The sequence below is a fragment of the Pantoea sp. y20 genome, assembly GCF_054903455.1.
In genome coordinates this window covers 3394633-3452303 of the sequence record NZ_CM142816.1, presented here as the reverse complement: position 1 = coordinate 3452303, position 57671 = coordinate 3394633, and the positions used below count along the sequence as shown (strand labels likewise).

The following is a 57671-nucleotide window of genomic DNA, read 5'->3' as shown; positions in this document are numbered from 1 at the left end:
TGTCGGCCAGGATGCAAAGGCGTTAAAAGCTGATTTCCCTGCGCTGCTGGCAGCACTGGCGGCGGTAGGTGAAACCAAAAGCATCACCCGCAATGAATATGCGGTTCACGAGCAGGTGGGCAAATATGAAAACCTGCACCTCGGCGAACACGCCGGACTAATTCTCAACCCGCGCGCGCTCGATCAGCGTCTGTTCCCGCATCAGTGGCACAGCGCGTTCTTCCTGCGTGAGCAGAGCGCCCACGGTGAACGTCAAAGCATTCAGATTTTTGATCGCCACGCTGATGCGGTGCTGAAAATCTACACCACTGAAAATACCGATCGCCCCGCGTGGGATGCGCTGATTGCGGCGTTTGTGCTGGAGAACGCGGCGGTGTTAGATCCTCAGCCCGCCAGCGCGTCGCAATACAGCAGGGCGGTTGATGCCAGCAAAGTGGAAGCCGAATGGCGCGCCATCACCGATGTGCATCAGTTCTTTGGTCTGCTGAAGCGCCACAACATCTCGCGACCGCAGGCGTTTCGCGCGGTGGCGGACGATCTGGCGCGTCAGGTGAGTAATGACTCGCTGGCGCAGCTGCTGGATCTGGCGCAGCAGGATGGCAACGAAATCATGATTTTTATCGGCAACCGTGGCTGCACGCAGATCTTCACCGGCGCGGTGCAGAAGCTGATGCCGATGGATAATTGGATCAACATCTTCAATCCCTCCTTCACGCTGCATTTGATGGCGGATCACATCAGCGAAAGCTGGGTGACGCGCAAACCGAGCGGCGACGGCTTTGTCACCAGCCTGGAACTGTTTGCCGCCGACGGCACGCAGATCGCGCAGTTGTACGGTCAGCGCAGCGAAGGCACGCCGGAGCAGGCGCGCTGGCGCGAGCAGGTGATGTCGCTGGAGGCGTTAGCATGAGAAAACTTCTGTTGCTGCTAACTGCGCTGGCGCTGCCTGCTGTTGCGGCCGAGCGGGTGATCTCGATTGGCGGTGACGTCACGCAAATCATCTATGCATTGGATGCGCAGCAGGATCTGGTAGCGCGCGACAGCACCAGTCAGCATCCGGCGCAGGCCAACAAGTTGCCGGATGTTGGTTATATGCGGCAGTTGAATGCCGAAGGGATTCTGGCGCTGAAACCGACGCTGGTGCTGAGCAGCGAGCTGGCAAAACCGTCGCTGGTGCTGCAGCAAGTGGCACAAGCTGGCGTAAAAGTGGTGGATGTCACCGGCAAAAACAGCCTCGACGCCATCGCGGAAAAAATCGCTACCATCGGCAAGGCGCTGCATCGTGAAGAGGAAGCCAACGCGTTGATTGAAAAGGTCAACAAGCAGCGCGCGCAGATCCCACAAAAACCTTTGCCGATCAAAGTGCTGTTTATCATGGCGCACGGCGGCATGCGCACTCAGGCAGCGGGGGCACAAACCGGCGCGGACGGCGCGATTCGCAGCGCGGGTCTGATCAACGCGATGGCAGCGGTGCCGCACTATCAGCAGCTGTCGCAGGAAGGCGTGGTTGCGGCGGCACCGGATTTGATCGTGGTGGGTGAAGATGGCCTGCGTACGCTGGGCGGCGAAGAGAAAGTGTGGTCGCTGCCCGGTTTGGCACTGACGCCAGCCGGTCAGCATCGCGCGTTGCTGGTGGTGGATGAGATGGCGCTGCTGAGCTTTGGCCTTGATACGCCGGGCGCGATTATCAAACTGCGCCACGCAGCCGAAGCGGCTTCCCCGTCATACTTCAAGCCGCAGGCGCGTTAGCTGCGTGTTCTTACCCCAGTCACTTACTTGTGTAAGCTCCTGGGGATTCGAACACTTGCTGCCGTCCTGCATCTTGAATTATTTAGGGGAAAAATATGGCGAATACATCCGTGATGCGCTGGCTCGGTTTGATGGCCATCTGCATGCTGATAGTGATGCTGATGGCGGCCAACTTCGGCGCGATGCCGCTTTCAATGCGCACTTTGTTGCGTGCGCCGCTCAGCGATATGGCGTGGCAAATCTGGATCAACATCCGTCTGCCGCGCGTGCTGCTGGCGGTGCTGCTCGGCATGGCGCTGGCGGTGTCCGGCGCGGTGATGCAGGGATTGTTTCGCAATCCGCTGGCCGATCCCGGTTTGCTCGGCATTAGCAGCGGAGCGGGTTTAGCGGTGGCGATATCGATCGTTATCCCGCTCGGCTTGCCGCCGCTGCTGGCGCTGTGGCTGCCAACACTCGCGGCCTTTGTGGGCAGTTTGGTGGTGACGCTGCTGATCTTCAGCTTTAGCCGTCTGGCGCTGGGTAATTTGTCACGCTTGCTGCTGGTTGGTATCGCCATCAATGCCTTATGCGGCGCGGCGGTCGGCGTGCTGTCGTGGCTGAGTAACGATCAGCAGTTGCGTCAGTTGGCGTTGTGGGGCATGGGCAGTTTGAGTGCGGCGCAGTGGCCGAGCCTGGCGGTGTGCGCGGTGCTGATTCTGCCGGCGCTGATAGCGATTCAGCTGCGCGCGCGTCGTCTCAATTTGCTGCAACTCGGCGAAGAGGATGCACATTACATGGGCATCGACGTTAAGCGTACGCAGCGTCAGCTGCTGGTGCTGAGCGCGTTGCTGGTAGGCACCGCCGTGGCGGTGAGTGGCATTATCGGCTTTGTCGGTTTAGTGGTGCCGCACCTGATGCGTTTCTGTCTCGGCAGCGATCATCGCTGGATGCTGCCCGGTTCGGCGCTGGCGGGCGCGATTTTGCTGCTGCTGGCCGATACGCTGGCGCGCACCGTGGTGGTGCCAGCGGAAATGCCGGTGGGCCTGTTAACCAGCCTGCTGGGCGGCCCGTGGTTTCTCTGGCTGATTCTGCGTGAGCAAAGGGGGATGAATGAGTGACTGCATGCAGGCGCGCGGGCTGCGATTTAGCCACGGCTCACGCGCGTTGATCGACGACGTTTCCCTGACTTTGCAGCCTGGCGAAATGATCGCGCTGATCGGCCCCAACGGCGCGGGGAAATCCACGCTGCTGCGCTTGCTGACCGGCTTTCTCACGCCGCAAGCGGGCGAGTGCTGGCTCGGCGATCGTCCGCTAAACAGTTGGCCGCGCGAACCGCTGGCGCAGCGCCGCGCGGTGATGCGTCAGCAAAATAGCGTGAGTTTTCCGCTGCCCGCCGCCGATGTGGTGGCGATGGGCCGCGCGCCCTGGCCGCGCGCTCAATCCAAAGCGGTGATTGACGAGGTGATGCACATTACCGGCAGCCTTGAGCTGGCACAGCGCGATTATCGATCGCTTTCCGGTGGGGAACAGCAGCGCGTACAGCTGGCGCGCGTGCTGGCTCAGCTGTGGCACGATGACGGGCCACGCGGCTGGCTGTTTCTCGACGAACCCACTTCCGCGCTGGATCTGTTCTGGCAGCAGCACAGTTTGCGTTTGCTGCATCGTCTGACGCGCAACGGACGCTTCAGCGTCTGCACCGTGCTGCACGATCTTAACCTCGCGTCGCTGTGGTCGGATCGCGTGCTGTTACTGCATCAGGGCAAGCTGGTGGCGGAAGGCGCACCCAATGAGGTGATGACCGAACACACGCTGACGCGCTGGTATCAGGCGGAGTTGGATGTGGTGATGCAGGATGAGAAGGGCAGACCGCAGATTCAACTGCGTGCCTGAAACCGTAGCGGCGCGATTTATCGCGCTCTGTGAAAAGACGCGCCATAAATTGCGCCGCTACGTAATGTGCGATTATCTGCAATCGACGATCAATCTGCCGCGTACTTTACCGGCCAGCAGCTGCTCGGCACCTTCGCGCGCTTCGCTCAGCGGAATCACCTTGGTTAACTGCTGTAGCAGGTCGCCATCCACCAGTTCCGCCAGGCGCTGCCACGCCTGCTGCCGCAGCGGTTTTGCACACATCACGCTATCCACGCCCGCCAGCACCACGCCGCGCAGGATGAACGGCGCGACGCTGGTCGGCAGATCCAAACCTTGCGCCATGCCGCACGCCGCGACCACGCCATCGCGCTTGATGCCCGCTAACACATTGGCCAGCGTGTGACTGCCGACGCTATCAATCGCCGCCGCCCAGCGCTCTTTCGCCAGCGGTTTGCCCGGCTCGCTCAGCTCTGCGCGATCAATAATCGACGTCGCGCCCAGCGTGTTGATCAGGTAATCGCTATCGCTGGCGCGACCGCTGGAAGCAATAACCTCATAGCCGAGACGTGCCAGCAAGCTGACGCTGAAGCTGCCAACGCCGCCGCTCGCGCCGGTGACTAAAACCGGGCCGTGCTGCGGCGTGATGCCCTGTTTTTCCAGCGCCAGCACGCACAACATGGCGGTGAAGCCCGCGGTGCCAATTGCCATGGTTTGTAGCGGGCTGAGTGCGGCCGGCACTTTTACCAGCCAGTCGCCCGAGACGCTGGCTTTCTGCGCCAGTCCGCCCCAATGCTTTTCGCCTACGCCCCAGCCGGTGAGTAGCGCCACATCGTCCTGCTGCCATTCAGCATGGCGACTGCTGATCACCCGACCAACAAAGTCGATGCCCGGCACCATCGGGAATTGCCGCACAATCGGGCCTTTGTTGCAGATGGCGAGCGCGTCTTTGTAGTTGAGCGTGGAGTAGCTTACTTCGAGGGTGACATCCTGATCGGGCAGTTGTTTTTCTGACAGATCTTTCAGGGATGTGCGATATCCCTGTTCATCATTTTCAATGACCAATGCCTTGAACATGCAGCCTCCGGCTGGTTGAGGAAAGTGGGGGTATAGTACTCCTTTTTTGCCCTCACCCTAACCCTCTCCCACAGGTGGGACAGGGAACTGATCCAGCATACCTTAACTCTCGCTCGGACGGCGCCCTCGCCCGCTTGCGAGAGAGGGCCAGCGCAGCGGTTGTTCCGGCAAAAAAAAGATGACATGATTGCGCCCCAGTTAGTGTTCAACTCCCAGATTGACTTCGCCGAGGAAACCTCCTCATTGCTGTGCCATCGGCACCCACTCATCCTCTCTCAGGGATTTGTGTTATGAACCCATTGAAAATTGCTGCCAGCGTTGCTGTAGCGCCAACCCTTAGTCTTAACACTGCGCGCGACGTGGTGACGCTGGACAATACCGACTTTACCGATGTCGCTGCGGTCGTGATCACCTTGTCGGACACGCGCAGTGCCGTGCTGACGCTATTGCGCAAGGTCGGCTTTAATCTGCCGGTGTTTGTCGCCAATGCGTTCGATGAAGAAGTGCTGAAGCTGCCGGGCGTCACTGGCGAAATCAACGGCGCGCCAGAAGAGTGGGACGCGCTGGAGGACGCCGCGCAGGCGTATGAAGCCGAGTTGCTGCCGCCATTTTTCGACACGCTCACGCGCTACGTCGATATGCAGAACAGCACGTTTGCCTGCCCGGGACATCAGGGTGGTGCCTTCTTCCGCAAACATCCGGCGGGACGTCAGTTCTATGAGTTCTACGGCGAGAACGTCTTCCGTTCGGATATGTGCAACGCCGACGTCAAGCTCGGCGATCTGCTGATCCACGAAGGCTCAGCCAAAGATGCGCAGAAGTTCGCGGCGAAAGTGTTTAACGCCGACAAAACCTACTTCGTGCTTAACGGCACCTCCAGCGCCAATAAAGTGGTCACCAATGCGCTGCTGACGCGCGGCGATCTGGTGCTGTTTGACCGCAACAATCACAAATCCAACCATCATGGCGCACTGATTCAGGCGGGCGCCACGCCGGTGTATCTGGAAGCGGCGCGTAATCCGTTTGGCTTTATCGGCGGCATTGATGCGCACTGTTTTGACGATGCTTATCTGCGTGATCAAATTGCCAAAGTGGCGCCCGATCGTGCCAACGATCAACGTCCATTCCGCCTGGCGATTATTCAGCTCGGCACTTACGACGGCACGGTGTACAACGCACGTCAGGTGGTCGATCGCATCGGACATCTGTGCGATTACATCCTGTTTGATTCGGCGTGGGTTGGCTACGAGCAGTTTATTCCGCTGATGGCCGGCTGTTCGCCGCTGACGCTGGAGTTGAACGAGAACGATCCGGGCATTTTTGTCACGCAGTCGGTACACAAGCAGCTGGCCGGTTTCTCACAGACGTCGCAAATCCATAAGAAAGACAATCACATCCGTGGGCAGCAGCGTTTCTGTCCGCACAAACGCCTCAACAATGCGTTTATGCTGCACGCCTCAACCAGCCCGTTCTATCCGCTGTTTGCCGCGCTGGATATCAACGCCCGCATGCATAAAGGCGAGGCCGGACGCAGCATGTGGCACGAGTGCGTCACCATCGGCATTGATGCGCGTAAAGCGATTCTTGAACGTTGCGAAATGATTCAGCCGTTCCTGCCGGAGAAAGTGCACGGCAAGCTGTGGCAAGCTGCGGAAACGGAAGCCATCGCCATCGATCCGGCATACTTCAGCCTTGAGCCGGGCGCAAAGTGGCACGGTTTTGAAGGCTATGCGCAGGAGCAGTATCTGGTGGATCCCTGCAAGCTGCTGCTCACCACCACGGGGATTGATGCCGCCAGCGGTGAGTACACCAGCTTCGGCATTCCAGCGACCATTCTGGCCAACTATCTGCGCGAGAACGGCATCGTGCCGGAGAAGTGCGACCTCAACTCGATTCTGTTCCTGCTGACGCCAGCAGAAACGCCTGAGAAGATGGCGCATCTGGTGGCGATGCTGGTGCAGTTTGAGCAGCACGTGCGCGAGGATGCGCTGCTGGCGGAAGTGCTGCCGAGCGTGTATCGCAAGAATATTGAGCGTTACAAAGGCTACACGCTGCGCCGCTTGTGTCAGGAGATGCACGATCTCTACGTCAGTTTTGACGTTAAGGATCTGCAGAAAGCGATGTTCCGTTCAGCCTGCTTCCCGCCGGTGCAAGTGAATCCGCAGGATGCACATCAGGCTTATATTCGTGGCGAAGTGGAGCTGGTAAAGATTGCCGATGCTGAAGGGCGCATAGCGGCCGAAGGCGCGTTGCCATATCCGCCCGGCGTGTTGTGCGTGGTGCCAGGCGAAGTGTGGGGCGGCGCGGTACAGCGCTATTTCCTCGCGCTGGAAGAGGGCATCAATCTGCTGCCGGGCTTCTCGCCAGAGCTGCAAGGGGTTTACACCGAAGAAGATGAGCACGGGCGTAAGCATCTGGTGGCGAATATGATGGTGAGCTGATTGCACTTGCCCTCACCCTAACCCTCACCCGCAAGCGGGAGAGGGAATGTTTAGAGGGCGCTCATTGTTACGTACGTGCTGGATCGGCCCCTTCTCCCGCGGGCGGGAGAAGGTTGGGATGAGGGACAAACCGCACCAGCTTAAAATCGTCGATAACTGCGCTGCGCCTGGCTCACTTTATACAGATAACGCCGTGATTCTGCCGATGGATGGTTGGTGGTCAGCGTCTGGTAAACTTCCGTCGGCGACATACTATTTATTGACGAGAACGCGCGATCCTTATCGCTGGAGAACACGCGTAGCACGCTGCCCGCGCCGCCGTTGTACGCGGTGATCACCGCATAACGCCGTGATGTCGGATCCTGAATCCCACCTAAATAACTTCTCTGCAGCAGCGACAAATACGCGGTGCCCGCATCAATATTATTCTCAGGATCAAGCAGATAGCTGCGGCTCGGTTTGCCACCTTTGCCCTTCATACGGAACACATCAACACCGGCGGTATGCTGCACCACCTGCATTAACCCCAGCGCATCAGCGTGGCTCACCGCATACGGGTTGAAGCTCGATTCAATCTGCATAATCGCCAGAATCAGTGACGCATCCACGCCATATTGTTCAGCGGCTTTACGCACCATTGGCAGATATTTGTGCGCACGTTTGTCGAGGTGGTTTGGCACCATCGGAATGGTAACCGACCAGATGACGTGCAATCCGGAGGTGCGTTTCTGCAGTTTGTTTTGAATCAGATAATCAGCAAAGCTGCCGGCGCGGCCCTGCCAGCGGATCGGCTGGCCGGTATTATCCAGCACCTGGCCGTACAGCAGCGGCTCTTTACTGATTTGAATATCATTGGCATCGGAGTAGAGATCGACATTGCCCGGATCTTCGCCAATCAACAGCGTGGTGATGATCGCCTGACGCAGGCTGGCCATCGGATCGGTGCCGGAAATGGTCTCAATTGTGATGCTACCGCTGTCAAAGTTGATGTGACTGCGGGTGTAATAACCGTCGCTATATTTGACGTAATCTTTCGGTCCGGCGATCAGAACTTCATTGATTCCCCAAATGTTTTCAATATTGTGGGCAAACTGGCCCATCAAAATATCGAAACCGTTGGTGTCCTTGACCCACTCTTCATGAAACTGCGATTTTTTTTGTCCGGAGCAGGAGACCAAAAGTGGTGCAATCACCAAGAGCGCTATCAGTTTTTTATTCATTGTTAATGCGTGCCTGAATCGAAAAAGAGGGCCTCAAAGGGAAGCCCTGAACGGTTATTTTTCTGGCGGGGTGTAACCTTCAATGTGCACATCTTTGCCTTCGAACAGGAAATTGATCATCTCCTTCTCCAGCACTTTGCGATCTTCCGGGTTCATCATGCTCAATTTCTTCTCATTGATCAGCATGGTTTGCTTGGACATCCACTGCTGCCAGGCCTCTTTGGAGATCTCATTAAAGATGCGCTTACCCAATTCGCCAGGATAGAGCTGAAAGTCCTGACCTTCAGCGTCGCGTTGCAGATAAGTACAAAAAATGGTGCGGCTCATTACTCTTCCTCTTCGGTCACGTCTGCTCGACGCGTAAGCTGCTGGGGATGGCGCAATTCATGCAGCAAGCGCTCAACCGGCGCCGCCAAACCCACTGACGGTGGTTGCGCTAAGTTATACCAGAGACCGCCCGCTTCATCCATCAGCGACCCAGCGGAAGGCTTTGCGAGCCACATAGGCACAATGTCTAAGTGGAAATGGCTAAAGGTGTGGCGGAATGCGGTGAGCTGCTGCGGTTTAACATGAATGCCGCGCTCAGTTAGCCAGTCAGTTATCGCTTGCTCACTTGTAAACTGCGGGAAGCAGAACAGTCCGCCCCACAGGCCAACCGGCGGGCGCTGCTCTAACCACACGTCATCGCCATCCTGCATCATCAGCATCCAGCCGCTACGTTCTGGCAAAGTCTGTTTGGGTTTCTTACCGGGATACGCCGCCCAGCTGTTATTGGCATAAGCTACGCATCTGCTGTTGAGCGGGCAAATTTCGCATTTAGGGCGTGAGCGAGTACATACTAATGCACCAAGGTCCATCATTGCCTGATTGAACTGGCTGACGCCTGCCGCTGGCGTCACTTCTTCGCTGATCTGCCATAGCCGTTTTTCAACCTCCTTTTTACCCGGCCAGCCGCCCACCGCGTAGCAGCGCGCCAGCACGCGTTTTACGTTGCCATCCAGAATTGGGAAGTGCAGACCGAGCGACAGCGATAACACCGCGCCCGCGGTAGAACGGCCAATGCCCGGCAGCGCCGCGACATCGTCGAAGTTTCGCGGGAACTCGCCGCCGTGCTTCTCCACCACCTGTTTCGCGGCCTTGTGCAGATTGCGCGCGCGCGCGTAATAGCCGAGACCGGTCCACAGATGCAGCACTTCATCCAGCGGTGCCGCTGCCAGATCGGCCACCGTCGGGAAGCGTGCCATAAAGCGTTCAAAATAGGGAATGACGGTAGCAACCTGGGTTTGCTGCAGCATCACTTCAGAGAGCCATACCTTGTACGGCGTTTTCTCCTGCTGCCACGGCAGGGTTTTGCGACCAAAGCGCTGATACCAATCCAGCACTTGTTGCGCGAACGTCGGCGCTTGCATCATAAGAAGGAAATTTTCCGTGTTTACTCTACAATCAGGCAGGAATTCCAGCACAGAGACCTCAGGGTGTAAACCGGAACATTGCAAAGGCTTGCTTCTGCTTCCTAACTTTGCATAATGCCCGTTTCCCAGAACAGGCTAACCAGCAGGCTTCAACATGATTAATGACGTCATCACCCCAGAATTTGATGAGAACGGGCGGCCATTACGCCGTATCCGCAGTTTTGTGCGCCGTCAGGGGCGCTTAACGAAAGGACAGCAGCTCGCGCTCGATAATTTATGGCCGGAGATGGGCGTGGAGTTCCAGCAGGAGCCGCTGGATCTGGTGACGCTGTTTGGCCGTGACGCGCCGGTAGTGCTGGAGATCGGTTTTGGCATGGGCGCCTCGCTGGTGACCATGGCGCAGAATAATCCACATCAGAATTTCCTCGGCCTGGAAGTGCATGCGCCGGGCGTGGGTGCTTGCCTGGCGTCGGCGAAGGAAGCGGGCGTGGAGAACCTGCGCGTAATGTGTCACGACGCGGTAGAAGTGCTGCAGAAGATGATTCCGGATAACTCGCTGCGCATGGTGCAGCTGTTTTTCCCGGATCCGTGGCACAAAGCGCGTCATAACAAACGTCGCATCGTACAGGTGCCGTTTGCTGAGCTGGTGATGCGCAAATTGAAGCTGGGCGGCGTGTTCCATATGGCGACCGATTGGGAAGCCTACGCCGAACATATGTTGGAAGTGATGAGCAGCATCGACGGATATAAAAATCAGTCGGAAAGTAACAATTACGTGCCGCGTCCGGAAACGCGTCCGTTAACCAAGTTTGAGCAGCGCGGGCAGCGACTGGGCCATGGCGTGTGGGATCTGATGTTTGAGAGGGTGAAATAATGGCCGTACAGCGTAGCCGTCGTTTGCGTAAAAAACTGCATATTGATGAGTTTCAGGAATTAGGCTTCTCCGTCGCCTGGCGTTTCGCCGAAGGCACCACCGAGGAGCAAATCGACGCCACTGTTGATCAGTTCATTAATGAAGTGATCGCGCCGAACGGTCTGGCGTATGACGGCAGCGGTTATCTGGTGTGGGAAGGTCTGGTGTGCTTGCAGGAAACCGGCAAATGCACCGACGAGCACCGCGAACTGGTGCGTAAGTGGCTGGAAGCTCATAACCTGACGGATGTGCAGGTGACTGAACTCTTCGACGTTTGGTGGGACTAAAGATCGTATCGGGCTAGCTTACTTGCCCTTGTTGCACCGGGCAGTGCTCGCATTCCTCACGTACTTATGTACGCTCCGGATGCTGCGCGCTGGCCGCCACAAAAATGGCTGCGACGCTCAACGCCCGACCTTTCAGCGCGTAAAAAAGGGAGATTTCATGGTTCGTAAGGTACTTATCGCCGCGCTGCTGCTGGCGGCAACTCAGGCTCAGGCTGCATACGAATGCAGCGTCAAGCCACAGGATGATGTGATCATTAAACCGCAGAGCGTGCAGGTGGTGGGAACCAACGGCAACCTCGAAATCACTCCGCAGGGTGACGTGCAGTTTAATGGCCAGAAGGTCAACGTTGATAACGCCGCGCGCCAGAAAGCCATCGACTACCAGACCGCGCTGCGTCGCGATTTGCCGTGGATCGATAGCGGCGCAACCTCGCGTCTGGAACGCAGCCGCGTGGCGCTGGATAAAGTGATTGTCGACAAGCTCGGCGCGAACAGCAATGTGCGTAATCGTCTCACCAAACTGGATGGCCAGCTCAAGCAACAAATGAACCGCATTATTGAGCATCGTCCAGACGGACTGACGTTCCATCATCAGGCTATCGATCAGGTGCGCGCGGAAGGCGAGAAGCTGGTGCAGAGCACGCTAGGCGGCATCATGCAGGATAGTCTCAACGAAATGGGCAGCAGCCAGGCGGCGAGTGGCAGCAATCCACTGCAGGCCATTATGGGCAACCTTGGCGGTTTACAACAGTCGGTGCAGGCGGAGTGGAATAAGCAGGAGCAGGATTTCCAGAACTTCGGCCACGAAGTATGCAACCGCGTAACCGTGCTGGAAGAGCAGCGCAAAGGACTGATGCAGAACGTTAAAAGCTAATGATTTGCTTCAGCTAACAAAGCCAGCCCAGTCCCGGCTGGCTTTTTGCTTTTAAGATGCACTGCATTTAAGAACCTTAGATTCGGGACGAATCTGATAACCGTAAAAACACCAAAATAATAAAGATGAAAGTGGGTTAGCAACTCATTGAAATTATTTATTTTTAAGGAGTTTTTATGTTATTTTTTAACGCCTCTGCTTCCAGTAATACCTCTTCACCCCACACCGTGCATATTCAATCCGACTGGTATAACGATGCGCAGAAGCGATGGGAAGGCAGTGCGCATTCGCCAGATACCGTTGCAGTCATCATCATGGTCAATGGTAAAAACCCAATAAGTGTGCCAGTGAGTGGCGGCCGTTTTTCCTGGGCGCCTTCTCAACCCATGCCTGACGGTGAACATGTGCTGACCTTTGTTGCCGTTGATCGCGCTAATAACCAAAGTGATATCGTTTCGGTCAATTACAACATTGATACTATCGCGCCTGACAAGCCGCAAATTACTGCAATCGAAGACTATGCAGCGGGTGGAATACATAACGGCAATAGCATTAAGCGACATGGTTACACCAACGACGCAAATCCTGTCGTGCGTGGCGAGGCAGAAGCAAATAGCCTGGTATACATCTACAACAAAAACAGCAAAACGCCCCTGGCTTCGGTAACCGCTAATCAGCATGGCAAATGGGAGGTGGAAGTGAACCTGCCTAACGACGGTGCATATGAGTTGAGTGCCGTGGCAGAAGACCGGGCAAATAATCGCAGCCAGCCGTCGCTAAAGTGGCCATTTCAGCTTGATACCGAGAAACCGGATAGCGCCACCATCAATTACTTTGAGGATGATGTTGGTTTGTATCGCGGACAGTTTGATCTCATCCGGGCCACTGACGATCGCCGCCCTGAGCTGTATGGCACTGGCGACCCTAATGAATATGTACGCGTTCAATACGCCAGCAAAAACGGCAGTTGGGTAACAACCGCGACCGTTGCGGTAGACAGTGATGGCACCTGGCTGTGGACTCCACCGCAAAATCTCTCCGATGGTGAATGGAATTTTCGCGTACGTAACATTGATCATGCTGGTAACGTCAGTAAATGGAGCAGCACCGTCACGCTGCTGATTGATACCACAACCATTCAGCCCCTCATTATGCAGGTGCTCGATGATAGGGGACCCATTGAATCGGTATTGCCAGGGCAAAATACCGACGATGCACGTCTGGATTTTATCGGTAAGGCCGAAGTTAACAGCCTGGTGATTCTGTATCAGGATGGTACGGCGGTGGGATCGGCTTATGCAAATAGTCAGGGTGACTGGAGAATGACTCCGCAGCAAGATATGCGTGCAGGGCTGAATAATTTTGGTGTGAAGGCGATAGATGAAGCAGGGAATGAAAGTTCCTACTCTGCAAATTATCCGGTGAGATTCATCCCGTCACCCCAATATCAAGCCAATTATGAAAGTGAATCAAGAGATGATGGGAATGGGACGAGCTATTTGCCCATCCCAGGAGAACGCCACATTTATGATGTCGCGAGCTGGTTAAATACTTATCCGTCTCATTATCTGGTGAAAGCGGCAAATATTATTTTTTCGGGTGAAAACCAGATAATTGATTTTGCTGCGCTAAGTGCACGTGTGGAAGGTTTGCAGAAAATAGATATAAGTGGCAAAGGTAATAATCTGCTTAATCTCGATCTGCACTCGTTACTGAATGAAGGCGGTGAGGGGCTATTTATTAACGACGATAGTCAGCAATTGATGATTGATGGCGACATGGGCGACCGCATCACGCTTGATCGCACGCAATTCAGCGACGGCTGGTTAACTTCGCAGAATAAAGTCCAGATCGGCGGGGAAAACTGGACACTGTTAACCAATAGCCAGGCGCATTACACACTGTTAGTGAATCAGGAAATTGAAATTACTTACGGCTAATACGCAAAAAAGATGCCCGGTATAAGCCGGGCATTTTTCATTACTCTTCCGTCAGGAACAGTTCCAGCAGCGAGTTCAGGAACAGTTTGCCTTTCTCAGTGATCTGCCAGCTCTCCGTGGTTTCCTCCACGTATCCTGCACTTATCGCCGCATCGATTTGCGGGCGAATCACCTGCTCATCCATGCCGGTATAGCGGCGGAAATCGGCGCGCGGTGCGGCTTCCAGCAGACGAAAACGGTTCATAAAGAACTCGAACGGCTTGTCGTTCTCGGCCACGACGTGCTGCTTATCGAGATAGTTGCCTTTCATAAAGCCGCGCGGATGACGGGTTTTCACCGTGCGCACGATGCGACCATCGGCTTGCGTCAGCTTACCGTGGGCACCACAGCCAATCCCGAGGTAATCCCCGAAGCGCCAATAGTTGAGATTGTGCTCGCAGCGATAACCCGGTTTGGCATACGCCGAGGTTTCATATTGCTGATAACCTGCGGCGCTCAGCAGTTGATGACCTTGCTCAAAAATATCCCACAGCGCATCGTCATCAGGCAGTTTTGGCGGGCGCGAACCGAATAAGGTGTTCGGCTCAATCGTCAACTGATACCACGATAGATGCGGCGGATTAAGCGCAATCGCCTGGCGCAGATCATCCAGCGCTTCCTCCAGTGACTGATCCGGTAAGCCGTGCATCAGGTCGAGGTTAAAACTGCGCAGGCCTAATCCTTCAGCCAGCTGGGCGGCGCGCACGGCTTCTTCCGGCCCGTGAATGCGGCCTAAACGCGCCAGCTTCTGTGGACTGAAACTCTGCACGCCAATCGAAATACGGTTGATGCCGGCTTTCTGGTAGGCGCTAAAGCGATCGGCTTCAACGGTGCCTGGATTGGCTTCCATGGTGATTTCCGCATCGGCCGCCAGCGGCAAACGCGCACGCACGCCGTCCATCAGCATCTGCATCGCATTGCTGCTCAACAGGCTTGGCGTGCCGCCGCCGATGAAAATAGTGCGCACTTCACGGCCGCCGGTCAGCGGTAAATCCTGTTCGAGATCGTTGAGCAGGTGCTGCACATACTCAATGTGCGGCACCTCGCCTTTTAACGCGTGAGAGTTGAAATCACAGTACGGACACTTCTGCACACACCACGGAATATGGATGTACAGGCTTAATGGCGGCAACGTAGGTGAAAACTCAGGCATTGCGCATCGCTTCCAGCAGCAGCGTCAATGCTTTACCACGGTGAGAGACGGCGCGCTTTTCGTCTTTACTCAGCTCTGCCGCCGTTTTACCTAATTCAGGGACATAAAAGATGGGATCGTAACCAAAACCGCCTGCGCCCGCTGCCGCGCGGGTGATTTCCCCAGCCCAGCTACCGTGGAACACCAGCGGCGTGGGATCGGCGGCGTGACGCAGGTAAACCAGCACGCAGTGGAACTGCGCCTGACGTTTGCCATCCGGCACGTTTTCCAGCGCCACCAGCAGCTTGTCCAGATTCTGCTGGTCGCTGGCATCAACGCCCGCATAGCGCGCGGAGTAAATGCCCGGCGCGCCGCCCAGCGCATCAACCGCCAGACCGGAATCGTCGGCAATCGCTGGCAAACCGGTAATCTCAGCCGCATGACGCGCTTTCAGGATGGCATTTTCGATGAAAGTCAGGCCGGTTTCTTCCGCCGAATCAACGCCGAGTTCGGTTTGCGCCACAATATCAAGTCCGAAGGCCGCTAACAGATCGGCCAGTTCGCGGACTTTGCCGGGATTTCCGGTCGCGAGTACAACTTTTTGCATAACAGTTCCAGATAGACGAATTACAGCAAATACCAGAGACCTGGGAACAGGTCCATGCCGAGGAAATTCAGCGCGTACAGCACCAGAATCACAATCATGGCAGAGAAATCGATACCGCCCATCGCCGGCAGAATACGGCGAATCGGTGACATCAGCGGTTCAGTCAGCTGCATCAGAACCTGATCCACCGGGCCGCGACCCTGGCTGATCCAGCTCATCAGCGAACGAATGATGATCACCCAGAACACCAGATAACCGGCGGACTTCACCAGCGACAGCAGGCCAACCAGCAGGTTGGTGGGATCAACGGAGAACACGCCGACCTGAATCAGCAGCAGGATCGGATATTTCAGCGTGGTCAGTACAAAGGCAAGCAGCAGCGATGCGGTATCAATCGGGCCAATGGCCGGGATGACACGGCGCAGCGGCTTGATAATCGGTTGGGTGATCTTCACGACAAACTGCGCCAGCGGGTTGTAGAAGTCACAGCGCGACCACTGCATCCAGATGCGCAGCAGCAGCACCATCACGTACAAATCGATCAGCGTTTTGACTAAAAACGTCAGTGTTAACATGAGGTTCCTCAATTATTGTTGTGAAGGTCGCGCATAATCCCGCGCGCCAAAAACGGCGGTGCCAATACGCACCATGGTGCTGCCCGCGGCGATTGCCGCGTCCATATCGTCGCTCATTCCCAGAGAAAGCGTATCGACGTCAGGATAGTCCTGTTTTAAGGTTTGAAACGCGGCGGCCATCTGCTGACACACCGCCAGTTGCCGTGCGTATTCTGACTCTGGCGCCGGAATCGCCATCAGCCCACGCAAGCGCAAATTCGGCAGTGCGGCGATCTGCTGCGCCAGCTCCGGCAACGCCTCCAGCATGATGCCAGATTTGCTGTTCTCGTCACTGATATTTACCTGAATTAACACGTTGAGCGGCGGCAACGACGCCGGGCGCTGATCGTTCAGACGCTGCGCGATGCGCTGGCGGTCCACGGTGTGGCACCAGGCGAAGTTTTCCGCCACCAGACGGCTTTTATTGGATTGCAGCGGGCCGATAAAGTGCCATTGCAAATCAGGATGTGCGGCCAGCTCAGCCACTTTTTCAACCCCTTCCTGCACGTAATTCTCACCGAACACGTGTTGTCCAGCGGCAATGGCTTCTGCGACCGCGCTCGCAGGTTTGGTTTTGCTCACTGCAAGCAGCGTAATTTCTTCTGGCGCGCGGCCGCAACGTGCGGCGGCGGCGGCGATACGCTCACGCACTTGCTGTAAGTTGTGCTCAATGGAAGTCATAGTCAGGAGAAGCTAAATGGAGTTGGATGAAATAGTGGCCCTTAGTGTAAAGCATAACGCCGCCGATCTGCACCTTTGCAGCGGACATTTGCCGCACTGGCGGCGACAAGGCGTGCTGGAGCCGATTCCGCAGCAGAGCGCGCTGGATGGCGGCTGGCTGGAAGTCTTTATGCAGCAGTGGCTCACGGCGTCGCAGCAGGCCGAGCTGGAGGAGAACGGCCACGTTGACTTCGCTATTACGCTTGCCAGCGGCATACGGCTGCGCGCCAACCTGTTTATGCAGCGTCACGGCTTATCGCTGGCGCTGCGGCTGATTGCCAGCCAGGCGCCCGATCTCAGCAGCCTGCATCTGCCCGAGGTGGTGAGCCAGCTATTACAGCTGGAAGAGGGGCTGATTTTAATTACCGGCGCCACCGGCAGCGGCAAATCGACCACGCTGGCGGCAATGGTGGATTGTCTGAATCGTCAGCAGGCGCGACACATTCTGACGCTGGAAGATCCGATTGAGTTTGTGCATCGCAGCCAGCGCTCGCTGATTCAACAGCGCGAAGTAGGTGCGCACTGTGCCTCGTTTCAACACGGGCTGAAAGCCGCGCTGCGTGAAGATCCTGATGTGATTCTGCTCGGCGAACTGCGCGACAGCGAAACCATCCGCCTGGCGCTCACTGCAGCAGAAACCGGGCATCTGGTGCTGGCCACGCTCCATACGCGCGGCGCAACCCAGGCGGTTGATCGGCTGGTGGATGTCTTTCCCGCTGAGGAGAAAAACCTGGTGCGCACTCAATTAGCGGGCAGCCTGAAAGCGGTGCTGGCGCAACGTTTAGTGCCGGCAAAAGCGGGCGGGCGCATCGGCTTGTTTGAAGTGTTGGTGGCGACGCCGGCGGTGGCGAACCTGATCCGCGAAGGCAAGATGCATCAGTTGCCTGGCGTGTTGCAAACCGGCGCGCAGGCGGGCATGCAAACCTTTGCGCAGAGCGAGCAGGGGCGTCAGGCGGCGGGGATGACTTGAAGAGAGCCAGATAGGCGCTTAAAGGCGGAAAACCAACCCATTGTAGCGGCGCAATTTATTGCGAATTGCCACGGATGAGCAGAGCAGCGGCATAAACATGCGCGATGAATCGCGCCGCTATGCCATGTGCCAGATCTGGATGGCTTTAATGCGTATCAAACCAATCTTCGAGGATAATCACTGCGGATTGGGAATCAACCTGGCCTTTCTGCAACGCGCGAAAGCCGCCGCGTTCAAACAGATCGGCACGCGCTTCAACGGTGCTCAGGCGCTCGTCCTGCAACTCGACGCGTACGCCAAAACGACCATGCAGGCGATTGGCGAACTTACGTGCGCGCGCAGTAAGTTCCTGTTCGGTGCCATCCATATTCAGCGGCAAGCCCACTACCACATAATCGGGCTGCCACTCTTTCAGCAGCTTTTCGATCAGCTTCCAGTCCGGCGTGCCGTCCTGCGCTTTTAGCGCCGTCAGCGCGCGCGCGGTGCCCGTTAATTGCTGACCGACAGCAACGCCGATGCTTTTGGTGCCGAAATCGAAGCCCAGTAAGGTTTCACTGGCCATCAGGCGTGCCCTGCATCGGTGGCAATGTTGTGAATATCGACGCCCAAACCGCGTGCCGCTTCACGCCAGCGTTCAGCGATGGGCGTCTGGAACAGAATATTGGTGTTAGCGGGCGAGGTGAGCCAGGCATTCTCCAGCAACTCCTCTTCCAGCTGACCTTTCTCCCAGGCGCAATAACCCAGCGCCACCAGCACGTTATCGGGCTGTGAAGTGGTGCCGATCGCTTCCAGCACATCACGTGAGGTGGTGATTACCGTGGTGTCTGAAATACGAATGCTCGAGGAGTAAATGCGCTGCGCCGAGTGCAGGATGAAACCACGATCTTCCGCCAGCGGACCACCGGCAAACACTGGCTTGTCCAGTTTGATGGCAGGATCGCGTTCGGATGCGCTAATTTTAAGCTTTTTAAGGATGCCTTCGACCGTCAGGTTGTCCATTGGCTTATTAACGATCAAACCCATGGCGCCATCTTCATTGTGCTCGCAGATATAAACTACCGAGCGTTTGAACAGTGGGTCCTGCAGCGACGGCATCGCAATTAGAAAATGATGCTGTAAATTCATTATCACTCGTATACCAAAAATAACCGGCGCAGCCGCGGCAGCGCCGGTTTTGGGTGTTCACGGAGTGGAGACTCCGACGGCATCAGCCCAGGCGTTTCTCAATGGCATCCATCAGCATGCCAGTGATCGATATCGGGAACGCGGCCTCGATTTCACGTACGCAGGTTGGGCTGGTCACGTTAACTTCAGTCAGTTTATCACCGATAATATCCAGGCCGACAAAAATCAGCCCTTTGGCTTTCAGCGTTGGGCCAACGCGACGCGCAATTTCCCAGTCGCTGTCGCTCAGCGGACGCGCTTCACCACGGCCACCGGCTGCCAGATTACCGCGCGTTTCGCCGCCTTGCGGAATGCGCGCCAGGCAGTAAGGTACGGGTTCGCCATCCACCACCAACACGCGTTTGTCGCCGTCTTTGATCGCCGGCAGATAGTTCTGCGCCATGCAGAAGTACTGGCCGTGATTAGTCAGGGTTTCGGTGATCACGCCGAAGTTGGCATCGTCCTGTTTCACGCGGAAGATCGAGGCGCCGCCCATGCCGTCCAGCGGCTTAAGGATCACGTCGCCATGCTCCTGCCAGAAGGCGCGCAGCTGCTCTTTATTACGCGTGACCAGCGTATCTGGCGTCAGGTCGGCGAACCATGCGGTATACAGCTTCTCGTTGCAGTCGCGCAGGCTCTGTGGTTTGTTCACGATCAGCGTACCTTGCTCTTCTGCGCGTTCCAGCAGGTAAGTGGCATAGATAAATTCGGTGTCGAACGGCGGATCTTTACGCATCAGCACCACGTTAAGATCGGCCAGCGGGATATTCTGCTCGCTGCCAAACGTGTACCAGTTGTCGTAGTTCTGCTCAACGCTCAGCAGACGCGTGCGTGCGTAAGTCACACCGCCGCGCAGGGAGAGATCGCCCATCTCCATGTAATGAATTTCGTAACCACGGCGCTGTGCTTCCAGCAACATGGCGAAGCTGGTGTCTTTTTTAATATTGATGGACGAAATCGGGTCCATAACGATGCCAAGCTTAATCATTATTCTCTCCTAAATGGGGAAGCATTTACCCCGAAAGCGTTGTGCTGTGAAGTTACGTTCGAACCCGAAAGTATCGCTTAACCGAGGTCACCAAACCTCACCTGAAGTGCCGTAATGGCGGTGAGTGCGGTGGTTTCGGTGCGCAACACGCGGGGTCCAAGCAGAATATCGGTAAAACCCTGCTGCGCGGTCATGGCAATTTCATCGGCGGTTAAGCCACCTTCCGGCCCAATCAGCAAGCGCAGGCGCTCTACCGGCTGCGGCAGCGTGTTGATGCTGTGGCTGGCGCGCGGATGCAAATTGAGCTTCAAACCGTCTTCGGCTTCCGCGCACCAGGCTTGCAATGTCATCGGCTCGCGAATTTCCGGCACACGATTACGGCCGCACTGTTCACAGGCGGCAATCGCGATTTTCTGCCATTGCTGAATCTTTTTTGCCAGCCGCTCGGCGTCCAGCTTTACGCCGCAGCGTTCAGAAAACAAGGGCGTAATCACATTCACGCCAAGTTCGATCGATTTCTGGATAGTGAATTCCATTTTTTCACCGCGCGACATCACCTGGCCGAGGTGTAAATGCAGCGGGGATTCACGGTCATCAGCCTGGCTGGCAAGGACCCTTACTTTTACACGCTTTTTATCAGCCTGGGTGATTTCGGCGCTAAAAGTCAGATTACTGCCATCAAACAGCTCAATTTGCTGACCGGCCGACATGCGCAGCACGCGTCCAACATGGTTAGCGGCATCTTCATCGAGGAAGACTTCACTGTTAACTTCGAGAGATTCGGGATGATAAATGCGAGGTATACGCATGCGGTTCCTGCCAGCGTTATGCCGTGTCAGCGGACACGGCGCAATCGAAAAAAGCTAGTGTAGGGTAGCGCTTTTAGCGCTGGCAAGCCTGCTGTACATAGGAATTGTGATTTCCCTGCACTTTGGCGATGCGATTGTCGCGCTCACACTCCCAGCTCGTCACCGGATATTGCTTATCCCACGCGGTAAACAGTTGGGTTTGCTGACGCGACAGGCGCAGGTGATATTGGTCGCGCATATAGAAGTAAGTGCGGGCAATGGCGCCACGCGCACGCTCCGGCGGCTGCGCCAGTTTCTGCTTAAAATCGACCTTCATGCTGCATTGACCGTACTGCTGTTCGCCGCCGTTCCATTGGCTGTACTGGAAATTATTGCGGTCGCCGTTCACTTCACCAATCGCCGGCTGCAGGTTATGCAGATCGCTCTCAATGCGGCGGTAATCGGCATCTTTGCTGCAGCTTTTGCGGCCGCCGTTTTGCCAGCACTGACGCTGATGGCCGAACTCCCACGCGGGCATCACATGTTCCCACTCAATGCGTTCGGCGCGATTGGCGTTCTTACGCACGCTGTAGCCGCAACTGCTTAGATCCGGTACGCCCTTTTTGCCGTGCCAGCTGATTTTGCAGCCGCAGTAAAAGTCGGCGGGCGCATCTGCGTTGATCTGCGCGGCATAGGCTTTGGCCTGACTAAAATTGTTTTGATGATAGTGAGTGAAACTGAGGCTGTAAGCGCTAAGCGGGGCAACTAACAAGGTAAGTAACAGCAACGTTTTGCGAGACATATTCCAAAAATTAACCTGGTCCTGAAAAAGGGCGGCAGGGTAACAGAATGATGACGCACGGGATATGAGATTAGGCTAGGTTGCTGAACTAATTCGATAAAAATTCACCGGGTTGCAGCAGGGATTTGCAGTGCACACAGCGATATTCGCTTTCTCCACGCAGCACACGATTATGGCGCCGTACGGTGAGCTGATGCTGCTGACAGCGGCAGCGATAGGGGAAGGTGTTGCTGCGCACCGAGGCGATTTCAAACTGGTGGGTGCGGCGCGCAGGCACGCCGAGCACGCTCTCCATCATCCATTTCCACTCTTTGCCGTGCGGCGGCACGCGACCAAAGGTTTTCCACACCAGCAGATGCGCCAGTTCGTGCGGCACCACTTCATCAACGAATGCCTGCTGATTCTCCAGCAGCAGCACCGGATTGATGCGGATTTCCCACTTCTCCAGCCATGCGGTGCCCGCAGCGGTGCCGCGCTGCTGATAAACCAGCGAGGGCTCATCAAAGCGGCGTTCCAGCTTTTCGTTGGCCTGCTGTAAATAGTGGCGCAGCGAGCGCATAACGGCTTGTTGTAAGGCGATGGGAAGGCGCAGTGTTTTCATGGGGGGCAGCATAAAAGGTTGCCGGAACGATCTCAAATAAAAAGGGCTGCCAATTGGCAGCCCTTGCATTCGCTCATCGGGATTACTTCTGACCGATATCGCGCAGCTTTTTGCCAGACATCAGGTTGCGCTCGATGTGCTCCAGCGAAACGTTTTTGGTCTCTGGAATCAGCGCCAGCGTCAGCAGAATGAAGAACACGTTCAGACCGGCGTAAACCCAGAAGGTTGGCGCGTTGCCCAGCGTATTCAGCATGGTCAGGAAGGTCGCACCGACAATCATGTTGGCAATCCAGTTGGTCGCGGTGGACACCGTGATACCGAAGTCGCGGCCTTTCAGCGGCTGAATCTCGGAACACAGTACCCAAATCAGCGGGCCAGCAGACATCGCAAAACCAATGATGAACATCAGCAGCATCGCCACCGCGAAGTATTGCGCTTCTTGAGAATGGATGCCGATGTGCAGCATGGTGCCGAGAATGCCCATACCCAGCGCCATCACCAGGAAGCCCAGCAGCAGCGTAGGTTTACGGCCCCAGCGATCCACCAGACCGATAGCTATAAAGGTCGCCAACACGTTCACCAGACCAACAATCACCGTGCCCCACATTTGTTGCGTGGTGTTGGCAAAGCCAGCGATTTCGAAGATCTTCGGTGCGTAGTACATGATGACGTTCATGCCGGTGAACTGCTGCATCACCTGCAACAGCACGCCAAGGAACACTGCGCGGCGGAAGTTGCTGTTGCTCTGGAACAGCTGCCAGCCCGACTGTTTAATTTTCAGGCTTTCACGGATTTCATCCAGTTCACGTTTTGCTTGTTCACTGGTATCACGCAGGCGCGATAACACGCGCTCAGCACTGCGGAAGTCACCTTTAGCCGCCAGCCAGCGTGGGCTGTTGGGCAGGAAGAAGACGCCAATCAGCAGCAGTACCGCAGGAATAGTGATGATGCCCAGCATCCAGCGCCATGCGCCAGCGTCGCTGAACGCGGTATCGGAGAGATACGCCGCCAGAATACCGATGGTGATCATCAGCTGATACAGCGAAATCATACTGCCGCGAATCTTCTCTGGTGCGATTTCCGAGAGATACAGCGGCGCGGTGTAAGAGGCAACACCCACGGCCAGGCCAAGCACCACACGCGCGGCGATCAGCATTTCCGGGCTGGTTGCACCCGCAGACCACAGTGAACCGATAACGAAAAGAATCGCACCGGCCATCAGGCTCTTTTTACGACCCAGACGCGATGACATCCAGCCGCTGCCCACCGCACCGACTGCAGCACCAAACATCATTGAGCTGACGATCCACTCTTGCTGGTGGGCAGTGACGTTAAAATCTTTCGCGATGAAAGGCAGAGCACCGGCGATAACACCGATATCCAGACCAAACAGCAAGCCGGCCAGCGCCGCTAAGAAGCAGACAAACAAGGTCATGACCTTATTTGAAGTTCTGCTCTTGTGATTATTACCAGGCATGAAGCCTCCAAAGTTTATCCATCGTTGTTGTTATCAATGTTATGAAACCTGTCGGCGGAAAAAAGTGAGTAAGATCACATCAGTGTAATCGGTTACACACGCTGAAACCCTGCAATCCAGCATTTTCCGCCCGAAATAGTTACGTAACCAGTAAGGTATAGCACCCTTTAAGTTTCTGACATCGCACTAAATACCGGCTATCAGACGACGCTGAAAATAACGCATTTTCAGAGTAATAACTACGCTGAAAAATCTCTAAATTGCCGATTGATAAAGGATTTCAAAATGTAATCGTTATCACTAAGTTGTAAGCGAGGTGAAAGAAGTGTAGACGGCGGAGAAAAATGTGCCTGACGATGCAAAGGCATAAAAAAAAGCCCGCCAAAAGCGAGCTTCGATGTCAAATTGTGCAGCGTCGCCCTCTCCCGTGGGAGAGGGCATCAGCCCGCAGAGGAGTCTGTTACTTCAAACCCGCCGCTTCGCGCAGCTGCGCGGCTTTGTCAGTCTGCTCCCACGGGAAGTGCTCACGACCAAAGTGACCGTATGCTGCGGTCTCTTTGTAGATCGGTTTCAGCAGATCCATCATCTGAATCAGGCCGTATGGACGCAGGTCGAAGAACTCGCGCACCAGCAGCGTCAGCTGCTCGGTGGAGACTTTCTCGGTACCGAAGGTTTCAACCATGATCGAGGTTGGCTCAGCCACGCCGATGGCGTAAGAAACCTGGATTTCACAACGGTCAGCCAGGCCAGCCGCGACGATGTTCTTCGCCACATAACGTGCAGCGTAAGCGGCAGAACGGTCGACTTTTGACGGATCCTTACCTGAGAACGCGCCGCCACCGTGACGCGCCATGCCGCCGTAGGTATCAACGATGATTTTACGACCGGTCAGACCGCAGTCGCCCATTGGACCACCGATGACAAAACGGCCAGTTGGGTTGATGTGGTATTTGGTGCTGGCGGTGATCCACTCAGTCGGCAGAACCGGCTTGATGATCTCTTCCATCACCGCTTCACGCAGATCGGCGGTGGTCACATCTTCAGCATGCTGGGTCGAGAGTACAACTGCATCGATACCGACAATTTTGCCGTCATCGTACTGGAAGGTGATCTGGCTTTTTGCATCCGGACGCAGCCACGGCAGTGAACCACTTTTACGCACTTCAGCCTGACGCTGCACCAGACGGTGCGCGTAGGTGACCGGCGCTGGCATCAGCACATCGGTTTCGTTGCTGGCGTAGCCGAACATCAGGCCCTGATCGCCCGCGCCTTGTTCCAGCGGATCGGTACGGTCAACGCCCTGATTGATGTCTGGAGATTGCTTACCAATCGCGCTCAGCACTGCGCAAGAGTTCGCATCAAAGCCCATATCGGAATGGACATAGCCGATTTCACGTACGGTATTACGGGTGATCTCTTCGATATCCACCCATGCGCTGGTGGTGATTTCACCGCCAACCAGCACCATACCGGTCTTCACGTAAGTTTCGCAGGCCACGCGCGCTTTAGGATCCTGCTCGAGGATCGCATCCAGCACGGCATCGGAAATTTGGTCAGCGATTTTATCAGGATGTCCTTCTGATACGGACTCAGATGTAAAAAGGTGTTTAGCCATTCTGTTCTTTACCTTAAAAATGGTTTGAATACGACTGCATAGCGTAAGCGGGATCAGACCGACTCGACGCCCCTTCAGGCAAAGCCGCAAGCAGTGGCAGCGAGAGCATTAACTCACACCGCCTGAATGTTAATCAGTTTAGATGGAAAACCATCTGGACGGCTATTCTAGGTTACTCAGTGAGCACTTTTCCAGTGCTTTTTCCGATCCCGCATTTTCCGCAACATCCTAAGTGGAATCATTTCCTGACACCGCGCGCAGTTACTGACAAAGATTTTGCAATTTACCCCGCGTGGCTGTATAAAACGCCGCTGCTGTTGACCACAGCCGCAAAGGATGACGCCGCCGTGCGTCGCGCTGTCAGATGCCATTTAATCTGACCTTCACCCAAGCCGTTTCTCGCATGCTTTAAGCAGGCGATGGAGGTGATTAAAGTAATGAACCACTCTTTCTCTCGCTTTGGTTCACTGCGCTGTTCCGGCGCGCTGGCACTCCTTTCACACTCCAAACCCGTTCTTTTCTCTTATCGACGTTGTGTTCATTCTCCCGACACGCGCGCCGGTTAACATTTCTCTGCATCTATTACTCTATTTCGCTGTCTACTGACCGTGGAAGTCTCAGGCTATTTGCCCCGACTTTGGCGCGGTGTTTTACACTTAGAGTCAGCATTGCACAGTGCAACCTTACAGAGGCAGCAAGCAGGATGAGGCAATTTTTACCTGGCGCCACCATGACAAAACTCGGTAACAAATTCATATTTCAACGGAAAATTGAGGTTCGCGATGTCTGACGACATGAAGAATATCAAGGGTTCGTCAGCTGGCGAACAAGGTGTACTCCGCTCCATGCAGGAGGTGGCGATGAACGATCAGGAAGCGAGCAGAATGCTGCGTACCTACAACATTGCCTGGTGGGGAAACAACTATTACGACGTCAACGAGCTGGGGCACATCAGCGTGTGTCCCGATCCGGATCAGCCGGAAGTGCGCGTTGACTTAGCGAAGCTGGTGAAAGAGCGCGAAGCCGACGGTCAACGTCTGCCGGCGCTGTTCTGCTTCCCGCAGATTCTCCAGCATCGTCTGCGTTCGATTAATGCCGCCTTCAAACGCGCGCGTGAATCTTACGGCTATAAAGGTGATTACTTCCTGGTTTACCCAATCAAGGTGAATCAGCATAAGCGCGTGATTGAGTCGCTGGTCAACTCTGGCGAACCGCTAGGCTTGGAAGCCGGTTCGAAAGCCGAGCTGATGGCTGTGCTGGCCCACGCCGGCAAAACCCGTTCGGTGATTGTCTGCAACGGCTATAAAGACCGCGAATACATTCGTCTGGCGCTGATCGGTGAAAAGCTCGGCCACAAAGTCTATCTGGTGATCGAGAAGATGACCGAGGTGCGTCTGGTGCTGGAAGAGGCCGAGCGTCTGAATGTGATTCCACGTCTCGGTATCCGTGCGCGTCTGGCGTCGCAGGGCTCAGGCAAGTGGCAGTCAAGCGGCGGTGAAAAATCGAAGTTTGGTCTGGCAGCATCGCAGGTGTTACAGCTGGTCGATATCATGCGCAAAGCGGGCCGTCTCGATAGCCTGCAACTGCTGCACTTCCATCTCGGTTCGCAAATGTCCAACATCCGCGACATCGCGACCGGCGTGCGTGAGTCGGCGCGTTTCTACGTGGAGCTGGCGAAGCTGGGCGTTAACATCAAATGCTTCGATGTGGGCGGCGGTTTGGGCGTGGATTATGAAGGAACCCGCTCGCAGTCAGACTGCTCGGTCAACTACGGTCTGAACGAATACGCCAACAACGTGATTTGGGCGATTGGCGATGCCTGTGAAGAGAACGGGCTGGAACATCCAACCGTGATCACCGAGTCAGGTCGTGCGGTGACGGCGCACCACACCGTGCTGGTGTCCAACATCATTGGTGTTGAGCGTAACGAGTTCAGCACGCCGGTGGCACCGGATGCCGATTCACCGCGTCCGATTCAGAGCCTGTGGGATACGTGGCAGGAGATGCACGAACCCGACGTGCGTCGTTCGCTGCGCGAATGGCTGCACGATAGCCAAATGGATCTGTTCGACATCCATACCGGTTATTCATCAGGCACCTACGATCTCGGCCAGCGCGCCTGGGCAGAGCAGCTTTATCTGAGCATCTGCCACTACATTCAGCAGCATCTCGATCCCAGCAACCGCGCGCATCGCCCGATCATTGATGAGCTGCAGGAGCGCATGGCGGATAAGATTTACGTCAACTTCTCGCTGTTCCAGTCAATGCCGGATGCGTGGGGTATCGATCAGCTGTTCCCGGTGCTGCCGCTGGAAGGGCTGAATAAAATGCCGAAGCGTCGCGCGGTGTTGCTCGACATCACCTGTGACTCCGATGGCACCATCGATCACTACGTCGATGGCGATGGCATTGCCACCACCATGCCGATGCCGGAATACGACATCGACAATCCACCGATGCTCGGCTTTTTTATGGTGGGCGCGTATCAGGAAATTCTCGGCAACATGCATAACCTGTTCGGTGATACCGAAGCGGTTGATGTGTTTGCGTTCCCGGATGGCAGCGTGGAAGTTCAGCTGTCGGATGAGGGCGATACCGTAGCGGATATGCTTGAGTACGTGCAGCTGAATCCTAACGATTTGATGACGCTGTTCCGCGATCAGGTAACGCAACAAACGGATATAGATGAAGAGCTGCGCGCGCAATTCTTGTCTGAATTCGAGAGTGGCTTGTACGGTTATACCTATTTAGAAGATGAGTAATTAATTGCTCTTAAACCGAGCTCGCAAGGGCTCGGTTTTCGCTTTTCCTGCTATATCCGCGCCTGGCAACAATAATTTAATTTGATTTGTGAAGACGATCACCTTTGGCTTATTTGTAACCCGCCACGTAAATCCCACATTTACCTCCCCAAATGCTATCTCCTTCTTTTCTCTAATAAAGCGAGTCGGCAACGCTGATTATTTTCTTAATATCCTTACCTTACTTACTGATTCATCATGGATTAAGCAGTTATTCTGTTATGTATTCTTTGCAATGCATAATAAAAATTTAAACATTAAGATTTTAATAGTCACTATGGAAATTAGTGGTTATTGGCGCTTTTTGGAATCATAGATGCCAGATAAAACATTTTGCAATTTGAGTTAAGGAGAGCCATCAAATCGTGCAGAATCTTTTTTTATCATTATTTTTCAATTCGATAATGTTTTTACAGATCTATTAAAGTAAAAGATAAGTTAAATTAGATTAAGAATTTTCTGAGCTTTTGTGAATTTTAGAGAAATTTACTTACGTTATTGATTGATTTAAACGATTGAAGTTACCTAAAGTGTTTACTGAAATCTATTTCTCAAAGTGTAAGTAGTACGTTAACCTTCAGTTAAGACATTAAGTTTTATCAATGTTTACCTTACTTCTTACATGAGAAATCCTGACATTTTAAGGCTATCAGGCAGTTGCAGTAAGGATATGAAATGAGCAATCAACCGAAGACAGTGTTCTTGTTGGAGCCGGTTTACGATTTATCCGGCCAGGTGATTGCCAGGGAATTGTTAACGCGTCTTGCAGACGACGCAGATATCAATAATAAGCGTAACCCTGAAAGGGATGTTGGGTTCTTCAGTCAGCTTTCTGCTGACGTTAAATGGCAGTTATTCCTCCACCAGATCGAAAAACTTATTCAGCTATACCAGAAAGGGTTCGACCAGATTGTCAGTGTCAATGTTGATAGAGATATCGTAGCCAGCATTTTTAAAGATGCTGAAATGCAAGAAAAACTGGCTCAACTGACGCTGTTGCGTCTGGAAATATCAGCATTCTTCACCGCGCGATTTAATAGCGCCGATCTGTTGATTTTAAAAGGTGTCGCGAAAGTGACGCCGGCCCCTTTATGGCTCGATGACTTTGGTCCGGGTTATTCCAACCTTTCCATGTTTGATAGCGGAATATTTGAAATCGTCAAGATTGACAAAGAATTTTTTTGGCAATTTGGCGACGGTCGCACCTTTGACATTCTGCTCGACCATCTCAACGAATTATGCAACGGCGTCATCGTTGAGGGTGTTGAAAATCAACAACAGGTCGACCTGCTGTCGCATAAAGCAATTTATGGCATGCAGGGCTATTTGTGGCAGAGCGTCTATCTCGATGATTTATTAGCTTAATCCTGAAATTATTGAGTTGGTTTCATCCCTCGGGGAAGTGAAAAAATGTCAAAGCCTGGGCTTTATGCGTTTCACGTCATGTGTGCCCGGCCGCTTGAGAACAAATATATTTTTCCCGTGGTGATTTTAAGAAATAAAACCAATCAGTTATCAGGATGGCGGCTAAACAAAACTCAACGCGATTTCATTCTTAGCCTGTATGAAATCGATCAAGAGAAGAAGTGAATAATCGTCGCGATTATTCGCTGTAAAAGCCGGTGTCTGCTGATGCCGGGCGTGATTATGGAAACTGCGGGATCTCGATAACATGAATAATATCTCAGTAACCCCAAAAGGTGGGACCGTTGCTTCTGAGCTGAGTGGAAATCAAGTTAATTTGACCGCTCCGAGTTTGGTGAAGCTGCATCTTAATCAGTCTGATATTAAGTCTTTCACACGCAATGGTAATGATTTAGTCGTCACCACGAAGTCTGGTGAAGTGGTTGTTATTCATAATTTTTACAGCCCGAATGGCGATAGCGATCTGGTTCTGCAGGACGATCGCGGCGCCATGTGGTGGGTTGAAGATCCCGGTACAGAAGGTTTCCAGTACGTTTCAATCGACAGCACCGAAGGGCTGTTAGCGGAAAACACCACCAATAACGGCACCATTGCTGCCTTTGGTATCGGTGGTGCGGCCCTGGCGGGCTTAGGTGCGCTGTTTGCCGGTTCAGGTGGTGGTGGCGGTAATGCCTCGCCGACCAATCCCGATGACGGTAACAACGGCGGCAATCCCACCAACCCAACTAATCCTACCAACCCAACCAATCCCACCGATCCCGGTGAAAACGACACTACGCCGCCAACCGCCATCACGGATTTGGTGATCAACGACGCCGTAGGTCCGTATCAGGGCGCGATTGGCGCGGGTGCCATTACCGATGACAACACACCCACGCTGAGCGGCACCGCTGAAGCGGGCGCGATTGTCAGCATTTACGATGGCAGCACGCTGCTCGGCACTGTCACCGTTGGCGCTGATGGCCGCTGGAGCTTTACCACGCCAGCGCTGGCGGAGGGTCAGCATAGTTTGACCGCTACCGTCACCGACGCGGCGGGGAACACCAGCCCAGCGACCAATCCGGTGGATTTCACCGTGGATACCGTGGCGCCCGCAACGGTTGGCGACCTGAGCGTCATTAACAACAGCGGCTCGACTGCGCAGCCCATCACCAACGGCGGCGCGACCAAAGACACCACGCCAGTGCTGAGCGGAACGGCGGAAGCGGGCTCGATTATCACCATCCGCGATGGCGATACGGTGCTCGGCAGTGTCACCGTGGGCAGCAACGGCACATGGAGCTTTACCAGCCCAACGCTGGGCGAGGGCAGCCATACGTTGAGCATCACCGCCACCGATGCGGCGGGCAATGTCAGCACGCCAGCGACCATCACCTTCACCGTGGATACGCAAGCGCCAGCAGCAGTCATCGACCTGCAGGTTAACGATAATTCAGGCGGCAGCGGCGGCACCGTAAATAACGGTGGGACGACAGATGACAACACGCCGACGCTTACCGGCAGCGGTGAAGTGGGCGCGATTGTCAGCGTTTATGATGGGCAAACGCTGCTGGGTACGGCGGTCGTGGGTTCCGATGGCAGCTGGAGTTACACCACCAGCGCCCTGAGTAACGGCAGCCATAGCCTGACGGTGACCGTGACCGATGCGGCTGGCAACGTCAGCGCGCCATCAGCCCCTTATGAAATCACCGTGCAGGCCGCTATTCCGCCGGCCACAACGTCGCTGGAAATCACCGATGACTCCGGCAACACGCTGGTGCAACTCAGCAACGGCGCCAGCACTCAGGATAACACGCCAACGCTGAGCGGCCTGGCGACGGCGGGTGCGCTGATCACGCTGTATAACGGCACCTCGGTGCTGGGTAGCGTGGTTGCGGGCAGCGATGGTCAGTGGACCTTTACCCCAACTGCGTTGGCTGACGGTGCCTACGCGCTGCACGCCACCGTCGATAACAACGCGGGCAGCGTGACGCAAACGCCAACTATCACCATCACGGTGGATACCGTCGCACCTGCTGCGGCCGGTGGCGTAACGCTGAGCGATAACGATGGCAGCACGCTACAACCGATTGCCGCCGGTGGCGCGACCAATAACACCACGCCGGTGCTGAGCGGCACCGCTGAACCGGGTAGCACCGTCATCGTGCGTGATGGCGATAGCGTGCTCGGCACGGCAATCGTGGGCAGCAATGGGTCATGGAGCTTCACTGCGCCGACCTTAACCGAAGGCGGTCACAGCCTGACCGCCACGGTCACCGACGCGGCAGGTAATGTGGGTCCAACCTCGACGCCGATCGCCTTCACCGTGGATACTCAGGCACCTGCGGGTGCCAGCAATGTGGTGATCAGCGATAACGTCGGTGCTGCAACCGGCCCAATCACCGCGGGCGGCACCACCGACGACAGCACACCCACGCTATCCGGTAACGGTGAAGCCAACGCCATCGTCAAAATTTATGATGGCAGCACGCTGCTCGGCAGCGTCACCGTTGGCAACGACGGCACCTGGAGCTTTACCACGCCAACGTTGAGCAACGGTAGCCATTCGCTCAGCGTAACGGTGACCGATGCGGCAGGTAACGTCAGCCCGGCGACAACCGGTGTTGGCTTCACCGTCAACGCTGGCGTACCGCCAACCACCAGCACGCTGGAAATCACCGATGACAGCGGCAGCACACTTCGCCTGTTGCCAGAAGGTTCCAGCACGCAGGACACCACGCCAACCTTGAGCGGTCTGGCCTCGGCGGGCGCGCTCATCGAGTTATATAACGGCACCACGCTGCTCGGCAGCACCGTCGCGGGTGCGGATGGGCAATGGAGCTTTACGCCAGCTACCGCGCTGGCTGACGGGACTTATGCCTTCCACGCCACGGCCACTGATACCAATGGCAATGTGACTGATTCCGGCACCCTTAACATCACTATTGATAACACCGCGCCGGCAGCGGCTGGCGACTTGCAATTGAGCGATAACAGCGGCAGCACTGTGGTACCCATTGCCTCTGGCGGCACCAGCAATGACAACACGCCAACCTTGAGCGGCACCGCAGAACCGGGCAGCACCGTTACCGTGCTGGATGGCACCAACGTGATCGGCAGCGCAACGGTGGGCAGCGACGGCAGCTGGAGCTTCACCTCGCCAACCCTGAGTGACGGCAACCACAGCTTGACCACCACCGTCACCGATCCGGCTGGCAACACCGGTCCGGCGTCGCCAGCCGTTACTTTAACAGTGGATACCACGCCGCCAGCCGTTATTGCCGATCTGGTGATCGAAGATAGCGTCGGCGCGGTTCAAGGGCCGTTAACGTCCGGCGATACCACCGATGACCGCGCACCAACCCTGAGCGGCACCGGCGAGCCGAATGCCACCATCAGTATTTACGATGGCACCACGCTGCTGGGTAACACCACCGTGGACACCGACGGCACATGGCGTTTCACCACGCCAGCGTTGAGCAATGGCAGCCATACCCTCACCGTCACCGCCACGGACAGCGCCGGTAACGTCGGCCCAGCCAGTCCGCCGATTGTGATCAACGTTGATGCGGCTATTCCGCCAGCCACATCGTCGCTGGAAGTGACGGATGAAAACGGCAATACCGTGGGTCAGCTGACTGACGGCGGCAGCACCAACAATGACAGCCCGGTATTAACCGGTTTGGCGGGGCCCGGCAATATCATAACCCTGTATGACGGCACCACCGTGCTGGGCAGCACCACGGCGGGCAGTAACGGTCAGTGGATTTTCTATGTCACCGGTTTAGGCAATGGTCCGCATGCGTTGCACGGCACCATTACCGATGCCAACGGCAACGTCACTGATACCGCAACCATTAACATCACCGTGGATACCATCGCGCCCGATGCCGCAACCGACGTGGAACTCACCAACGATGCGGGCAGCATTACGCAGCCAGTTACCGCCGGCGGGGCCAGCAATGATGCGACACCAGTCTTAAGCGGCAGCGCGGAAGCGGGCAGCACCGTTACTATCCTTGATGGCACCACCGTGTTGGGTACCGTGACGGTCGGCAGCGACGGTAACTGGAGCTTTACCACACCGAAGCTGGCGGAGGGCAATCACAGCCTGAGCACCACCGTGACCGATGCGGCGGGCAATGTTAGCCCGGCGACCACACCGATCGCCTTCAGCGTAGATACCACCGCGCCAGCGCCGGTCAGCGGTTTGGTGGTCAATGATAACGTCGGCGGCAGCACCGGTCCGTTGACTTCGGGCACCATCACCGACGACAGCACGCCAACCCTGAGCGGCACCGCCGAAGCGGGATCGGTGGTGCGCGTCTATGACGGCACCACGCTACTGGGCTCAGCGACAGCGGGCAGCGACGGCAGCTGGAGCTTCACGCCAGATGCCGCGCTGACTAACGGCCAACACAGCCTGACCACCACCGTCACCGATGCGGCAGGCAATGTTAGCCCGTCGTCGCCGGTATTTACCCTCAATGTCGATGCTGGCGTTCCGGCGACCAGCAGCCTGCTGGTGGTGACCGACGACAGCGGCAGCACGCTGGTTGAACTGCCAAACAACTCCAGCACTAACGACACCACGCCGATTCTTAGCGGCCAGGCGGGCGCGGGCGATCTGATCACGCTGTATAACGGCACCACCCTCATTGGCAGCACGGTCGCGGGTAGCGATGGGCAGTGGAACTTCACACCTGCGGCGCTGGCCGATGCCACTTACGCTTTCCATGCGGTCGCCACTAACGCGACGACCGGCGTGGAGACCGATTCGCCAACCATCAACATCACCATTGATACCGTGGTGCCCACCGCGCCAACCGGCGTGGCGCTGGAAGATGGTGCGGGTGTGCCGATCCCGGAAGGCAGCAGCACCAACACCAACACGCCAACCTTGAGCGGCAGCGGTGAAGCGGGCAGTACGGTCACCATCTCGGATGGCACCACCGTGCTCGGCACCACCACGGTGGGCAACGATGGCAGCTGGAGTTACACCACGCCACCGCTGAGCGATGGTGATCATAGCCTGACCTCAACCGTTACCGATGCCGCTGGCAATACCGGCCCGGCTTCTACGCCGGTGACGGTGACCATCGATACCCAGCCGCCTGCCGCAGCGGGCAATGTGCAGTTCACCAACGACGACGGCACGCCGCTGGCTTCAGGTAGCACCACCGGCGACACCACGCCAACCCTGAACGGCACCGCCAAACCGGGCAGCACCGTGACGGTGAGCGATGGCACTACGGTGCTGGGCACCGCAATCACCGGCATCGACGGCAACTGGAGCTTTACACCAACCGATCCGCTGACTGAAGGGCAGCACAATCTCACCACCACCGTCACCGATACGGCCGGTAACGTCGGCCCTGCGTCGTCGGTGGTGATTGTGATTGTGGATACCACGCCACCGGCAGCGGCGACCGATTTGCAACTGAGCAACGATGGCAGCGGCACGCTGGTGCCGGTCGCGGATGGCGGCACCACCAACGATGTTACGCCAGTGTTGAGTGGTCGTGCGGAACCGGGCAGCGTCGTGACGGTGTCTGATGGCAGCACGGCGTTGGGTTCGGTGACCGTCGGCAACGATGGCAACTGGAGCTTTACCTCTCCGGCGCTCGGCGATGGTTCACACAGCCTGACCACCTCCGTGACCGATGCGGCGGGCAATACCGGCGCGGCAAGCACGCCATTGACCTTCACCATTGACACCACGGCACCGCCAGCACCGGGCGGTGTGCAGCTCAGTAACGACAGCAGCGGCACGTTTGTACCTATTCCCTCTGGTGCGGCAACCAACGATGCAACGCCAGTATTGAGCGGCACCGCAGCGGCGGGCAGCACCATTACCGTTTCTGATGGCGCTACCGTACTCGGTACCGTCACCGTCGGCAGCGGCGGAACATGGAGCTTCACCACGCCAGCGCTGAACGAGGGCAATCACAGCCTGACCGCCACCGTTACCAGTCCGGCGGGCAACACCGGTGCGCCCTCTGCGCCCATTGTGGTCACCGTGGATATCACGCCACCTGCGGCGGCAACGGGTCTGCAACTCAGCAACAACGAAGGAGCGACGCCGGTACCGATTGCTGCGGGCGGCACCACTAATGACACCACACCTGCGCTGAGCGGCATCGCAGAAGCGGGCAGCATCGTCACGGTGAGTGATGGCACGACCGTGATCGGCAGCGCAGCCGTTGGCAGTGATGGCAGCTGGAGCGTGATCCCAACCGCACCGTTGACGGCGGGAGAGCACACGCTTACTGCGACCGTCACCGATCCGGCCGGTAACGTTGGCCCGGCATCGGCCCCCATCGTCGTCAATATCGACACCGCCCAACCGCCAGTCGCAGATGATCTTGAGCTGAACAATGACAACGGCGGCACGCCAGTTCCGATTGCGTCCGGCGGCGCGACCAATGACACCACGCCGGTGCTTAGCGGTAGCGCAGCGGCGGGCAGTACCGTCACCGTACTGGACGGCACCACCGTGCTCGGCACCGTTGTGGTTGGCAGCGGCGGCAGCTGGAGCTTCAGCACGCCGGCATTAAGCGAAGGCGCGCACAGCCTGACCACCACCGTCACCAGCGCATCGGGTAACGTTAGCGACCCGTCTGCGCCGATTAACTTCACCGTGGATACGCAGCCACCAGCAACCTCAACCGGTCTGCAACTGAGTAACGACGGCGGTACGGCGATTGCCGCTGGCGGTATCACCAACGACAGCACGCCGGTGTTGCGCGGCAGCGCCGAAGCGGGCAGCACCGTCACGGTACTGGATGGCACTACCGTACTGGGCACCGCCACGGCGGACACCGACGGCAACTGGAGCTTTACGCCAACGATCGCGCTGGGCGAGGGCGCACACAGCCTGACCACCACCGTCACCGATGCGGCGGGCAACAGCAGCGGCGCATCCACGCCGGTTACCTTTACCGTGGATACCACACCGCCAGCCGCCGCCACCGATCTGCAGCTCAGCAATAACAACAGCGGCACGGCGATTCCTGTTGATACCGGCGGTCGCACCAACGACACCACGCCAGTGTTGAGCGGCAGTGCCGAAGCGGGCAGCGTCGTCACGGTGCGTGATGGCACCGAGGTGCTGGGCAGCACCACCGTCGGCACCGATGGCAAATGGAGTTTCACTCCGGCCAATCCGCTGGACGAGGGCGCGCACAGCCTGACCGCTACCGTCACCGATCCGGCCGGTAACGTCGGCCCGGCCTCTACGCCGTACGCGGTCACTATCGATACCACCGCGCCGCCAGCCGTGATTACGGTGGTACTCAGTAACGATCAGGGCAGCACGCCAACGCCAATCGTCTCGGGCGGAGCAACTAACGACACCACGCCGGTGCTGAGCGGTACCGCCGAGGCGGACAACATCATCATCGTGCGTGACGGCACCACCGTGCTGGGCTCGACGATTGTTGGCACCGATGGAACCTGGAGCTTCACTTCACCAGCGCTGAGCCAGGGCGCGCACAGCCTGACGGCAACCGTCACTGACGCCGCAGGCAACAGCAGCGCTCCGTCTACGGCAATCGCCTTTACCGTCGATACCGAGGCACCGAATACGGCGACAGGGCTGCAACTGAGCAATGATTCCGGCCAAACGCCGGTAACGATTGCTGCAGGCGGCGCCACCAACGACACCACACCAGTGTTGAGCGGCAGCGCTGAAGCAGGCAGCATCGTGATTGTTTCTGACGGCAGCAACGTGCTGGGATCTGTTGTGGTCGGCAGCGGCGGCAGCTGGACCTTCACTTCGCCGGAGCTGGGCGAGGGCGATCACAGCCTGACCACCACGGTGACCGATGCCGCAGGTAACGTCAGTTCGCCGTCCGCGGCCCTGAACTTCAGCATTGATACCACGCCGCCAGTGGCGCCGGGCGCGATCGCGCTGAACAACAACAACGGCAGTTCACCGGTTACGATTGCCGCAGGCAGCACCACCAACGATGCCACACCGGCGATCAGCGGTACCGCAGCAGCCGGCAGCACCGTGACCGTGCTGGATGGCGCTACCGTGCTGGGCACCGCGATTGTTGGCAGTAACGGACAGTGGAGCTTCACCACGCCAACGCTGGGTGAAGGTGCGCACAGCCTGACGGCGACCGTCACCGATCCTGCGGGTAACGTCGGTCCTGCCTCCGCAGCCATTGCCTTTAACGTTGATACCGTTGCGCCTGTTGCGGCAACCGGACTGGTGCTGAACAACGACAACGGCGGTTCGCCGGTGCCGATTGCTAACAACGGCACCACCAACGACAACACGCCAGAGTTGAGCGGTACCGCAGAAGCCAACAGCATTGTGATTGTGTCTGACGGCACCACCGTGCTGGGCAGCGCCGTCGCCGATGCGCAGGGCGCCTGGAGCTTCTCACCCAATCTGACCGATGGCACGCACAACCTGAGCGTGACGGTGCGTGACGCCGCAGGTAACACCGGACCGGCAAGCAGCACCATCACCGTCACCGTAGATACCGTGGCACCGCCAGCGGCGACCGGCCTGACGCTGACCAACGATATTGGTACACCCGTTAGTATTCCGAACGGCGGGCTCACCAACGACAGCACACCGGTGCTGAGCGGTTCTGGACAAGCGGGCAGCATCATCACCGTGTCCGATCAGAACGGCGTGTTGGGATCCACCACCGTCGGGGCGGGCGGAACCTGGACCTTCACGCCGGCGAGCGCGCTGGCGGATGGAACCCATACCTTTAGCGTCACGGCCAGCGATGCGGCAGGAAACGTCAGTGCGCCGAGCACCATTGGCGTCGTGATTGATGCCACACCGCCAGCGGCAGCGCTGAACGTGGTGGCCAGTAATGATGAAGGCACGTCGCCGGTGGCTATCACCAACGGCGGCTTCACCAACGACAACACGCCATTCCTCACCGGTACCGCCGAAGCGGGCAGCACGGTGATTATCCGTGACGGCACAACCATCATCGGTAGCGCTTCGGTGGGCAGCAACGGCCAGTGGAGCTTCACCTCACCCACGCTGGATGAGGGCGCGCACAGCCTGAGCACCACCGTAGTGGATGCGGCGGGCAATGTGAGTACAGCGTCAGCGGCGATTGATTTTACCGTCGACAGCGTGGTTCCAGCGCCAGCCACGCTGGTGGTGAACAATGACAACGGCGGGACGCCCGTACTGGTGCCGAACGGCGCCACCACCAGCGACAACACGCCGTTGCTGAGTGGCACAGCGGAAGCGGGCAGCCTGGTCACTCTTTATGATGGCACCACCGTTATCGGCTCGACCACCGCAACGGCGGGCGGAACCTGGAGCTTCAGCTCACCGACCTTAACCGATGGTTCGCATACGCTGACCGCCACCGTAACCGACGAGGTCGGCAACGTCAGTTCGCCATCCTCGACCTTTACCGTGGTGGTGGATGCCACCGCACCGCAACCGGCTGGCGATCTGCTGCTGCAAAATAACAATGGTGGCTCACCGGTGACCATTGCTGATGGCGGCATTACCAATGACAGCACGCCAGCCATCAGCGGCACGGCGGAAGCCAACGCGATCGTTCGCGTCTATGACGGCACTACCTTAGTGGGTTCAGTCGTGGCAGGCAGCAACGGCGCATGGAGCATCACCACCAGCGCGCTGACGGACGCAATGCATACGCTGAATGTCACCGTGACCGATGCGGCGGGCAACGTGAGCGCCAATGCCTCGGTATCATTGACGGTGGACACCTCTACGCCGGCAGCGGTGTCGAGCTTTGCTATTTACAACAATGCGGCCACTACCACCGTGCAGGTGGCGGATGACGGTGACTCCAACGACAACACGCCTTTGCTAAGCGGAACCGGTGTAGCGGGCACCATCATCAACATCTACGAGGGCAGCGATCTTCTTGGCACCACCACGGTAGGCGACAACGGCGAGTGGCGCTTTGAAACTGCGGCTTTAGATGATGGCCAGCACAGCTTCACCGTTTCAGTCACCAACGCTGCGGGGACGACGGGCCCGGAAGCGATACCGATTACGATTAATATTGATACGGCTGCACCGGCAACGGTCAGCAATCTTGTCGTAACAGACGATGAGGGGGGCAGCACCGGTCCGTTGCTGTCGGGTGACACCACCGATGACAGCACGCCAACGCTGAGCGGCTCCGCTGAAGCGGGCAGCCGAGTGTCGGTTTACGATGGCACCACGCTGCTGGGCACTGTGATCGCTACTGGCGGCATATGGAGCTTCACGCCGGGCAGCGCGCTCTCTAACGGCGAGCATAACTTCACCTTCACAGTGACCGATGTAGCAGGCAACGTCAGCGCGGCAAGCAGCCCGGCGTTTACGCTGAATATCGCAGCGGATCTGCCGCCAGCGGTCAGTACGCTGGTGATCACCGACGATAGCGGCAATTCACTGGTTACCGTGAATGACGGCGCCAATATCAAGGACGGTACGCCGGTATTAACCGGCGCGGCAGATGTGGGGGATGTGATTACCATTCACGATGGTGCAACGGTGTTGGGTAGCGTTACCGTCGGTGCGACCGGACAGTGGACCTTCACGCCAACGCTGAATGATGGACCGCACGGCATCTATGTCACCACGGTCAATTCAGTGGGTAATCCGGGCGCAAACTCGCCAACGGTGAATTTCACTATTGATACCGTGGCACCGCTTGCAGCAACTAACCTCTCTGCCGCTAATAACAACGACGGCGTAACCGTGCCCATTGCTAACAATGGCGCCACCAATGACAGTACCCCGCGGCTCGCAGGTCTCGCGGAAGCCAACGGCATTGTTACGATTTATGACGGCAACACGGTTATCGGCTCAACGGTCGCCAATGGTAGCGGTGAGTGGGACTTCACGTCGCCAACGCTGAGTCAGGGCGGACATGCGCTGAGCGTCACCGTGACGGATGCGGCGGGTAACGTCGGTCCGCGCTCTGATGTCGTGAACCTCACTGTCGATACCGTGGCACCCAACGCCTCGACGCTGGTGGTCACCAACGACGTCACCAGCACGGTGGTGCCAAATGGCGGTTCGACCAACGACAGCACGCCAACGCTGAGCGGTACCGCGGAAGTGGGCAGTGTGATCACCGTTTACGATGGTACGACCTTGCTCGGTTCGGTTGCTGCCGGAACAGGCGGAGCATGGAGCTTTATTTCACCGGTACTGGGCGAAGGCAGCCATTCGCTCACCGTGCGCGTGACAGATGCCGCCGGTAACACTAGCGCGGCATCCAGCACGGCAACGGTGACTGTGGATACCGTCGTACCAACGGCGGTGAGCGGTTTGACTGCTGCCAACAACAACGGCAGTTCGCCGGTGACCATTGCTGCGGGGGGTAGCACCAATGACAACACGCCAGCACTGAGCGGTACGGCAGATGCAGGCAGCGTGGTGGTGATCCGTGATGGCACCGACGTTATCGGTTCTGTCACCGCAGGCAGCAACGGCGCATGGAGCTTCACGTCACCCACGCTGGCTGATGGTCTGCATACCCTGAACGTGACGGCGACCGATCTCGCCGGTAACGTCAGCCCGAATGCGGCGATCAGCTTCACTGTGACCACAGCAGCACCAACGCCAGTCACCGATCTGGTGGTTTCTGACAACGTAGGTGCAACACAAGGGGCACTCACCAGCGGTGCGGCGACCGATGACAACACGCCAACGCTGAGCGGTAATGCTACCGCTGGCAACATCGTGATTATCTCGGAAGGCACCACGGTGCTGGGTTCTGTGGTGGCGGGCAGCAATGGTGCGTGGAGCCTTACCACAGCCGCATTGAGCGACGGATCGCATCCGTTGAGCGTGACGGTACGCGATGCAGCCGGTAACACCAGCGCGGCGACCAACTTCACGGTCAATGTCGATACGGTGGCGCCAGCCAACGCAACCTTGTTAATCACTAATGATCTCACCAGCACCACGGTACCGAATGGTGGTGCAACTAACGACAGCACGCCAACGCTGAGCGGTACGGCGGAAGCCGGCAGCCGCGTGTCGATTTACGATAGCGGCACCCTGCTGGGTACGGCGGTGGCAGGCAGCAACGGCGCATGGACCTTCACCACCGATGTGCTGACGCAAGGCGCTCATCCACTGAGCGTCACGGTTACCGATGCGGCGGGTAACGTCAGCGGCAGCACCTCGGCCACGGTGATTATCGATACCGTCGCGCCGGGGGCGGTAACCGGTCTGGCCGCGGCCAACAACAACGGCAGCACGCCGGTGGCGATTGCCAATAACGGCAGCACCAATGACAACACGCCAGCGCTGAGCGGTACGGCAGAAGCGGGCAGTCTGGTGATTATCCGCGATGGCACCTCGATTATCGGTTCTGTTACCGCAGGCACTAACGGCGCATGGAGCTTCACCACGCCAACGCTGGCGGAGGGGGCGCACACCTTCAACGTCACGGCGACGGATGCAGCGGGCAACGTCAGCCCGAATGCGACGCTTACCCTGACCGTGGATACCGTGGCACCTGCGCCCGTCACTAACCTGGTGATCAACGACGATGTGGGCGGCATTCAGGGGCCGCTGGCGAACGGTGCGGTGACCGATGATGCCACACCAACGCTGAGCGGTACGGCGGAAGCGAATGCGATTGTCACCATTTACGACGGCACCACGGTGCTGGGTTCAGTGGTGGCCGGCGCGGGCGGTGCGTGGAACTTCACCACTGCCACGCTAGGCAACGGTGTGCATCCGCTGAGCGTAACGGTGAAAGATGCAGCGGGTAACACCAGTGCCGCCACCACGCCGGTTTCCATCACGGTAGACACCGTGGCGCCAGCGGCCTCAACGCTGGTGATCACCAATGACATCACCAGTACCACGGTGCCGAGTGGTGGCTTCACCAACGACAACACCCCAACGCTGAGCGGCGTGGCGGAAGCGAGCAGCCGCGTGTCGATTTATGATGGCGCGACGTTGCTGGGGACGGCGATTGCGAATGGCACGGGGGCATGGTCCTTCACCACCGACGTACTCTCCACCGGCACGCATCCACTCAGCGTAACGGTCACTGACGCGGCGGGTAACGTTAGTGGCAGTACCTCGGCCTCGGTAACCATCGATACCACGCCGCCAGCGGCAGTCACCAATCTGGTGGCCGCTAACAATAACGGCAGTACAGCGGTGACCATTCCGAACAACGGCGTGACCAACGACAATACGCCGCTGTTGACCGGATCCGGCGAGATTGGCGCGAAGATCAGCGTTTACGATGGCACCACGCTGCTGGGCACCACCACGGTGGGCAGCGGTGGCACATGGAGCTTCGTCTCGACGGCGCTGAGCAACGGTGTACATACGCTGAACGTCACGGCAACCGATGCGGCGGGCAACGTGAGCCCGAACGCCTCAACCATCCTGACGATTGATACCGTGGCGCCGAATCCGGTGACCAATCTGGTGATCAATGATGACGTCGGCACTCTTCAGGGGCCGCTGGCGAACGGTGCCTTTACCGATGACGCCACGCCAACCCTGAGCGGCACGGCGGAAGCCAACGCGATTGTGACCATCTACGACGGTACCACCGTGATTGGTTCCACCACCGCCAATGGTTCAGGTGCATGGAGCTTCACCACCGCGACCCTGAGCAACGGTAGCCATCCGCTGAGCGTGACGGTGACCGATGCAGCGGGTAACACCAGTGCGGCATCGGCGACGGTTTCCATTACGGTGGATACCGTGGCACCAGCGGCGTCAACGCTGGTGATCACCAATGATGTCACCAGTACCGTGGTACCGAGCGGCGGTGCTACCAACGACACCACGCCAACGCTGAGCGGCGTGGCGGAAGCGGGCAGCCGCGTCTCGATCTACGATGGTGGCACCTTGTTAGGCACGGCGATTGCGGGTAGCACTGGCGCATGGACCTTCACCACCGCCGCGCTCACGCAGGGCACGCATCCATTGAGCGTGACGGTAACGGACACGGCCGGTAACGTCAGCGGGACGACGTCGGCGTCGGTCATTATCGATACCACGCCGCCAGCGGCGGTCACTAACCTGGTTGCCGCCAATAACAACGGCAGCACGGCGGTGACCATCCCGAATAACGGCATTACCAACGACAGCACGCCGCTGTTGACCGGTAACGGCGAAGTCGGGGCACGGATCAGCGTGTACGACGGCACCACACTGCTGGGCACCACCACGGTGGGCAGCGGTGGCACATGGAGCTTCGTCTCAACTGCGCTGAGCAACGGCACCCATACGCTGAACGTGACGGCAACCGATGCGGCGGGCAACGTCAGCCCGAACGCCTCGACCACGCTGCGCATCGACACTGTGGCACCAACGGCCAGTACGCTCACCATTACCGACGACGCCGGCAGCACGCCGGTGACGTTGACCAATGGCGCGTACACCCGTGACACCACGCCGGTGTTGAACGGCACGGCGGAAGTGGGCGCGATTGTCACCATCTACGATGGCACCACCGCGCTGGGTTCAGTAACGGTTGGCGCCGGTGGCAGCTGGACTTACACCCCCAGCGCACTGGCGAACGGTGCGCATCCGTTGAGCGTAACGGTGACTGATTCGGCGGGTAACGTCAGCACCGGTAACACGGCGGTGACGGTGAACGTCGATACTGTGCCGCCTGCGGCGGTAAGTGGCCTGGCAATCAACGGTGCCGGTACCACGGTCACCGGTAGCGGTGAAGTGGGGGCAACGGTAACGGTACGTGATGCGGGCGGTAACGCGCTGGGTACAACGACGGTAGGCAGCGGCGGTTCATGGTCGGTGAGCCTGAGTACGGCGCAAACCACCGGTGCTTCGTTGTCGGTGATTCAGACTGACCGCGCAGGCAACGTATCGACCAGCACCCCGCTGACCGGTGCGATTCAAATCGTGGCAGCGAATGATGTCAACGAAGTGGATTACACCACCCAAATCGGCACCATCACCAATGCCAATACCAGTTCGACCAGCGTCGCATTGCTGAGCGTTAACCTCGGCAGCGTGCTGGGTGTGGGAGTATTGAGCAGCACTAACGCCTATATGTTTAACGTTGGCGCAGGGGATACGCGCACGGTGACATTACACGCCTCGGCCACCAGCCTGGCGGCGCTGACATCGACTTATACCTTGTACCTCTATCAACAGCAGGCGAACGGCACCTGGGCGCTGAAATCCAGCAACGCCAACTACATCACCACGGTTCTGACCATTGGTACACAAACCGGTGGCAACGTGACTTACAGCAACCTCGGTACAGGTAACTATGCCGTGCTGTTGGGCACCAGCAACGGCGTTGGCGTGTTGCCATCGACTACCGTCACCACCACGTCGGATATTACGACGCTGGCGTTGACCGTGGCGGCAACCGTCACCGGCAACCTGTTGACCAACGATACCAGCTCCGTCGCCGGTACGGTGCCGAACGGTACGGTGGTCACCCAGGTGACTGGCAATGCGATTGCGGCCACCGGTAACACGGTGATCACCAGCAGCTACGGTACGTTGACCATCGATTCGCATGGTAACTACACCTATACGCTGAAGGCGGGACTGGATGCCGATCTGGTGCCAGCCACCGACGTCTTCACCTATTCGGTGCGTGATGCCAGCGGCGCGGTGACCTCGGCCAGCTTGACGGTGAACCTGCACAACGGTGCATCCACCAGCACGCTGCTGGCGACCAACAGTCTGGTGGCCGAAGCCACCAATGACCATGACGCCAGCGGCAGCATCTACGGTTCAGCATCGGGCACGCACACCGGAACCTTGAGTATCACTAATGAACACGGCGATATCACCACGGTTCACAGCGTGGGTACGACGTCGATTGCCGGCGACTTTGGTGTGCTGAATATTGCCGCCAACGGTAACTACACCTATACACTGAATGCGGGCGTGGATGGACAATCCATTACCCATAAAGAGGTGTTCAGTTACACCCTGGCGGCGAGCGATGGCACCATCACCACGCAGTCGTTCACCATTGAGCTGCATCCAACCATCACAGGAACCACGGGGGCTGACACGCTAACCGGCGGTGCCTACGACGACACCATCACCAGCGGTGCCGGCGCAGATACGTTGGTGTATCACTTACTGGCGAGTGCGGATGCTACCGGCGGTAACGGTCACGATACCTGGACCGACTTCAATGTCGCGCAAGGCGACAAAATTGACGTCAGTAACTTGCTTATCGGCTGGAATGATTCCACAAGTAATATTAATGATTTCGTGAAAGTGGATCATACTTCAGATGGCAATACGGTGCTTTCCATTGACCGTGATGGTACCGGTACGGGTTACAGCACCACTCAGCTGATTACGCTGGAAGGCGTGAACGTTTCTCTGGAGGAGCTGCTGCAACAACCGCACCAAAACCACACGGCGTAATCGCTCTGTGATGCAGGGATGCAGTTAGGGCGCAGGGATGCGCCCCTTTCTCTTTATTGACTGGTGGACTATCGATGGAACTGATGCACTCAGGCGCAACTTTTCGCCGTTCGTTTAAGCTCAGCGTTCTCTGTGTGGGCATGGCTTTACTTTACAGTTCTCAACTTTTAGCGGCCAGTGACGCGTTAACCCGGGCGGGGCACATCACCTCAGCAGGTTTAGCGCAACAGCAAGAACTGCCTTCATTAACCGGTGAAGTGGCGGAACCCGCCCTCGCCAACGTCCCCGACTTTCTCACCATCAACCAGGCGGTGCAGCGCGCCATTCAGTGGCATCCCGATATCGCTCAGGCAGTAGGAAAAATGCTGGAGCAGGCCAATCAGGTTGATGTGGCGAAAGCCAAATACTATCCACAAATCAGTGCCGGCATGAACAACGGCTACAGCAATGCTTACAGCGAAAAGGGCTTCAGCCCGTCGTTTGTGCTGTCGGTTTCACAGATGTTGTATGACTTCGGCAAGGTCAGCAGTTCAGTGCGTTCCGCCGAAGCTGGCGTGGCGCAGGAGCAGGCCAACGTGCTGGTGAGCATTGATACCGTGGCGCACGATACCGCCGCGGCGCTGGTGGAAGTGCAGGGTTATCAGCAACTGGTCAAAATTGCGCGTGAGCAGCTCACGGCGCTGAGTAAGATTGGCGATCTGGCGCGCCAGCGTAATGAAGAGGGCGCGGCGTCGCTTTCGGATGCCACCCAAACCGATGCGCGTATCGAAGGCGCGCGTACCACCCTAACGCAGTATCAAGCCAACCTCGACCGCTGGCGCGCCACGCTGGCAACCTATCTTGGCTGGCCGATAGTGAAAAAGGTCAGCGACGATTTTCCCACCAAACTCACCCAGTCCTGTCAGGTGGCGAAAGCCGATGACAAGCTCAATCCGTCGGTGCTGGCGGCCTGGGCGCAGGCCAATCAGGCGCAGGCCAAACTCGATAATGCTAACGCGCAGAACATGCCAACTATCTCGCTGGAACCGCAGGTGACGCATTATCTCAATAATCACTATTCCGGCAGCGAATCGCTGGATCGCACCCAATATTCGGCGTTTGTGAAAGTGGAAATGCCGCTCTATCAGGGCGGCGGCATCACCGCCAGCCGGGACGCGGCCGCCAATGCATTGCAGGCCGCCAATGCGGCCGTCAACTCGGCGCGGCTTAAAGCGCGTCAGCAGCTAAGCGAGTCGCAGAACGCGTCGCAAAGCCTGGCGCTCAGCCTGGCGATCATGGGTCGGCAACAGACGCTGGGCGAGAAAACCCAGTCGCTCTATCAGGATCAGTATCTGCAACTCGGCACCCGTCCGCTGCTGGACGTGCTTAACGCCGAGCAGGAAGTGTTCCAGACCCGTTTCACATTGCAGCAAACCATCAGCCAGTTACGCTCACTGCAGCTCGATTGTCTCTACAGCACCGGGCATATGCGGTCGGCGTTTGCTTTGAATAATCAGCGGATCCAGTCCGTGGAGATCCAGCCATGACGCAATTACAGATTCCCGACGCGCCTGATAGCGCGTCCGGGGGAAACGTGCCCTTACACGGATGGGCCACCGCAATCATCCTGATCGCCAGCCATTATCGCTTGCCCTGTTCGCCGGGAATGATCATGGCCGCTGCCGAATGGCAGGGCAAACAGTCACGCGATAAAGCGTTACGCCATCTGGCGCGCCAGGCCGGTTTATCGCTGCAATTATATGAAGAGAATAAGTGGGAGATCACCAGTTGGCGCTTACCGCTGGCGATCGAGCTGGCCGACGGTCAGGTGGGCGTTATCACCCAGTTTGATGGCGACGATGAAGTGCGGGTGCATTTTGCCGGTGATGAACAGCCAGCACCAATTGCGCTGGAGACGTTGCTGCCGGAAATCCGCTTTGCCGCCGCGCTGCGTCCAGTTACCGCTGCCAAAGATAGCCGCGTCGATCGCTATCTCGCCACGGTAAAACCGGATTGGCTGCGCCGTCTGGTGCTGCACGATCTGCGGCCGTACGGCTACGTGATGCTCGGATCCTTCCTGATCAACCTGCTGGCGCTGGTCGGCATTATCTTCTCGATGCAGGTGTACGATCGGGTGATTCCGGCGCAGTCCTATCCCACGCTGTATGTGCTGTATATCGGCGTGATCATCTCGGTGGTGTTCACTTATATTCTGCGCGTTGGGCGCGATCACGTGACCGATCTGCTGGGCAAGCGTGCCGATATGCGCGTCTCCGATCGGGTATTTGGTCACGCGCTGCGGCTGCGTAACAGCGCGGTGCCGCGTTCGACCGGCACCTTTATCTCGCAGCTGCGCGAGCTGGAGGCGATCCGCGAAATGGTCACGTCCACCACGGTCACCTCGATTGTCGATATGCCGTTCTTCCTGCTGTTCATGCTGGTGATGGCGATTATCGCGCCGCAGCTGGCGTGGATTGCGCCGGTGGCGGTGCTGCTGATGATCCTGCCGGGCGTGCTGAGCCAGAAGAAGCTGGCGAAGCTGGCGCAGCAGAACCTGAAAGAGTCGACGCTGCGAAATGCGGTGCTGGTGGAGAGCGTGCAAGGGCTGGAAGATATCAAGCTGATGCAGGCGGAAGATCGCTTCCTGCAACAGTGGAACAGCTACATTCGCATTACCGCGCAATCCGGCGTGGAGATGCGCAAAGTGATGCACTCGCTGATTACCTGGGGCGTGACGGTGCAGGGTTTGGTATACGCCAGCGTGATTGTGATCGGTGCGCCGATGGTAATCAACGGCGATATTACCACCGGTGCGATTGTGGCGGCGTCGCTGCTCTCCTCGCGCATGATTGCGCCGATGGCCACGCTGTGTGGCGTGCTGGCGCGCTGGCAGCAGGTGAAAGCGGCGAAAGGCAGCCTTGATGCGCTGATGAATTTGCCGGTGGAAAACAGCAAAGACGAAACGCGGATCCACACGCCGGTGCTGTTTGGTCACTATCAGTTCACCGATGCAATGTTCCGTTACTACACCGATTCGATGAACATCGCGCTGCGCATTAAAAGCCTGACCATCAAACCGGGCGAGCGCATTGCGGTGCTGGGACGCAACGGTTCGGGTAAATCGACCTTGCTGCAGGCGATGATTGGCGGCATCGATCTGGTCGGCGGTGAACTGCGGCTGGATAACCTCAGCCTGCCGCACATTGATGTGGCGGATGTGCGGCGTAACGTTGGCCTGTTGACGCAAAACGCGCGGCTGTTCCACGGCACGCTACGCGAGAATCTCACTATGGGCGCGGCGCACGCCACCGATGATGCGATCTTTGGCGCGCTCACCGTCAGCGGCGGCGCAGATTTCATTCGTCGTCTGCCGCTCGGCCTCGACCATCCGATCATGGAAGGCGGCGTTGGGCTTTCCGGCGGACAGCGTCAGTCGCTGCTGCTGGCGCGTATGCTGCTGCGCGATCCCAACATCATCCTGCTGGATGAACCGACGGCGGCGCTCGACGATCACACCGAGAAAGAGTTTATCGAACGTCTCGGTCAGTGGCTCAACGGGCGCACCTTGATCGTGGCGACGCACCGTGCGGCGATCCTCGCGCTAGTGGATCGTGTGCTGGTGCTGAAAGAGGGACAACTGGTGATGGACAGCCCGAAAGAGAACGCCTTGCCAACACCGCGTACTAACGGCAGCCTGCCGGAGGCGCAATCATGATCAAACAATTACCGGCAAGACTGCGCTTAGTGACGGCGGCAGAAGTGGATTCCTCCGACGATCTGCTCGGTGAGCTGCGATCCGAAACCCATTACACCGGCGCGGTGCGGCTGATCGTCATCAGCACCGCACTGATCCTCGTTACCGTGATCTGGGCCTGGTTTGGCGTGCTGGATGAAGTCTCAACCGGCACCGGCAAAGTGATTCCCAGCTCGCGCGATCAGGTGCTGCAATCGCTGGAAGGCGGCATCCTCACCGAGCTGTATGTGCACGAAGGCGATCAGGTGCAGGCCGGGCAAGTGGTGGCGCGCCTCGATGCCACGCGCTCGCAATCCAACGTCGGCGAAAGTGCGGCACGCTATCGTGCGGCATTGGCTGCCGCCGCGCGTCTCAATGCGGAAGTGAACGATCAGCCGCTGAGTTTCCCGGCAGAGTTGAATAAGTTCCCCGATCTGATGGCGTCAGAAACGCGGCTGTATAAAACCCGCCGCGCACAGCTCACGGATGCGACTGCGCAGTTTAAAGAGTCGCTGGCGCTGGCTAACCGCGAGCTGGCCATCACGCAGCGTCTGGCCAAAACCGGTGCCGCCAGTAGCGTGGAAGTGCTGCGTTTGCAGCGCGATAAATCAGATCTGGAGCTGAAACTCACCGATATGCGTTCGCAATATTATGTGCAGGCACGTGAGGAGCTGGCGAAAGCCAACGCCGAAGCCGACAGCATGGCGCAAGTGGTGAAAGGGCGTGAAGACACGGTGACGCGACTGACCATCCGTTCGCCGATGCGCGGCATCGTGAAAAACATCAAAGTCTCCACCGTGGGCGGCGTGGTCCCACCGAATGGCGAGCTGATGAACATCGTGCCAATGAACGATCGCCTGCTGATTGAAGCGCGTTTGTCACCGCGCGATATCGCCTTTATCCGTCCCGGCCAGCGGGCGGTGGTGAAGATCTCGGCGTATGACTACGCCATTTATGGCGGCCTGAACGGCGTGGTGGAGAGCATCTCGCCGGATACCATTCAGGATGAGGTGAAACCGGAAATTTACTATTACCGCGTGTTTATCCGCACCGATAACGACTACGTGCAGAATAAAGCCGGTAAGCGCTTCTCCATCAGCCCCGGCATGGTTTCTACCGTGGATATTAAAACCGGTGAGAAGACGGTGATGGATTATCTGATTAAGCCGTTTAACAAAGCGCAAGAGGCGATGCGCGAACGCTAATTGGAACGGTATAACGCGTTAGTTTAAAACCGCTGTTTTCCTCAGGAAACGGCGGTTTTTTATTTGGGTGATTGATGAGGGCACCATGAAGTTTCGGCAGCTATTACACGAACCGTTAAATATTAAATCCCGCACTTATATAATTAATTACAGCAAGAAATGTCTTGAGCTGGCTTGTTATTAGAGAAAAGGGGTTCCCGAAGTGAACGATAACAAGCCGTTTCTCAAAGGCGCTAAGTGCGCTTAACGCTAAGCTGAGCGCTTTGATACGTTACGCACATGAAATTATGAACAAATCAATGTGGTTTTATTTTCGAGCGCGGGAAGACGGACGCGGTACTTTTATTTAATGCGCTGCAATTTGTCACCAAAAAACATCCCGAAATATTGGATTTTCCTCGAGGGGCGGCAGGGTTATTAATGCGCAGAGCCGCAGGCCGAACCTCAATGATGTGCTACGGCACGCTTATGAATATTTGATGATTGCTCCATGTTAATAAAAGAGAATTCCACCTTATCAAAATTTGAAAAAAGATTAGGCGTTGTTTCTTTCGCCAATCTTAAACGGCACCTCGGAAAAGCGATCATTTTTCTCCCAATGACGTTGCTGATTATTTATCTGGCAATATTCAGTCAGCCGCGTTTTGTGAGCGAATCCAAAGTCGCGATTAAACGCTCAGATGATCTTGCCAGCAATAGCGTGAATTTTGGCTTGTTGTTAGGGGCGATTAATCCCAGTTCGGTGGAAGATGCACTCTACTTAAAGGAGTACATCAATTCGCCGGATATGCTGGCAGTGCTAGATAAACAACTTAATTTCCGTCAAGCCTTCAGCCAAAGCGGACTGGATTTCTTGCACCATCTGTCTCCTGATGAAACTGCCGAAAAATTCCTGCGTTATTATCGTGAACGTCTCAGCGTAACGTATGACGATAAAGCGGGATTGCTGGCTATTCGCACGCAAGGCTTTACGCCGGACTTTGCCCTTAACTTTAATAAAGCGGTGCTGAAAGAGTCCGAACGCTTTATTAATGAGTTGTCGCACCGTATTGCGCGTGATCAGCTGACCTTTGCGGAAAAGGAGATGGAAAAGTCCCGCTCACGCCTGAATAACAGTAAATCCGAGCTACTGGCGTATCAGAACAGCAATAATGTGCTGGATCCTGAAGCGCAAGCGTTAGCAGCCAGTTCACTGGTTAACACGCTGATGGGGCAGAAGATCCAGATGGAAGCGGAGCTGCGTACTCTGCTGACCTATCTGCGTGATGACGCTGCGCAAGTTGTCAGCGTACGTAACGCCATTGCCTCGATGCAGGCGCAGATCGATAACGAGAAAGGCAAAATCACCGCGCCGCAGGGCGACAAACTTAACCGCATGGCGGTGGAGTTTGAAGAGATTAGATCGCGTGTCACCTTTGATAATGAACTTTACAAGCTTGCTCTGACCTCTATCGAAAAAACACGCGTGGAAGCCGCTCGCAAACTGAAAGTGCTTTCGGTGATCAGTTCACCGCAGCAGCCGCAAGAGTCCACTTTCCCCAACATTCCGTATTTGATCGCCTGCTGGTTGCTGGTGTGCTGCTTAATGTTTGGCACCCTGAAACTGTTATTGGCGGTGATTGAAGATCATCGGGATTAATGCTGTCGCAGAATGAGTCTGTTATGAAAATTTTAAAATCATTTGTAATGATCGCAGCTTGCTTCACTGCGCAGGCCAGTGCGGCCTTAAATATTAACGCTGATGCAAACTTAACCGGCGTTAAAACACAATCTCTGCTCAATTCGGCACCGGCAAATATCAGCAGCAATAACAGCGGATTTGATGATACGCCTGTGCCAGCTGCGCCTGTGGTACTTAGCCGTATGTTTGGTGCTCAGCTGTTTAATGGCAATAGCGGAGATAACGGGGCAAGCGTAGGTTTCAATCCCGGCTATATCCTGAATCCAGGAGATAGCGTTCAGGTGCGTTTATGGGGCGCATTTACTTTTGACGGCGCGTTGCAGGTTGATCCCAAAGGCAACATTTTCCTGCCAAATGTGGGGCCGGTAAAAGTCGCTGGCATCAGTAACAGCCAGCTAAACGCGTTAATTACCAGCAAAGTGAAGCAGGTCTACCAAGCCAACGTCAGTGTGTATGCATCGCTATTACAGGCACAGCCTGTGAAAGTCTACGTCACCGGTTTTGTTCACAGCCCGGGTTTATATGGCGGCGTGACGTCGGATTCCCTATTGAACTATTTGATTAAAGCGGGCGGCGTTGATCCTGAACGTGGAAGTTACGTCGATATTTTAGTGAAACGTGGCAATAAAGTGCGATCCAATATCAACCTGTATGATTTTTTGCTTAACGGTAAATTGGGATTATCACAATTTGCCGATGGCGACACCATTGTGGTCGGGCCGCGTCAGCATACGTTCAATGTGCAAGGCGATGTATTCAATAGCTATAACTTTGAATTTCGCAACAGCACTATTCCTGTCACCGAAGCTTTGAGCTGGGCGCGAGTCAAACCGGGTGCGACGCATATTACTATTGTGCGCCAGCAAGGTTTAGCAAAGCGCAGCGAATATTATCCAATTCGCGAGGCGAACGGCCGCTTCCTGCAAGATGGTGACAGACTGATTGTGAGCACCGATCGCTATGCCAGCACGATTCAGGTCCGCGTTGAAGGCGCACACTCAGGTGAACACGCGATGGTACTGCCTTACGGATCCAACATGCAGGCGGTGTTGAAGCAGATTCGACCTAATAGTATGTCGCAGATGAGTGCCATCAAGCTGTATCGTCCCTCCGTGGCCTCCCGCCAGAAAGAGATGATGAACCTGGCGTTGCAGAAGTTAGAGGAAGCCTCGCTTTCTGCGCAATCATCCACCAAGGAGGAGGCTGGCCTCCGCTTCCAGGAAGCGCAATTGGTCAGCCGATTTGTGGCGAAAGCGCGTCAGGTCGTGCCAAAAGGTGAAGTCATTCTGAACGAGAAAAACCTCGCGGCCACCCTGCTGGAAGATGGTGATGTGATTAGCATTCCTCAGAAAACCTCACTGGTGCTGGTACATGGTGAAGTGCTGTTCCCGAATGCAGTGAGCTGGGAGCAAGGCTTACGCGCGAAAGATTACATCGCCAAAAGCGGTGGCTTTACGCAGAAGTCCGGTAATGCGCGCGTCATCGTTATTCGCCAGAACGGCGCGGCCGAAGACGCGGAAGATGTCGGTGCGCTGAATCCAGGTGATGAGTTAATGGTGCTGCCGAAGTATGAATCGAAGAGCATCGAAGTGACGCGTGGCATTTCCACCATCCTGTATCAATTAGCCGTTGCGGCGAAAGTGGTTCTTACGCTGTAAGGGTGCATCGTGATGATTGGTATATTCTCTTCGGGCATCTGGCGAATTCCATTTTTGCGTAATTTCCTGGCCCAGCCGTGCCAGAAATTATCGCTGCAACGGCCTGTCGCCGATGCCGTGACCACCATTGCAGTGTGGGGATATCGTCCCAACACACGTCAGCCGGTGGCGTGGGCGCGTAGTGTAGGAAAATCAGTGCTGCGACTGGAAGATGGCTATATCCGCTCGCTGGATCTTGGCGTTAATGGCGCGCCACCTTTTTCACTGGTGCTGGATAGATTGGGGATCTATTACGATGCTAACCGGCCCAGCGAGTTAGAGAAGATGATCCAGGAAAGAGAAGTTAATCAACGGCTTGCCGATGACGCCAAACGAGCAATGAGCATCATCGTTGAGCAAGATTTATCGAAATATAATCAAGCTCCGGCTTTTGTTGCAGGAGCATGTGCAACCAGCAATGTAGTATTAGTTATTGACCAAACGCTAGGTGACATGTCCGTAACCTATGGCAATGCGGGGCCGAATAATTTTGTCCTGATGTTAGAGGCGGCGATACGGGAAAATCCTGGTGCCGTGGTGTGGATAAAGGTCCATCCGGACGTACTACAAGGCAAGAAGTCGGGATATTACCACTCCTTTCAATCCACGCATCGTATACATCTCATGGCTGATGATGTGAGCCCACAATCTCTGTTGCGGCATGTCTCACGTGTCTATGTCATGACTTCGCAGTATGGATTTGAAGCATTAATGGCAGGTAAACCGGTGACGTGCTTTGGCCAACCCTGGTATGCCGGTTGGGGATTGACCGACGATCGCCATCCACAAGCTAAGCAGCTAAGTGAACGGCGTGGCAACGCTACGCTTGAGCAACTGTTTGCGGCGGCCTACTTGCGCTATAGCCGCTATATCCACCCGTTGACCGGCGAGCCCGCAACGCTGTTTGATGTTTTGCATTGGATCCAATTGCAACGCAACTATCAGCTACCACGTATCGGACACCTTTGGGCGCCGGGTTTATCGATGTGGAAATACACCATCCTTAAACCGTTTTTGCGTACCGCTACCAATACGCTGAGTTTTTCAAAAAGTAATAAGCTGGCTACCGCGTGTGTGGTATGGGGAATTGCTGGCGAGCAGCGTTGGTTGGAAAAAGCGCAAGCCCAACAATTACCTGTTTGGCGGATGGAAGATGGTTTTTTACGCTCTTCGGGCCTGGGGTCAGATCTTCTGCCGCCGTTGTCCTTGGTATTGGATAAACGTGGTATTTATTACGATGCCACGCGACCCAGTGATTTAGAGATGTTGCTCAATGAAAGTGAATTAACCGATGCTCAATGTTCGCGGGCGAGGAAGATTCATCATCGGCTCGTAAATAACAGAATCAGTAAATACAATCTTGGCGCTGATTTTACTTTGCCAGCCGATTCAAAAGGTAAACGCGTATTATTGGTGCCAGGCCAGGTAGAAAATGATGCATCTATTCAGACTGGCACCTTTACAATCTGTACTAATCGGGATTTGTTACGAACCGTACGGGAGCGTAATCCTGCGGCATACATTATTTACAAGCCACATCCAGATGTAGTAGTAGGCAACCGCAAAGGGCATATTACTGATAGAGAAATTAATCAATATGCTGATTATCAGGCGCTGGATGCAGACATTATTCAATGTATTCAGGTTTCCAATGAAGTACATACGATGACATCGCTTTCAGGATTCGAAGCTTTATTGCATGGCAAACGCGTGTACTGCTACGGCATGCCATTCTATGCTGGATGGGGATTAACATATGACGAGCATGATTGTTTCCGCCGAGTGAAACAATTAGGCCTTTACGATTTGATCTATCAAGCATTAATTGCCTATCCGACTTACATTCATCCGTTACGACTGGATGCTATTTCAGTAGAAGAAGCCATTGAAATTCTCATCAATACGCCACGAGCAAATATGGTGATTGATAAAAATTGGCGAGACAGACTTATGCGGATGGGAAAAAAGTTATCAATGTTTATTAAGGTTAAGTTAGCATTTTAAACCATGAGTGAAGCTATTAAAAAGCTACTAAAAGGAAAGCAGTTCCTGTTGTTGCAAGGCCCAATGGGGCCTTTCTTTAATGACATGGCTTATTGGCTGGAGTCATTGGGGCGTGAAGCCGTGAATGTCGTATTCAACGGCGGCGACCGCTTCTATTGCCGTAAACGTAAATACCTCGCGTTCATGCAAACAGAAAAGGAGTTTTCGGCTTGGCTCAACCGGGTTAAGCGGGATTATGACTTTGATACGATTTTGTGCTTTGGCGATTGCCGGACGCTGCATAAGGTAGCGAAGGGCTGGGCGCATACGCAAGGGGTAAGATTTTTCGTATTCGAAGAAGGATATCTGCGACCAAATTTTATTACGCTCGAGGAGGGCGGTGTCAATGGCAACTCTTCATTGCCGCGCGATGCTGAGTTCTATCGACAGCTACTGGCGCAGCCAGCAGCGAAAATAGAGGCATGTTATCCATCTAAAATCCGCAGGATGGCGCATGCCAGTTGGTATTACTTCATTAGCTGGTATTATCGACATACCTTTGACCAATATTGTCACCATAAACCATTTTCACCTTGGCGCGAAGCCACATATTGGTTTCGGGCTGGGTGGCGCAAGACATTATATCAATTTAAGCAGAGATATATACTTAATAGATTAACGATTGAGCTAGATCAGCGCTATTACCTGGCGATTTTACAGGTTTATAATGACAGCCAAATAGAGCATCATAGCCCTTATAATGATGTGCGGGATTATATCCGTGAGGTAATGTGCTCTTTTGCGCAGCATGCACCAGCGGATACTTATCTGGTGATTAAACATCATCCAATGGATTGCGGGCATCGCAATTACGCAGCGCTGATCAACGAGCTCTGCAAGCGTTTAAATATTATAGATAGAGTAGTTTATATTCATGATCTCCCTTTGCGGGAATTAATTTCACATGCTCAAGGTGTGGTTACGATTAACAGCACCGCAGGAATTTTAGCGTTAATGCATGGTAAGCGGTTAAAAGTGATGGGAGAGGCATTGTACGACATTCGAGGAGTTACGTTTCAGTCGGGTTTGGATTTTTTTTGGCGGGATAAATTTACTACAGATGATTATTTGTTCAAAAATTTTATGTCACATTTGACCTGCCAGACGCAAGTTAATATCCATTATTACCAATGGAACGTATTTTCGAGTAAAGTTTGGTATGAATTAGAAGATGTGCAAAACTTTAAATGAGCTCAATTTCAGCGTTGTTAATTAACGCCATGCTGACACTCAGGCGCAGCATGGTTCGTCAATTGCGGGTTCCCATTCAATATTAGTCCACGTTGTTTAGTAAGGTTCTGCTGGCAGGAAGTCCATAGGAATGAGTGCACGCTGCCACCTGACGTTTTCTCTGATTATTTTTGCAGGAATACCAACGGCTAAACTTCCTGGCGGAATGGTTTTTGTCACTAAAGCTTTTGAGCCAATTATACTATTCTTTCCAATCGTAATGCCTTTTTGAATTGTGACATTCTCACCCAGCCATA

The 57671-nt window shown here is 56.2% G+C and carries 37 protein-coding genes (2 of these 37 only partly in view); 20 read left to right on the top strand and 17 right to left on the bottom strand.

Features of this window, described 5'->3' with window-relative positions; genetic code table 11:
• The 4 genes from ACYAC5_RS15965 to ACYAC5_RS15950 form a co-directional block, all read left to right on the top strand.
• Positions 1 to 910, top strand: the 3' portion of a protein-coding gene (locus ACYAC5_RS15965) for a hemin-degrading factor (protein WP_280172051.1). Its footprint begins 113 nt before the window's first position; 910 of the gene's 1023 nt are visible here — the last part of the coding sequence; its start codon lies beyond the left edge, outside the window; its stop codon occupies positions 908 to 910.
• Positions 907 to 1749: a heme/hemin ABC transporter substrate-binding protein gene (locus tag ACYAC5_RS15960; RefSeq protein WP_101761893.1), complete on the top strand. Its 843-nt coding sequence runs from the start codon at positions 907 to 909 to the stop codon at positions 1747 to 1749. Before ACYAC5_RS15965 ends, ACYAC5_RS15960 begins: the two co-directional genes overlap by 4 nt.
• A gap of 95 nt (positions 1750 to 1844) precedes the next feature.
• Entirely contained in the window at positions 1845 to 2846 is a 1002-nt protein-coding gene (locus ACYAC5_RS15955; RefSeq protein WP_192412072.1) for a FecCD family ABC transporter permease, read from the top strand.
• Complete coding sequence (locus ACYAC5_RS15950; RefSeq protein ID WP_101761895.1) at positions 2839 to 3618, top strand: heme ABC transporter ATP-binding protein; 780 nt, start codon at positions 2839 to 2841, stop codon at positions 3616 to 3618. The genes ACYAC5_RS15955 and ACYAC5_RS15950 overlap by 8 nt, the downstream gene beginning before the upstream one ends.
• 72 nt (positions 3619 to 3690) lie before the next feature.
• Here the strand turns inward: ACYAC5_RS15950 and acuI are convergent, their stop codons facing one another.
• The gene (gene acuI / locus ACYAC5_RS15945; protein ID WP_110868031.1) at positions 3691 to 4674 is read right to left on the bottom strand and encodes an acrylyl-CoA reductase (NADPH); all 984 of its coding nucleotides are present in this window, start codon (positions 4672 to 4674) and stop codon (positions 3691 to 3693) included.
• Positions 4675 to 4964: 290 nt separating this feature from the next.
• Here acuI and ACYAC5_RS15940 point away from each other — a divergent pair, with 290 nt between their 5' ends.
• Positions 4965 to 7115: an ornithine decarboxylase gene (locus ACYAC5_RS15940; RefSeq protein WP_462062008.1), complete on the top strand. Its 2151-nt coding sequence runs from the start codon at positions 4965 to 4967 to the stop codon at positions 7113 to 7115.
• Positions 7116 to 7255: 140 nt separating this feature from the next.
• Here the strand turns inward: ACYAC5_RS15940 and mltC are convergent, their stop codons facing one another.
• Genes mltC through mutY form a run of 3 tightly spaced genes read right to left on the bottom strand, consistent with a single transcriptional unit; the run spans position 7256 to position 9747 of the window.
• On the bottom strand, positions 7256 to 8335 hold the full coding sequence (gene mltC / locus ACYAC5_RS15935; RefSeq protein ID WP_192236401.1) for a membrane-bound lytic murein transglycosylase MltC: 1080 nt from the start codon (positions 8333 to 8335) through the stop codon (positions 7256 to 7258).
• 54 nt (positions 8336 to 8389) lie between these two features.
• Positions 8390 to 8662, bottom strand: coding sequence for an oxidative damage protection protein (locus ACYAC5_RS15930; RefSeq protein ID WP_007890330.1), 273 nt, complete (start codon positions 8660 to 8662; stop codon positions 8390 to 8392).
• Positions 8662 to 9747, bottom strand: a complete 1086-nt coding sequence (mutY, locus tag ACYAC5_RS15925) for an A/G-specific adenine glycosylase (protein ID WP_462062007.1) — start codon at positions 9745 to 9747, stop codon at positions 8662 to 8664. The genes ACYAC5_RS15930 and mutY overlap by 1 nt, the downstream gene beginning before the upstream one ends.
• Positions 9748 to 9901: 154 nt before the next feature.
• Here mutY and trmB point away from each other — a divergent pair, with 154 nt between their 5' ends.
• From trmB to ACYAC5_RS15905, 4 genes are all read left to right on the top strand, one after another.
• Positions 9902 to 10621 (top strand): tRNA (guanosine(46)-N7)-methyltransferase TrmB, encoded by a 720-nt coding sequence (gene trmB / locus ACYAC5_RS15920; protein WP_008107230.1) that lies wholly within the window; start codon positions 9902 to 9904, stop codon positions 10619 to 10621.
• The gene (locus ACYAC5_RS15915) at positions 10621 to 10947 is read left to right on the top strand and encodes a YggL family protein (RefSeq protein WP_008107231.1); all 327 of its coding nucleotides are present in this window, start codon (positions 10621 to 10623) and stop codon (positions 10945 to 10947) included. The genes trmB and ACYAC5_RS15915 overlap by 1 nt, the downstream gene beginning before the upstream one ends.
• 157 nt (positions 10948 to 11104) lie before the next feature.
• Positions 11105 to 11821: a YggN family protein gene (locus ACYAC5_RS15910; protein WP_192412070.1), complete on the top strand. Its 717-nt coding sequence runs from the start codon at positions 11105 to 11107 to the stop codon at positions 11819 to 11821.
• 176 nt (positions 11822 to 11997) lie between these two features.
• Positions 11998 to 13761: an Ig-like domain-containing protein gene (locus ACYAC5_RS15905; RefSeq protein ID WP_192412069.1), complete on the top strand. Its 1764-nt coding sequence runs from the start codon at positions 11998 to 12000 to the stop codon at positions 13759 to 13761.
• Positions 13762 to 13801: 40 nt separating this feature from the next.
• On the opposite strand, the gene hemW is transcribed toward ACYAC5_RS15905, so the two are convergent.
• The 4 genes from hemW to ACYAC5_RS15885 are packed head-to-tail and all read right to left on the bottom strand — an operon-like array spanning position 13802 to position 16834.
• Positions 13802 to 14953, bottom strand: a complete 1152-nt coding sequence (gene hemW / locus ACYAC5_RS15900) for a radical SAM family heme chaperone HemW (protein WP_101761903.1) — start codon at positions 14951 to 14953, stop codon at positions 13802 to 13804.
• Positions 14946 to 15539, bottom strand: coding sequence for an XTP/dITP diphosphatase (locus tag ACYAC5_RS15895; protein WP_101761904.1), 594 nt, complete (start codon positions 15537 to 15539; stop codon positions 14946 to 14948). The genes hemW and ACYAC5_RS15895 overlap by 8 nt, the downstream gene beginning before the upstream one ends.
• Positions 15540 to 15559: 20 nt before the next feature.
• Positions 15560 to 16114 carry a YggT family protein gene (locus ACYAC5_RS15890; protein WP_008107240.1) on the bottom strand — a complete coding sequence of 185 codons (555 nt, stop codon included), beginning with the start codon at positions 16112 to 16114 and terminating at the stop codon, positions 15560 to 15562.
• A gap of 12 nt (positions 16115 to 16126) precedes the next feature.
• Positions 16127 to 16834, bottom strand: a complete 708-nt coding sequence (locus ACYAC5_RS15885; RefSeq protein ID WP_192412067.1) for a YggS family pyridoxal phosphate-dependent enzyme — start codon at positions 16832 to 16834, stop codon at positions 16127 to 16129.
• Positions 16835 to 16850: 16 nt separating this feature from the next.
• Between ACYAC5_RS15885 and ACYAC5_RS15880 the strand changes: the two genes are divergently transcribed.
• Positions 16851 to 17843 carry a type IV pilus twitching motility protein PilT gene (locus tag ACYAC5_RS15880; RefSeq protein ID WP_192412066.1) on the top strand — a complete coding sequence of 331 codons (993 nt, stop codon included), beginning with the start codon at positions 16851 to 16853 and terminating at the stop codon, positions 17841 to 17843.
• Positions 17844 to 17988: 145 nt separating this feature from the next.
• Here the strand turns inward: ACYAC5_RS15880 and ruvX are convergent, their stop codons facing one another.
• From ruvX to metK, 8 genes are all read right to left on the bottom strand, one after another.
• Complete coding sequence (gene ruvX / locus ACYAC5_RS15875; protein WP_061720236.1) at positions 17989 to 18405, bottom strand: Holliday junction resolvase RuvX; 417 nt, start codon at positions 18403 to 18405, stop codon at positions 17989 to 17991.
• Entirely contained in the window at positions 18405 to 18968 is a 564-nt protein-coding gene (locus ACYAC5_RS15870; RefSeq protein ID WP_137386422.1) for a YqgE/AlgH family protein, read from the bottom strand. The genes ruvX and ACYAC5_RS15870 overlap by 1 nt, the downstream gene beginning before the upstream one ends.
• Positions 18969 to 19050: 82 nt before the next feature.
• On the bottom strand, positions 19051 to 19995 hold the full coding sequence (gene gshB, locus ACYAC5_RS15865; RefSeq protein WP_110868023.1) for a glutathione synthase: 945 nt from the start codon (positions 19993 to 19995) through the stop codon (positions 19051 to 19053).
• A gap of 77 nt (positions 19996 to 20072) precedes the next feature.
• Positions 20073 to 20804: a 16S rRNA (uracil(1498)-N(3))-methyltransferase gene (gene rsmE / locus ACYAC5_RS15860; RefSeq protein WP_192412065.1), complete on the bottom strand. Its 732-nt coding sequence runs from the start codon at positions 20802 to 20804 to the stop codon at positions 20073 to 20075.
• Between the two features lie 73 nt (positions 20805 to 20877).
• Positions 20878 to 21585 (bottom strand): deoxyribonuclease I, encoded by a 708-nt coding sequence (gene endA / locus ACYAC5_RS15855; protein WP_192236412.1) that lies wholly within the window; start codon positions 21583 to 21585, stop codon positions 20878 to 20880.
• 88 nt (positions 21586 to 21673) lie between these two features.
• Entirely contained in the window at positions 21674 to 22186 is a 513-nt protein-coding gene (locus tag ACYAC5_RS15850; RefSeq protein WP_462062006.1) for a SprT family zinc-dependent metalloprotease, read from the bottom strand.
• Between the two features lie 82 nt (positions 22187 to 22268).
• Entirely contained in the window at positions 22269 to 23663 is a 1395-nt protein-coding gene (locus tag ACYAC5_RS15845) for a sugar porter family MFS transporter (protein WP_101761913.1), read from the bottom strand.
• Between the two features lie 460 nt (positions 23664 to 24123).
• On the bottom strand, positions 24124 to 25278 hold the full coding sequence (gene metK, locus ACYAC5_RS15840) for a methionine adenosyltransferase (RefSeq protein WP_061720231.1): 1155 nt from the start codon (positions 25276 to 25278) through the stop codon (positions 24124 to 24126).
• Positions 25279 to 26060: 782 nt separating this feature from the next.
• Here metK and speA point away from each other — a divergent pair.
• The 10 genes from speA (at position 26061) to ACYAC5_RS15790 (ending at position 57375) form a co-directional block, all read left to right on the top strand.
• A complete protein-coding gene (gene speA, locus ACYAC5_RS15835) occupies positions 26061 to 28040 on the top strand; it encodes a biosynthetic arginine decarboxylase (RefSeq protein ID WP_101761914.1) in 1980 nt (659 codons plus the stop codon).
• Positions 28041 to 28754: 714 nt separating this feature from the next.
• Positions 28755 to 29444: an EAL domain-containing protein gene (locus ACYAC5_RS15830; RefSeq protein WP_222234740.1), complete on the top strand. Its 690-nt coding sequence runs from the start codon at positions 28755 to 28757 to the stop codon at positions 29442 to 29444.
• A 307-nt stretch (positions 29445 to 29751) separates the two neighbouring features.
• A complete protein-coding gene (locus ACYAC5_RS15825) occupies positions 29752 to 45846 on the top strand; it encodes an Ig-like domain-containing protein (RefSeq protein ID WP_462062005.1) in 16095 nt (5364 codons plus the stop codon).
• A 74-nt stretch (positions 45847 to 45920) separates the two neighbouring features.
• Positions 45921 to 47372 (top strand): TolC family outer membrane protein, encoded by a 1452-nt coding sequence (locus ACYAC5_RS15820; protein WP_462062004.1) that lies wholly within the window; start codon positions 45921 to 45923, stop codon positions 47370 to 47372.
• Positions 47369 to 49540: a type I secretion system permease/ATPase gene (locus tag ACYAC5_RS15815; protein ID WP_192412060.1), complete on the top strand. Its 2172-nt coding sequence runs from the start codon at positions 47369 to 47371 to the stop codon at positions 49538 to 49540. The genes ACYAC5_RS15820 and ACYAC5_RS15815 overlap by 4 nt, the downstream gene beginning before the upstream one ends.
• Positions 49537 to 50763, top strand: coding sequence for an HlyD family type I secretion periplasmic adaptor subunit (locus tag ACYAC5_RS15810; RefSeq protein ID WP_192412059.1), 1227 nt, complete (start codon positions 49537 to 49539; stop codon positions 50761 to 50763). The genes ACYAC5_RS15815 and ACYAC5_RS15810 overlap by 4 nt, the downstream gene beginning before the upstream one ends.
• A gap of 490 nt (positions 50764 to 51253) precedes the next feature.
• Entirely contained in the window at positions 51254 to 52402 is a 1149-nt protein-coding gene (locus ACYAC5_RS15805) for a capsule biosynthesis protein (protein ID WP_377727068.1), read from the top strand.
• A 23-nt stretch (positions 52403 to 52425) separates the two neighbouring features.
• Positions 52426 to 54102, top strand: a complete 1677-nt coding sequence (locus tag ACYAC5_RS15800; protein ID WP_192412057.1) for a polysaccharide biosynthesis/export family protein — start codon at positions 52426 to 52428, stop codon at positions 54100 to 54102.
• A 12-nt stretch (positions 54103 to 54114) separates the two neighbouring features.
• Positions 54115 to 56145, top strand: a complete 2031-nt coding sequence (locus ACYAC5_RS15795) for a capsular polysaccharide biosynthesis protein (protein WP_462062983.1) — start codon at positions 54115 to 54117, stop codon at positions 56143 to 56145.
• A gap of 3 nt (positions 56146 to 56148) precedes the next feature.
• Positions 56149 to 57375: a capsule biosynthesis protein gene (locus tag ACYAC5_RS15790; RefSeq protein WP_462062003.1), complete on the top strand. Its 1227-nt coding sequence runs from the start codon at positions 56149 to 56151 to the stop codon at positions 57373 to 57375.
• Between the two features lie 96 nt (positions 57376 to 57471).
• On the opposite strand, the gene ACYAC5_RS15785 is transcribed toward ACYAC5_RS15790, so the two are convergent.
• Positions 57472 to 57671 carry the 3' portion of an acyltransferase gene (locus ACYAC5_RS15785; RefSeq protein WP_192412055.1) on the bottom strand. Its footprint extends 442 nt past the window's final position, so 200 of the gene's 642 nt are visible here — the last part of the coding sequence; its start codon lies off the right edge, out of view; it ends in the stop codon at positions 57472 to 57474.

Excerpts from the sequence above, each read along its gene's own strand:
- ACYAC5_RS15960 (WP_101761893.1), top strand. The coding sequence starts at position 907 with ATGAGAAAACTTCTGTTGCTGCTAACTGCGCTGGCGCTGCCTGCTGTT.
- ACYAC5_RS15955 (WP_192412072.1), top strand. The coding sequence starts at position 1,845 with ATGGCGAATACATCCGTGATGCGCTGGCTCGGTTTGATGGCCATCTGC.
- ACYAC5_RS15950 (WP_101761895.1), top strand. The coding sequence starts at position 2,839 with ATGAGTGACTGCATGCAGGCGCGCGGGCTGCGATTTAGCCACGGCTCA.
- acuI (WP_110868031.1), bottom strand. The coding sequence starts at position 4,674 with ATGTTCAAGGCATTGGTCATTGAAAATGATGAACAGGGATATCGCACA.
- ACYAC5_RS15940 (WP_462062008.1), top strand. The coding sequence starts at position 4,965 with ATGAACCCATTGAAAATTGCTGCCAGCGTTGCTGTAGCGCCAACCCTT.
- mltC (WP_192236401.1), bottom strand. The coding sequence starts at position 8,335 with ATGAATAAAAAACTGATAGCGCTCTTGGTGATTGCACCACTTTTGGTC.
- ACYAC5_RS15930 (WP_007890330.1), bottom strand. The coding sequence starts at position 8,662 with ATGAGCCGCACCATTTTTTGTACTTATCTGCAACGCGACGCTGAAGGT.
- mutY (WP_462062007.1), bottom strand. The coding sequence starts at position 9,747 with ATGATGCAAGCGCCGACGTTCGCGCAACAAGTGCTGGATTGGTATCAG.
- trmB (WP_008107230.1), top strand. The coding sequence starts at position 9,902 with ATGATTAATGACGTCATCACCCCAGAATTTGATGAGAACGGGCGGCCA.
- ACYAC5_RS15915 (WP_008107231.1), top strand. The coding sequence starts at position 10,621 with ATGGCCGTACAGCGTAGCCGTCGTTTGCGTAAAAAACTGCATATTGAT.
- ACYAC5_RS15910 (WP_192412070.1), top strand. The coding sequence starts at position 11,105 with ATGGTTCGTAAGGTACTTATCGCCGCGCTGCTGCTGGCGGCAACTCAG.
- ACYAC5_RS15905 (WP_192412069.1), top strand. The coding sequence starts at position 11,998 with ATGTTATTTTTTAACGCCTCTGCTTCCAGTAATACCTCTTCACCCCAC.
- hemW (WP_101761903.1), bottom strand. The coding sequence starts at position 14,953 with ATGCCTGAGTTTTCACCTACGTTGCCGCCATTAAGCCTGTACATCCAT.
- ACYAC5_RS15895 (WP_101761904.1), bottom strand. The coding sequence starts at position 15,539 with ATGCAAAAAGTTGTACTCGCGACCGGAAATCCCGGCAAAGTCCGCGAA.
- ACYAC5_RS15890 (WP_008107240.1), bottom strand. The coding sequence starts at position 16,114 with ATGTTAACACTGACGTTTTTAGTCAAAACGCTGATCGATTTGTACGTG.
- ACYAC5_RS15885 (WP_192412067.1), bottom strand. The coding sequence starts at position 16,834 with ATGACTTCCATTGAGCACAACTTACAGCAAGTGCGTGAGCGTATCGCC.
- ACYAC5_RS15880 (WP_192412066.1), top strand. The coding sequence starts at position 16,851 with ATGGAGTTGGATGAAATAGTGGCCCTTAGTGTAAAGCATAACGCCGCC.
- ruvX (WP_061720236.1), bottom strand. The coding sequence starts at position 18,405 with ATGGCCAGTGAAACCTTACTGGGCTTCGATTTCGGCACCAAAAGCATC.
- ACYAC5_RS15870 (WP_137386422.1), bottom strand. The coding sequence starts at position 18,968 with ATGAATTTACAGCATCATTTTCTAATTGCGATGCCGTCGCTGCAGGAC.
- gshB (WP_110868023.1), bottom strand. The coding sequence starts at position 19,995 with ATGATTAAGCTTGGCATCGTTATGGACCCGATTTCGTCCATCAATATT.
- rsmE (WP_192412065.1), bottom strand. The coding sequence starts at position 20,804 with ATGCGTATACCTCGCATTTATCATCCCGAATCTCTCGAAGTTAACAGT.
- endA (WP_192236412.1), bottom strand. The coding sequence starts at position 21,585 with ATGTCTCGCAAAACGTTGCTGTTACTTACCTTGTTAGTTGCCCCGCTT.
- ACYAC5_RS15850 (WP_462062006.1), bottom strand. The coding sequence starts at position 22,186 with ATGAAAACACTGCGCCTTCCCATCGCCTTACAACAAGCCGTTATGCGC.
- ACYAC5_RS15845 (WP_101761913.1), bottom strand. The coding sequence starts at position 23,663 with ATGCCTGGTAATAATCACAAGAGCAGAACTTCAAATAAGGTCATGACC.
- metK (WP_061720231.1), bottom strand. The coding sequence starts at position 25,278 with ATGGCTAAACACCTTTTTACATCTGAGTCCGTATCAGAAGGACATCCT.
- speA (WP_101761914.1), top strand. The coding sequence starts at position 26,061 with ATGTCTGACGACATGAAGAATATCAAGGGTTCGTCAGCTGGCGAACAA.
- ACYAC5_RS15830 (WP_222234740.1), top strand. The coding sequence starts at position 28,755 with ATGAGCAATCAACCGAAGACAGTGTTCTTGTTGGAGCCGGTTTACGAT.
- ACYAC5_RS15825 (WP_462062005.1), top strand. The coding sequence starts at position 29,752 with ATGAATAATATCTCAGTAACCCCAAAAGGTGGGACCGTTGCTTCTGAG.
- ACYAC5_RS15820 (WP_462062004.1), top strand. The coding sequence starts at position 45,921 with ATGGAACTGATGCACTCAGGCGCAACTTTTCGCCGTTCGTTTAAGCTC.
- ACYAC5_RS15815 (WP_192412060.1), top strand. The coding sequence starts at position 47,369 with ATGACGCAATTACAGATTCCCGACGCGCCTGATAGCGCGTCCGGGGGA.
- ACYAC5_RS15810 (WP_192412059.1), top strand. The coding sequence starts at position 49,537 with ATGATCAAACAATTACCGGCAAGACTGCGCTTAGTGACGGCGGCAGAA.
- ACYAC5_RS15805 (WP_377727068.1), top strand. The coding sequence starts at position 51,254 with ATGTTAATAAAAGAGAATTCCACCTTATCAAAATTTGAAAAAAGATTA.
- ACYAC5_RS15800 (WP_192412057.1), top strand. The coding sequence starts at position 52,426 with ATGAAAATTTTAAAATCATTTGTAATGATCGCAGCTTGCTTCACTGCG.
- ACYAC5_RS15795 (WP_462062983.1), top strand. The coding sequence starts at position 54,115 with ATGATTGGTATATTCTCTTCGGGCATCTGGCGAATTCCATTTTTGCGT.
- ACYAC5_RS15790 (WP_462062003.1), top strand. The coding sequence starts at position 56,149 with ATGAGTGAAGCTATTAAAAAGCTACTAAAAGGAAAGCAGTTCCTGTTG.